Origin of the sequence: Ruminococcus sp. 5_1_39BFAA, assembly GCF_964240875.1 — a bacterium.
Classification (GTDB): domain Bacteria; phylum Bacillota; class Clostridia; order Lachnospirales; family Lachnospiraceae; genus Blautia_A.
The window spans coordinates 1-56,221 of sequence record NZ_CAXSVO010000012.1; the positions used below are offsets into that span (position 1 = coordinate 1).

A 56,221-nucleotide genomic window follows, 5' to 3' on the forward strand; every position below is an offset into this window, starting at 1 on the left:
GAGACATCATTATGGAACTGATATAATAATTCGCTGTTTTTGTGCAAGAGACAGGAACTTTATTTTGCGGGGCGACACATGGGTAGCCTGGGGCGCAGGGCGGGTACCTGTGGGTATCAATACCGCAGACGGGAATTTCAATACAGTGGAAAAGACCGGTGGTGCGGCAACGGTTACACTGACAACTGCACAGATGCCTGCACATACCCATACGTTTACCGGAAGTTCCGCTACTACAAGCAGCAAAGGGGCGCATACCCACAATGTCGGTCGTGACGGGGATGGTGCATCAGGCTCAAGCACGTATACTGTCCACAGCGCGGGAGTGTCCGGCGCAGGGGGAACATCCCCAACAAACAGCGCGGGCGCGCATACCCATACACTTACCGCGAAAGGCACGAATGCCAATACGGGAGGCGGTGGGGCGCATTCAAACCTTCAGCCGTATATCGTCTGCTATATGTGGAAACGGACGGCTTAATATAAAAAAATAAAACGAATGTGGAAAACAGGCAGTTCATCCTTCGGGACGGCTGCCTTTTTCAATACAAAAATCAAAGAAAGAGAGGAACGGAGCATGAAAAATTTTATTGAAGCGGCACAGTACGCATTCGCGGCACTTGGAGGGGCGGTGGGCGCTGTCATGGGAGGTTTTGACGGATTCCTGTACGCCCTGATTGTGTTCGTGGTGGTGGACTACCTGACGGGCGTCATGGCTGCGGTTCTGAATAAGAAGCTGTCCAGCGAGGTGGGTTTCCACGGGATTTTTAAGAAAGTGGTTATCTTCGCACTGGTGGCGGTGGGGCATATCGTGGATGCCTATGTCATTCAAAACGGGAGCGTCATCCGTACGGCGGTGATTTTCTTTTATTTATCCAATGAAGGGATCAGCATCCTGGAGAACGCATCGGTCCTTGGGCTACCCGTGCCGCAGAAGTTAAAGGATGTATTGGAACAGTTGAAAGATGGGAAAGAGGGAGAGTAAGCATCGGGTTTCCGGTGCTTTTTCCTTTGGAAAGAGAGGACAGGATTATGAAATTAGTACAGAGTATTTTGACTAAAAACCCCTGTTATACGGCAGGGAGAAAGATCACGGTCAAGGGGCTGATGCTCCATTCCGTAGGATGCCCGCAGCCCAAGGCATCGGTGTTTATCAATTCGTGGAACAGCCCGTCTTATAACAATGCCTGTGTGCATGGTTTTATTGACGGCAACGACGGCACGGTGTATCAGACGCTTCCATGGAATCATCGTGGCTGGCACTGTGGTTCCGGCAGTAAGGGAAGCGGAAACAATACCCATATCGGAGTGGAAATGTGCGAACCGGCGTGCATCAAGTACACATCGGGCAGTAACTTTACCTGCTCGGATAAAGCAACGGCAAAGGCTGTGGCAAAGAGAACGTATGAGGCGGCGGTGGAACTGTTTGCTATGCTTTGTAAGCAGTACAACTTAAACCCGACCGCTGATGGCGTCATCATCAGCCACAGGGAGGGGCACAGCCGGGGCATTGCTTCTAACCACGGAGACCCGGAGCATCTGTGGAATGGACTCGGCATGGGCTACACCATGGATGGATTCCGCAAAGCAGTAAAGGCGAAGATGAATGGCTCTGGCAGTTCTGGCAGCAGCACTGGAACTTCCGGCCTGCAGGCGTCTGCCCTTAAAAATCTCTCTGAGGCAGATGTGATCGCCAAGGTGGGGCCGCTGTTTACCGCAGACCAGAAGACAAGCGGTATTCTGGCATCGGTATCCCTGGCACAGTTTATTCTGGAGAGCGGATACGGGAAGAGTGAACTGGCACAGAACGCCAACAACTGCTTTGGCATGAAGAAGTCCCTGTCCGGGAATACCTGGAGTGGTTCCACCTGGGACGGCACTTCCATCTACACCAAGAAAACACAGGAATACGAGAATGGTGCATATATGACGGTAACGGCAGATTTCCGCAAATATCCGTCCGTGGAGAAATCCATTGCAGACCATTCCGCGTATCTTTTGGGAGCGAAGAATGGTGCGAAACTGCGTTATGATGGCTTGAAAGGCTGCACGGACTATAAGAAAGCGGTGCAGATCATCAAGGATGGCGGATATGCAACTTCCCCGACCTATGTGGAGAACCTCTGCTCCATCATTGAGAAGTGGAAGCTGACACAGTATGACGTGGCAAATGCCGGAACTGCGGAAGTCTGGTACCGTGTGCGTAAAACCTGGGCAGACGCAGCATCCCAGAAAGGCGCATTCCACAGCCTTGCCAATGCGAAGAAGTGTGCAGATGAGAATGCGGGGTATTCCGTGTTCGATGAATCCGGCAGGAATATCTATACCGGAAAACAGGCTGCCTTTCAGCCGTATCTGGTGAAGGTGTCAGCCTCTGACCTGCGTATTCGCAAAGGCCCCGGCATCGATAAGGCCAAGACCGGGAAGTACACGGGAAAGGGTATCTTTACGATTGTAGAGGAAGCGGACGGCCCCGGCGCATCCAAGTGGGGGCTTTTGAAAGCGTACCAGAAGAACCGTGATGGCTGGATTTCGCTGGACCATGCACAGAAGGTATAAGTAAAAAGTAATAAAAACGGTGCCCACTGAGGAAGATTTCCTTAGCGGGCATCATTTTTACATGGGCTTTTGTAGTGGAGGGGTATGATGAAGAACCAGGATATTATAAAACTGAATGATTTGAGACAGCAGGGCAAGGGCGCGGCGGAAATCGCGGAAACGCTAAACTTGCCATTGAACACAGTAAAATCTTATCTGCGCCGGCACCCGGAAGCAGACACCTCCCGTGTCTGCCCGCAGTGTGGGAAACCAGTGGTGCAGAAGGAAGGGCGGAAGGAGAAGAAGTTCTGTTCAGATAAATGCCGTAACCAATGGTGGAACAGCCACCAGTCGGAGATCAAAAAAGAGGCATATTACACGCTGGTGTGCCAGTTTTGCGGAAAGGAGTTTGAGAGCTATGGGAATCAGAGAAGGAAGTTCTGCAGCAGGAAATGTTACGGAAACCACAGAAAAAAACTCGCAGGAAAAGTATTCAGCGGATAACCTGATGGTCTACCGGGTGTCCCTTTCCCTGATTGACAGCCTGTATTCGGGCGGGCATCTTACGGCAGCAGACCGGAGGAAAGCATACACAATCATTGCCAGACGCCACGGCTTATCTTTGGATAGTATTTTCGCGGAAACCGCTTGATATATCTCCGCTTTAGAGTGATGAATATGGTACGCCAAAGATGGCGGAAATTGATACAAGGAGGGATAACATGGGCAGAAAAGTGACACGGGTGGCTTTTAACGTACCGGAGATTCCAAAAAAGAAAAACGTGGCGGCTTACTGCCGTGTGTCATCCGGAAAGGACGCCATGCTCCATTCGCTGGCGGCGCAGGTCAGTTATTACAGTGAGCTGATCCAGAGCCATGGGGAATGGGAATATGCCGGGGTCTATGCGGATGAGGCAAAAACCGGAACCAAGGACACCAGGGAAAATTTTGTGCGGCTGCTTTCCGACTGCCGTGCGGGGAAGATTGACTTGATACTGACCAAGTCGATTTCCCGGTTTGCCAGAAATACGGTAACGCTGCTGGAGACGGTGCGGGAGCTGAAGCTGATGGGCGTAGATGTTTACTTTGAAGAGCAGAACATCCATTCCATGAGCACAGACGGGGAGTTCATGCTGACCATCCTGGCATCCTATGCACAGGAGGAGAGCCGGTCGGCAAGCGAGAACCAGAAATGGCGCATCAAGAAGAATTTTGAGGAAGGGAAGCCATGGAGCAGTACGCTTCTTGGTTACCGCAACGTGAACGGGCGCTTTGAGATCGTGCCGGAAGAAGCACAAACCGTGCGGATGATTTTTGACTGGTATCTGGAGGGGCTTGGGGCAACCGCTATCCGGGACCGGCTGAATGCCATGGGAATCAAGACGAGGCTGGGGAATCAGTGGAACAGGAGCCCGATCTTAAAGCTGCTCCGTAATTACACCTATACCGGAAACCTTCTCCAGCAGAGGACCTACCGTGAGAACCACATCACGAAAAAGTGCATCATCAACCAGGGTGAAAAACCGATGTACCTTGCGGAAGGCACCCATGAGGCGATCATTGACATGGATACCTTCAACCAGGTGCAGGAAGAGATCAAACGCAGAGCGGAGAGATATAAAAGCCCGGAAGGAAAAAAGTGTGAGACATATCCCTTCACTGGCATGGTCCGGTGCGGCTGCTGCGGGAAAAATTATGTGAGGTCAGGTACACAAAGTTACCGGACATGGACCTGCAGGACCCGGAGAAAAGAGGGGCTGAAACATTGTGACGCAGAGATCATCCCGGAGGAAGAACTGATACGGCTTACCGCAGAGATACTCAGTGGGGAAGTTACTGAGGATGCCGTCAGGGATAAAATAACGGTTATCCGGGCAGAGAAAGACCGCACCCTGGTATTCTGTTTCAAGAATGGCAAGGAAACCGTTAAACAGTGGCGGGAGCATGAAACCGTGCATGTCTGCACAGAGGAGCAGAAGAGGCAGATCAGCCGGAAAAATTCTGGCAGGAAACGGACAGAGGAACAGCGCAGGCAGCAAAGTGAGCGGATGAAGGAATACTGGAAAGACCGCGAGTTCCCGGAGGAGCAGCGCAGACGGCAGAGTGAGCAGATGAAAGCATATTGGAATGACCGGGAAGCATCAGAGGGGCACAGGCAGACGGTGAGCCGCCTGATGAAAGAAATGCGGGCAAAGGAAACAGGAAAGGGGGCGCAGAACGATGGCTAATGTGACAGTGATCCCGGCAACCAGGAATTTCCACACCGGAATAAGGAAAGATGCCGTGGTCCAGAAAAAGACCGCCGGATATGCCCGTGTCAGCACGGACAGTGAGGAGCAGCAGACCAGCTACGAGGCGCAGGTGGATTATTACACTAACTACATTAAAAATAACCCGGAATGGGAGTTTGTCGGCGTGTATACCGATGAGGGTATCAGCGCAACCGGCACCAAGCACCGGGACGGCTTTAACCAGATGATACAGGATGCGCTGGACGGAAAGATCGATTTGATCGTCACCAAGTCGGTATCCCGGTTTGCAAGGAACACGGTGGACAGCCTTACCACGGTGCGGAAACTAAAGGAAAAGGGCGTGGAGGTGTACTTCCAGAAAGAAAACATTTACACTCTGGACTCCAAAGGGGAACTGCTGATCACCATCATGTCCTCCCTGGCGCAGGAAGAATCCCGGTCCATTTCAGAGAATGTGACCTGGGGCCAGAGAAAGCGGTTTGCAGACGGCAAAGTCAGCATCGCCTACAGCTCTTTCCTCGGCTACCAGAAAGGGGAGGACGGGCAGATGGAGATCGTGCCGGAGGAGGCAGAAATTGTAAGGCTTATTTACCGGATGTTCATGCAGGGAAAGACGCCTTACGCCATTGCAAAGTACCTGATGGAAAAGAAGGTCCCCACACCGACCGGGAAACAGCGGTGGCAGCACCGGACGATTGAGAACATACTGACCAATGAAAAGTACAAGGGCGATGCCAGGCTCCAGAAGTGCTATACGGTGGACTTCCTTTCCAAGAAGCGGAAAGTGAATGAGGGCGAGGTTCCGCAGTATTATGTGGAAGGCAGCCATGACGCCATCATCGCACCTGCAGAGTGGCAGATGGTACAGCTGGAGATGGAACGCAGGAGGAACATGGGGCGGAGCCATAACTGCTGCGGAACGTTTTCTGCAAAGCTGAAATGCGGAGACTGCGGGGAATTCTTCGGTTCCAAGGTCTGGCACTCTAACAGCAAGTATAAACGCACCATCTGGCAGTGCAACGCCAAGTTTAAGGGAGAGAGCAAGTGTACTACGCCGCATCTGTACGAACAGCGGATACAGGAGTTATTTCTGGAGGCGCTGGGGCGGCTACTGGAAAACCGGGAGACGGTCATGGATGACTGCCGTGCAGTGATGGATGTACTTGGGGATTGCAGCACCATTGAGAAGGAACTGGAATCCGTCAGTAGCGAGATGGAGGTAGTCACCGGGCTGATCCAGAAGCTGATTGTGGAAAACGCAACCCGGAAACTGGATCAGAACGATTACCGCAGGAAGTATGAGGGATATGTGAATAAGTACGCAGCTTTAGAGAGCCGGATGGACAGCCTGAAAAAAGACCGGGAGAGCCGGGAAATCAAGTTTGACATTTTCAGCGGGTTCCTGTTTGAACTGAGTGAACTGGAGGAACTGCCGCTGGAATTCGAAGTGAAGCTGTTCCACAGCCTGGTGGATTATGCAACAGTGTACCATGACGGGAGGGTGGTGTTTGCCTTTCGGAATGGCGCGGAGGTTGAGACAAGAATATAGGAAAAGAGGGATGCCCCGGAATTCAGTGTGGAGATGCTGGTTCCGGGGCTTATTTTTGTTAATGTATAGCACAGTTTATTCTGTTTTCAGTTCTGGATAACTTACCAAGCTAAGAATTTCTCCCTTTCCTACCCCATCTATTTCACGGAGTGAAACGGTCATCTGAAATTGCAAGCTGTCACGTTCATTATATACACAATAAGTAATGGTTGCTGTTTGATCTGAAACTGAAAACAAATCCTGCGGATCTAATATATTTCCTTCTGCATCGTAAATCCTCATATCCTTATTTTTCCAATAATCAGGAATCCAGTATATATAATCTTCGTCTGAAAAAATCTGTTCTAAGCCATCGTCTGAGTCATTACAGATGGTTTCACAATAATAACCGTCGTTTGCCGATATATAGAGAGAATATCCTTCACCTAAAGGCGTTTGTATTTTTTCAAGCGTAAATGTTTTATCCGGTATTAAGTCAATCTCGCTGGCTCCGGATAGATCCTGGGCATATACTTTAATCGGATACTCATCCATTATCCCGTAATGCCCATTCGCAAAAAATCCTGTTATTCCAATGATAAGCAATAAAAAAACAGCACTGCAATAACGCAATTTTAATGCCTTCTTCCTTTGCTTGGCAATTTGGTGTGCATTTTCAATAATCTGGACTTTTTTCTTTTCACTTAGCATGATTTCAGTTTTCAATTCATTCATTGTCATTCTCCTATTTTTAATTTTAATTGCTCACGAGCCCGCTGTAGCCGTTTTTTTACCGCAGCATCAGATATTTTTAATATGTTTGAAATTTCCTTTACCGAATAACCTTCTATGGAATGTAAAATGATAACGGATTTATATTTTGTGGGTAATAAGGAAATCTCCCTCAAAATTTCCTGTTCACCTAAAGTGGTTTCAGATATATCCGTTTCACTAATAGGGGAAGAAGGATGACGTTTCCAGTATCGGATTTGGTTTTTGCATATATTGATGCAGACGCGCATTAACCACGCTTTTGCATGCTCTTCATCTTTCAACTTTGGTTTTTTTAATAAATATCTCACATAGGTTTCCTGAACGGCATCTTCAGCGTCATGGGTATTTGATAGCATGAATAGCGCCATTCGATAAAGAAGATCCATATGCTCAGTAAATAATGTTTCTGCTCTCATCATCTTTACCTCTTTATATAGAACACACCATAGAGCTTAATGCGGTGACATTATTATTTTATAAAATTTCAAATAGCTGAACTATAAATTGAAATGCCGTCTTGTTTATTATTATCGATAAAGGAATATGTGTCCATATGAAAATGTGGAAAGGGGCTGGAGAAGGTGGCAGTTGATTAGCCAGATACTCAGAAAAATGGGAAATGAATAAATACAACATAAAGACCGTTGGTGGGTACGGATATAGTTTTGAAACGTGAAAAAACCGGCAGTTGCAACTATGAAGTAACTGCCAGTTTTTTTTCAATAAAAATAACCAGGTATATCAAACTGACCTGGTTATCTTAATTTTGTTATTGTATCTGGTCTGTCTTGATCTCCCCGCGTTCTTTTTCTATCTGCTCCAGATGCTGGATCAGTACATATTCAATGTAATTCGTCATAGAGCGGTGTTCATCTGTAGCAAGAATCCCGATTTTGTCAAACACTTCGTCCGACAGACGCAGAGTAAATACACGCTTGTTGGTTGCCATTTCCCTTGCCCTCCGTTCCGGGTATGAATTTATGGTATACCAATATGCGGTAAATTTATACGTTCACTAGACAGCTAAGTGATAGCACTTTACATCAAAAAGTGAAAAAGTAGACACAGATGGCAGTCTTTATTCTTCCATTTTAATTTCTCCATGCTCTTTTTCCACATCTTCTAAATGTTTGATCAGTATGTATTCAATATAGTTGGTTAAGGAGCGGTGTTCGCTGGTAGCCAGAATGCCGATTTTATCGAATACTTCATCTGACAAACGTAAAGTAAATACTCTTTTATTGGTTGCCATATTCCCTGTCCTCCAATTTTAGTATAGGTAAATGGTAATCGAAATTGGATGTGAAATATACAGTCACTTGACAGGTAAGTGATAGCACTTTATATTGTAAGAGTAGTGAAAACAAAAGAAAGAGTGATAAGAGTGAAGAAAGTGATAAGGTGTGGAGTATGAAAAGGTTGTGCCAATGGATAAAGGCAAAATGGAGGAAATTCTGGAGGGATGATGAGTATGATCCTTATGTGAAGCATTTGAGCCAGTCGGATAAAAGGGAACTGTGGTATGGAGCTTTTATGGTCTGCATGTCCGTGGTCGCCCTTTGCAGTTTTTCGATTGCGTTCAGTAACATCCGGGTGAGCCGCCAGAACAGCGAAGATATGGAAGAACTTATGGAAATGGTAGCCACATATATGGGTTCTGCCACGAAGGATGAATATGAGGAGATTGCAAAGACCATACGGCATGATCTGGTGTTTTCTGAATATGGGCAGGAAATAGAGAACTATATCCGTTATATTCCCAATACGGCAGACATCTGCCGGACATGCGGAGAAGGGTTCCCGTCACAGGTGTACCTTGTGTGTACCAATACGGGAGAACTGTATGACCTAGATTTATTTGAAAAAGGGGCGAATCCGGACGCTGGCGAATATGGTTACATGAGCATGAGCTTTGGATATGATGAGGTAAGCCAGACAAGTCTGCATATCACAAAAACTCCGGAGAATAAGGAAGGAACTGTGACAGTGCAGAGGGGACGAGGGATTGTCAGCGTCCAGAGAATGAAATCGTTATTTTGTGATGACTGTATCCGGGAGATGTTAGAAACAGTTGAAAACCAGCTGGTAGAAGAATTCGTGATCTTTGACGCAGAAGGACAGAAGTTTTACGCTGTGGATGACGGAAGTGTGCAGATCGGGGATTATGAACTGCAGGTGGAGTATGACGAGGGAGATTATGAAATAGAAGTGCGGTATGCGAAATAGGTGGGAAAAAGCATGGATATAAAAGCAGATAGTTTTTGGGTTAATTACATACGTGTGAATAACAGTTCACAGAAAATTCACAAAAATTATTAGCACTCACTCTTGACGAGCGCTAATAAAAGTGTTATAACACAGATAGAACAAAGGAGAAGGAAAGAAAGGAACCAGAAAAGGGTTCCGGTTTCTTCCCAATCATCCCCAGTTCCAATTAACAAGATGTTTTTAATTAGGAAAAGGAGCGATGACTTATGATGACACCTAGTATTTTTGGAGAGAACTTATTTGACGATTTCTTTGATGACTTTTTTGATTTCCCGTCCTTTGACGATAAGGCGATGCGTAAAGCGGAGCGGAAACTGTATGGACGCCATGCGGCGAATATGATGAAGACCGATGTGCAGGAACATGACGACCACTATGAGGTGGACATTGATCTGCCAGGCTTTAAGAAAGACGAACTTTCCCTGGAGCTGAAAGATGGCTATCTGGTAATCAGCGCGGCGAAGGGGCTTGACAAGGACGAGAAGGAAAAGAAAACAGGCAGATTTGTCCGCCGGGAGCGTTATGCAGGCAGCATGAGCCGGTCTTTCTATGTCGGGGAGGATGTAAAGCAGGAAGATATTCATGCGAAATATGAAAGCGGGGTATTGAAACTGAGCATTCCGAAGGCAGAAACAAGGAAGCCGGAGGTTGAAGAAAAGAAATATATTGCCATCGAGGGATAACGGCACCTCTTAATATAAATTAAAACCAGGCAGCCCGGAGTTCGGCGCGGTGTGTGTGAAACCGTCCGGCTCCGGGCTTTTTTTGTTTGTGGTAGGAAAAAAGCCTGACCTGTGGTAGAATAATGGCAAACAGAGGAGGCAACAGAGAATGGATAACAATTTAGAGCGATTTTTAATCGCACAGCAGACTTATTATCAAACTGCCTTGCAGGAGATAAAATCCGGGAAGAAGCGCAGCCATTGGATGTGGTTTATTTTTCCGCAGATAGCGGGGCTTGGCTACAGTGAGACTGCCCGGTATTATGCTATTAAGAATATGGAAGAAGCGAAAGCATATATGGAAGATTACACGCTTGGAACGAATCTGATTGAAATATCTCAGGCACTTCTGGAGATAAAATCCAATGATGCGGACGAAGTGATGGGCCGGCCGGATAACTTGAAACTGAAATCTTCCATGACCTTATTTGCTCTGGCAAAACCGGAATGTGAAGTATTCCAGAAGGTATTGGACAAGTTCTTCCATGGGGAACGGGATCAGAGAACTGTGGAGATTTTGAGAGGATAATTTTTGAAACTAATAAATGTGTATGGTTTCCAGATACAAATAGGGAGGAACTGAAATGAGATTTGGTTATGGCGGATTTGACATGGGTTTCGGTGCATTTGAAATCATGTTTACTATAGTATTTGTAATCGTCATTGGAACCTTTATTGTAACGGCTGTGAAAGGAATCAGTACGTGGAATAAAAATAATCAGTCTCCGCATTTGTCTGTATCGGCAGTGATTGTATCCAAACGAACAGAGGTTACGCACCACAGTCATGCAAATGCTGGTGATGCGACGGGAGTGCATGGATATAGTACATCTTCTTCTACGTGGTACTATGTGACATTTCAGGTTGAAAGTGGAGACCGGATGGAGTTTTCTGTTAACAGCTCAGAGTATGGTATGTTAGCGGAGGGAGATTGTGGAAAGCTGTCCTTGCAGGGGACAAGGTATTTATCTTTTGAACGTAATGAAGGATGTGATTTTAGCAAAATTCGATGAGGAAGATGTTATTTAGATCTTATTTGTGTCAAAGAAACATTCAATTTCTATAAAAAATGAGTATCTGCATATGGTAATACGTTGCCCCGACTATTGTGAAGTCTGGTGATATGGAAATCACTTTTTAGATTCACATTTGTGCATACTGAATTATAATTTCTACGAGAATATTCGTAAAGGCTGCTGCGTACCGCAGATGCGGCAAGGCCTTGACGAATATTCTCATAGAAACGAACACGTAATCAAGCACAAAAAGGCGATTTCCGAGTACTGGAACTCTGATTTCCAAATTTCCAGATTCGAGATTTCGAGCCGCAAGAATATTCATCTCGGTCGCATATTCAGGATATTCGGAAAAATACCAGTCTTCAACAGGATGTCCTTATCTTATTTATTGGTGTTCTTCCAGCCAGCGGACTGCACAGTGCGCCAAACAAGCGGAGCCGATTGGACAAACATCCTCATTGAACCGAACTTTCGGATTGTGTGCAGGAGCATCTCCCCGTTCATCCATATATCCTGCCGAAAGATACATGTATACGCTGGGGACTCTCTCTGCAATATTCGCAAAGTCCTCAGAAGCACTGGCTGATGTGTCAGGAACAGGAGTCAGACCAGGGATTGGCAGTTCTTTCATATAGTCCACTATTTCGTTCGTCATATCAGGATCACATACTAACGGCGGCACCTCAGAAATCATCTCAATCTCTGCCGATCCTCCAAATACCTCCGCAGTCTTGTGAACAACCTCCTTCAGCCGCCGAAGCAGTTTCTCGCGGCTGGCACTGTCATTGGTGCGCAAGGTTCCTTGGAGGACGGCAGTATCCGGGATGATGTTGGGTGCTGAACCTGCGGAAAAATTGCCGATGGTTAGCACACAGGATTTGCTGGGATCTGCTTCCCGCGCAATCAACGATTCAAAGGCAAGGTACATATGAACACCGATATTGATTGGATCGATGGAACTGTGCGGATATGCGCCGTGAGCACCCCGTCCATGGATTGTGATTCGGAAACCATCCACAGAGTACATCATGGTTCCGCCGCTGTTGTACATGAATAAGCCCACAGGCATCCTGCCAGAACCGACATGATAGGCTAGAGCTGCATCCACACCCTCCAGTATCCCATGCGCCAGCATATCTTTCGCACCCTCAAAGGTTTCTTCCGCAGGCTGGAACATAAACCGGACCCTGCCAGCCAGCATGGATTCATTTTCTTTCAGCATCTTTGCCGCTGTCAGCAGCATGGCTGCATGGAAATCATGGCCGCAGGTATGAGCCTCTGTGCCGGTTGGACAGGAAAAGGGTTCGCCGCTTTCCTCCGGCATAGGCAGTGCATCCATATCCGCTCGGAGCAGGATTGTTCTGCCCCCTTCCTTGCCCAACTCCGCAGTCACTCCATGCCCGCAGGGATGTGGAGCCAATCCATGTCCTCTCAACTGATCCATAATATAGGCTTGTCCTTTTGGCATATGAAGGCCCACTTCTGCGTTGCGGTGCAGCCAACGGCGGTGAGAGATAGTTTCTTCACGCAGTGCCAGCGCCCGTTTATAAAAATCCATAATCATACCTCCTTAATTTGCTGCGAAAAATTAATAAACATATATTGAGAAAATTATAGCAATCGGCGTTGATAACGTCAACAATGTTTATAGTTTGCCCACTATTTACAAAAAAGACGCATCTGGGCATCACAAAAGTTTTAGCAAGCCGCATGGGTAGACGTAACAAAAGCCGGTGTTACATGGAATGGGGATGCTTCAGAATGGTGTGTTGAGCCATATAACACAGTAGTATAGCATACAGACCTTGGGGAAAGTCTATAAACACTACTGTTTTATAATACGGGGGATGTTTTATTTCTGGCGGAGCGAAATTATGTTGCGTGTATGGGCTGTTCTACAAGAGATAAAGCCCGGGCAGAAGAGAGAGTTGCTATATGGGAAGTTTTTCCTGTGATAAGTATATTTTTTTTATGCTGGCTAATACTATATCACAAAAATGAATGATAAGGAAGGTCAGTATATGAGCAATAACATGGATTTAGGTTATGAGATGTTTTGTTATCAGTGTGAACAGACAGCGAATGGAAAGGGCTGTACAAAGTTAGGCGTTTGTGGAAAAACACCGGAAATTGCCAATCTGCAGGATTTATTGATTTTTCAGATCAAAGGGATCAGCTGTTTTGGAAAATCACTGGCGGCAGCTGGACAGGAGATTGAAAAAAGCGTGATAAGTTTTATTGAAAACATTCTTTTCACCACGCTTACAAATGTCAATTTTGATGCTAAGGAACATGTGAAATTGCTGAGAAAATCACAGGAAATCAAAGAAAATTTAAGGGAAAGGGCAGGGGAGATTAAAAATCATACTGCCCATGCTTCTTATGATCTTCCGGAAACAAAGACGGAGATGTTAAAGGATGCGCATCTGGCAGGAATTATGTATGATAAATCCTTAGATCCGGATATTCGTTCTTTGAGGCAAACGATTTTATACGGACTAAAAGGTATCAGCGCATACGGGCATCAGGCGAGAGAACTGGGCTATTACAGTGACCAGGTAGATGATTTTTATATTCAGGCATTGGAGGCTCTCACAGACGATAGCCTTACAGTAGAAGAACTGATCCGGATGACCATGCGTACCGGAGAAATGGCAATTGCGGTCATGAAAAAACTGGATGAAGCAAATACGGAGGTTTACGGAAATCCAGCTCCGCACAAGGTCAATATCCATATGAAGAAGGGGCCTTTTATTATTGTTTCAGGTCATGATCTCAAGGATCTGGAAATGCTGCTGGAACAGACAAAGGGGAAAGGAGTCAATATTTATACGCATGGAGAAATGCTGCCATGTCATGGGTATGAGGGATTAAAAAAATATCCTCATCTTGTGGGAAATTTCGGAGGGGCATGGCAGGATCAGCAAAAGCAGTTTGACAACCTTCCGGGATGTATTTTGATGACCACGAACTGCCTGATGCGGCCAAGGGAGAGTTATAAAGACCGGATCTACAGCACGAATGTGGTAGGATGGGAAGGAGTAAAGCACATCGGCAGAAAAGAAAACGGGGACAAGGATTTTAGTGAAATCATTCAACAGGCAATAGAACTGGGCGGTTATCCGGAAGATCAGGAGCCGCAGGAGATATTGGTTGGATTTGGGCATCATGCCGCATTAAGTTATGCTGAAAAAATCGTGGAGGCTGTAAAGGCGGGAAAAATCAGGCATTTCTTTCTGATTGGCGGTTGTGACGGAGCAAGACCCGGACGAAATTATTATACAGAGTTTGCAAAGCTGGTTCCGGAAGACTGCATGATTTTAACGCTGGCATGTGGAAAATACAGATTTAATAAACTGGAATTTGGAGAAGTAGCGGGCTTGCCCAGGCTTCTGGATGTCGGGCAGTGCAATGATGTATATTCTGCAATACAGATTGCGACAGCCCTGGCAGATGCTTTTGATACCGATGTAAATGGGCTGCCGCTGTCATTGATCTTATCCTGGTATGAGCAAAAGGCAGTTGCTGATTTGCTGGCGCTACTGAGTCTGGGAATAAAAGGTATTTATCTGGGTCCAACCCTGCCGGCATTTTTGAGTCCGAATGTGCTGCAGTATCTGGTGGACACTTTTGATTTGCGGCTGATCAGTAATGCGGAGGATGATATTAAGAACTGCCTGAAACAGAATATTTAAGGAATTTGCATCAGGGGGTGAGGGCTGCCTCTCCAGCCGTTTATGATGGTATAGGAGATAACGCTGTTTTCCTTCGATAAAGGAGAAGAAATTTCCACCCATGCATCCGGTGGGGATGCGATGGTAACTGTGCTGGAAGGCATAGGGAAATTCACCGTAGGGGGCAAAATATTTATTCTTAATGAGGGAGAAACGCTCATTATGCCTAAGGATGTTCCGCATGCAGTGTACGGAGAGGAACGGTTCAAAATGCAATTGACGGTTTCTTTTTGAATATCCTGTCAGGTTGATAATTTAACAATAGGGAAATTTTCAGGTAAAAGGCTCAAATTTAACGATAGCAGACATGAAAAGGCGCTATCGTTAAATTTTTATATAGGCAGTCGCAAAAAAGGAACAATATCTACTCAAAAAACGATAGGGTGCATTTTCAAACCCAAGGGTGCAAATTTAACGATTCCTACTCAGAAAACGATAGTATCGTTAAATTATACCCTCAAGGCTCACGAAAAAGATACAATCCCTACTCGAAAAACGATAACAGCACCTACGAGGGTGCATCCGACATTACAGAAAACGCCCTAACCATGGGCGTTTTCGTATACTCAAAAAACGATAGCTCCGATTTTGGAATTGTATCAATTTGCTTACGCAATATGGCTTGCGTACCATAAATTGATACAATGCACCCTTTGAGCGTTGAGGGTGCAAATTTAACGATTACCCCTACTCAAAAAACGATAGGGTGCATTTGGGTAGAAATGGCGGATTTTTCAGTCTCATGATGATTGAAGTGTTGTTTAGTATCAGGATGTAATAGCAGATAGAAAAGTTCATACTTGTATGTTATACTGGATAAAAGAGACAAACTGAGCCAAATCGCTACGCCACAGCCTTGGTAGGTCATCGCGCAGCGATTTGGTTCAATCGATGTGAGGAAAGTTGGAAATGGGAAAAGAACTATCGGAAATGTCTTTAGAAGAATTATGGGAACTGTTTCCTATATTCTTGGTTGAACATAATGATAAGTGGAATATATATTATGATGAAATTGAAAATTTTCTAAAAATCACATTGTCTAAGTACCCGATTGAGAGAATTAGTCATATTGGGAGTACTGCAATATCTGGGATATGGGCAAAAGATATTGTTGATGTACTGATTGAAGTATCAAAGGATTCCGATATTGAGAATACTGCAAAGGTAATTGAAAAGAACGGGTTTATTCGTATGTCAACAGAAGCGGATAGAATATCGTTTAATCGTGGATATATGAAAGACGGATTTGCTGATAAAGTTTTTCATGTACACCTCCGCTATGCTGGAGATAATGATGAATTGTATTTTAGAGATTATTTGAATGAACATACACAAATAGCCAAGGAATATGAAAGGATGAAATTGCAATTGTGGAAGTTGTTTGAACATAATCGGGATGCTTATACTGACGCAAAGACAGAGTTTGTTAAGAAGTGGACATCTGAAGCAAAAAATGTTTACACAGGAAGGTACTGACAAATCCAGTTTGCCGAGGAGAAGCAAACCCAGCCGATCTGGTCAACATTCTGGTTATTGTCTATTCCGATGCGAAAGAAGCCGACATTAATCGTTTCGATACACAACACATCCCGATGAGCCAGTTGGTTTCCTACGAAAACCTGTAAACAGTGGCGGTTGAAATGCTACATTGAAAATCGGTTCTCATGGTTTAGATAGCCCTCGATGTAGAAAAGCCAGAGGGTAGAGGCGTCTACCTACTGGCTTTTATTATGCAAGAAGAATTTTGATGAATAAAACTTTAATATAGACCATTGTTCCATATTTTTAAAACTTATGAATTTCTGCTTGATTTTTATCGAAGTAGAATGTATACTAGAGCCATGGAAAAAAATTTAGAGCAAAATCAATATGAAGTTTTAACCAAAATCTTTCGCGCATTATCTGATAAGACCAGGCTTGAGATTATAAAAATATTAAGAGATAAGGGAGGTGAAATGAATTGCGGGGAAATAGGGGAGCGTATTAACATTCCTAAATCAACAGCTTCTTATCACTTTAGAACGCTTAGGGAGGCCGGCCTGACCAGAACCCGTAAAGAATCTCTTAATATCTATGTATCACTGCGTGAAGAAACATTTGAGAAGTATCTGCCAAATTTTCTTGATACTTTATAGTCCAGCAAGGAGGTAAAGTATCAAGATTATTTTTGCTCTATTAGTTCCATAATTCTAAAACTACAATATTTTGGAGGCGACTTATGAAGAAAACTTTTATTCTTCTGTTCTTGATCATGTTTTTAATCGGGACAGACACCTTTTTGGTATCACCGCTTTTACCGACTTTATCTGAAACTTATCAGATTCCCACCAGTATCTCAGGATGGATGGTAAGTGCCTATGCACTAGGTTATGCCTTGTTTGCCCTTATTTCCGGTCCGATATCGGACAGACTTGACTGAAAAAGAGTTATGATCTACGGATTAATCGCATTTTCAGTGTCTACTTTTTTATGTGGCCTTGCACCAACATTTTCTGCTATGCTGCTCTGCCGCTTTCTGGCAGGCGTTAGTGCTTCTTTTGTTACACCTCAGGTATGGGCGTCCATTCCTGTCCTGGTTCCACCAAAAGATGTTGTCAAGGCAATGGGGTACGCAAGTGCGGGATTGTCAATTTCCCAATTAGTAGGTATTCCTATCGGAAGTTATCTGGCCACTCTAACCTGGCACACTCCATTTTTTGTAATAGCAATTTTTGCATTAGTACTATTATTATTGATAGCAGCTATGTTCCCAAGCATAAAAACAATGGAAGATAACACACATGGCCATATTTCATTAATAAAAACTTATTCTGGATTACTGAGGACGCCGGATATAATTAAATACTTATTTGCCTATTTTATTTTTCAAATCGGTACGTTTACATCTTTCACCTTTATTGGAACTTGGTTTACAAAAGATTTTGAATTGATGCTTAGTGGTGTTGGAACCGCTATGATAGCAATAGGGTTAGGGAATACTATTGGCTCCCTTTATGGAAATCGTATTGTCAAAATTTTGGGGGACTCCAAAACCTTGTTGATTTCTATTCCTTGCTTAGCAGCTTTATATATAGTTCTGCCATTTGCCCCAAACCTAATATTCGCAGAAATTATATTGTTTTTTATTTTTTTGATAAATGGATGTACTTTTCCTATTCTCATGGCATTACTACAAAACTTTACAACGACTGCCCGTGGAACCGCATCCTCTCTTTTTAATGCAGCCATGTATGCAGGGACTACGTTAGGAGGAATCATAGGTGGTGCTTTGTTTAGTAGTGCTGCTGGTTTCAAAGGAGTAGCGATCTTTACAGCATTCATTTATCTTATATCAATACTATTCTTTTCAATCAGTGGTATTTTTAAGCCGGTTATGACTAAAAAATAATGATTATTTATGCAAAGGAGATTAATGCTATGAACTTTAAAGAAATTAATGTGAAAGATTTGCAATTTAACCCTTTTAGCACAATTGGATCAGATTGGCTGCTCATTACGGCAGGCGATGAAAAGAAATTTAATACTATGACTGCCAGTTGGGGCGGAGTAGGTGTGTATTGGAACAAAAACACTGTGACTACCTACGTCCGACCTCAGCGTTATACAAGGGAATTTATTGACGCTAATGAGTTATTCACGCTTTCCTTTTTCAAACCTGAATATAAAAAAGCTCTTAACATATGTGGGACTCTTTCTGGACGGGATTGCGATAAAGTTTCAAAGGCTGGATTAACACCCTATTTTATTGATGGAACGACAGCATTCCAAGAGGCCAAAATGATTTTTGTTTGTAAAAAACTGTATCGAGACACGATGCCTCCTGTAAATTTTCTTGAAAAAGAAAATGATGCAAAATGGTATCCGGATAAGGACTACCATATAATGTACATTTCAGAAATTGTAAAAATACTTGTTAGTGAATAAGTTATTCGTATGAGTTTCAAAAATATTTTATACCATGAAGGTGCCCTAGAGCCACTTTTACAATAGGCACTCTGGGACATCCTCTAACACCATAAAGCAGAATCTAATTTGGCGAGGAGGATTTAAAAATGATTATTGATAGTCACGAACATGTTATGTTGCCAGTTGAGACGCAAATCGAAAAATTAAATCAAGCAGGAGTAGATAAAGCAATATTATTTCCGTCAGCACCGCATCCAGAGAGAACAATAGGTTTAGATGGATTGAAAGCAGAAATGGCAGCGTTATATAAAGTATTGGCAGGTGAAAATAGTAAAGAAGCAAACAAACAACGGTTAATCAATAATCTTATAGAACAAAAAGATCATATTAAAAAATATCCTGATCGGTTTTTAGGGTTTGGAGCTGTACCATTGGGCTTATCAAAGGAAGAAACAAAAGAGTGGATTTTTCAATATGTAATTCAAAGCGATTTTAAAGGGGTAGGAGAATTTACACCAGGATCAGATGAGCAAATCCGGCAACTTCAAGTCATTTTTGAAGCAGTCAGTGATTATGAAAATTTTCCGTTATGGATACATACGTTTAACCCTGTTACGATGTCCGGTATAAAACTTCTGATGGAACTATGTGAACAGTTTCCAAATGTTCCTGTTATTTTTGGTCATATCGGATGCACCTTATGGTGAACCATTCTTATATCGTCAATTAATTGAATTTGTGAGTCCGACCAGAGAAATTGCTAATATGGTGCTTGGCGATAATATAAGCAGACTTTTGAAGTTGTAACGTTTGTATTTTGTATGCTTACTAGGGTGAATGGAATATTGGTTGAAAATTTTTTATCGGGACGGTAGCTTGAATACGATGGCAGAGAGTGTTATTCTTTATTTCATTATCAACACCCTATGCATAAACCGCAGAGGCAGATATGCAAAGTGGATACCACGTGTAATATATTTTTTGCTAAGGTTCACTTATACTTATTCAGACGGCAGACAGAAGACTTTAATTATTGAATATTAAATGAGTCAGGTGGTGATATTGGTTGGAATGATAGAAATAGTAATGAGGAAGATTACACCCTCCGGGAGTGTTTCAGAAACTGTCCTGGTTTCACTGCCGGGTGCGGAATCCCAGGAAACTACCCATAGTTCCGACATCCTCACCTTCCCCAATCTGGAAATCCGCATCAACGAACAGACCGTCTACCACAATGGCATTCCCATTCCCCTAACGCACCATGAGTTCTTCACACTGCTCCATTTAGCACAGCACCCATCCTGGGTTCTCTCTCAATCTATGATCTACGAGGCGGTCTGGAAAGCTCCGTCAGAGCATTGCGGGGCGGCGGTGACGAATGTAATAAGCCAGATCAGGCGGAAGATTGGAGATGGGTATATAGAGACTGTAGTGGGGAGTGGGTATAGGTTTGTGGGATGAGAAAAAAGTATCCCGGTTGGGTGCTTTCTCCTGAACAGATTTATGATGCCGTTGGGAAGGAGAATGTGGCCGGATGTGAGCGTGTGGTCTATAACGTGATTTGCCAGCTTAGAAGGAAATTGAAGAACCCGGATATGATCCAGACGGTTATCAGGAGAGGATATAAATTTGTGGAATAACAGGTTAGACAATAAGAGTGGGAGTAAGTATCGGTTTGTGAAATAAAATGAAATGCGGAGGCGGTTGAACCACAAGGAATGACTGGCCTCCGTTTTTATACCTCGCAATAGGACTTGACAAAACAAAAATGACACGGTATAATTGAACACAAGTTCAAAATTGGAGAGAAAAATGGCACAGGTATTGAAGGAAGAAATAAGGGAAAAGATTTTAAAGGCTGCTTTAGAAGAGTTTTATGATAAGGGTTATAAATCGGCTGCTATGCGAAATATTGCGGAGAAAGCGAAGATTCCTACTGGTCTTATTTATTCGTATTACAAGAATAAGGAAACTCTTTTTGATGCTGTTCTTCGTCCGGTTTTGTATGATTGGGAGAGGGTATTGACCGCTGGTGGAGAAAATAAGAGCAAGCATATGGATACGGAAATCTACGGATTGAGCAAAGCGGAGATTGAGTGCTTGCTGAATCTTTTTGATCATCGACAGGAATTTATTATCCTGATTGACAAAAGCAATGGTACAGTGTATGAGAATGAAAAGGAGCGCTTTGTTCAAGATATAGAAGATCATTTAGTAAAACATCGAAATGATAAAACTGCGGACACAGTTTTTATCCATATTATTGCAAATAATTTTGTAGATGGTCTGATGCAGATTATGTATCATTACCAGGGAAAGGAATGGGCAGTTATGATATTACAAAAGTTGTCAAAAATGTATTTGTCGGGAATCGGTCTTTAGACCGGTTCCCATTTTTTATTGAACAAAATTGAACTTTTGTTCAAAATTAAAGGAGGAAAGACGAATGATGTCACTATTTATACGAATATTTATCAAGAATAAGGATGATGTTTCAAATCCAAGTGTAAAGAAAGCCTATGCCACTTTATCAAGCGTTGTCGGCATCCTGTTAAATCTATTTTTATGTACAGCGAAAATTACGATTGGTCTTTTAAGCCATTCAGTTGCTATTTCAGCAGATGGATTTAATAACCTGTCAGACGCAGGTACCAATCTGGTGTCACTTCTTGGTTTTAAGATTGCAAGATACGGCGGGGGAAGTACACATCCTTTCGGGCATGGACGTGCTGCCGCAGTGATTGTGCTGGTACTGTCTATTCTGGTTAAGGTTTACATGTACTACTACAATAAGCAGTTTGGAAAGATTACCGACTCAGAAACTTTGAAAGCAACTGCCGCGGATTGTATCAGCGACTCGATTGCTACTACTGCAGTTTTGGTTTCTACTATTGTTTCTCATTTCACTCATTTTGAGATTGATGGTTATTGTGGTGTATTGGTGTCTGTATTCATTACTTTTGCAGGTGTGAAAAGTTTGTGGGGAGTATTAGGGCGCATCATGGGAAAAGCTGCAGATGCGGATATAAAGGATGACATTTTGCAGATGGTTAAATTACATCCAGAAATCGTTGCCGTTCATAATCTGATGCTGCACGATTATGGATTTGGATACTTTGTGGTTTCTATGCGTGTTGCGGGATGCAAAAAAGACAGCGAACAGCTTTACATCTCAGTAAATCAGATCGCTTATGAACTATATCAAAAATTTCATTGTGATTGTTTCATACAGATTGATTATCTTCTGGAGGACGAAGCATTAACGAATGATCTTACAGAACAAATATATTCTGTGATGAAAAAGTATAGTGAAGAAATTAAAATTGATAATTTTCGACTAATTGAAACTGGCCCTTTTATCAATGTGGTTTTCGATATGGTTTATCCTGCCGAACTGCAAAAAAGAGAGGAAGAAATCTGCAAAGACATTGTGGATAGGCTTGAGGCTGAAAGTCCAAGATTCCATACCATAATCAAAGGTATTATACGGCGTGAGCCTTTCAGCCTGCACCGATAATAAAGCATATTCGCAGAGCGGATATGCGCTGCTTCTTGATTTGTAAAAACAAATCAAGAAGATACACATTATTTTAACTTTAAGGAGGACATTCAAATGGCAGAAAAGTCAAATCGTATCTATTTATTGGAAGAAGCAGGAGTTACTTCCGCACTGCTTAAATTAGGGATACCGACGATGGTTGGTATGCTGATTTCTGCACTGTACAACGCTATTGATGCGTATTTCGTGGGTGGTCTGGGCATGAGCCAAATGGGAGCTGTATCTGTTGTGTTTCCAATCGTGCAAATCATCATAGGTCTGGGCATGATGTTTGGGGCAGGAGCTTCTTCATACATATCAAGACTGCTCGGAAAGGGCGATAACGAAGAGGCAAATAAAACAGCCTCTACATCACTTTTTTCGGGACTTCTTGTGGGTGCAATTATCATCATTGGCATTATGATTTTCCTTGATCCGGTACTTACGACATTAGGTTCAACCGAAACGATTTTGCCTTATGCAAGAGCCTATGCAAAAATCTATGTAACTGGTTCGATTATCAATGTTTTTACCGTTATGATGAATAACCTGCTTACTGCCCAGGGAGCTACAAAATTTACAATGATTGCTATGCTTACGGGAAGTATTGCGAATGTGATTTTAGATCCTATTATGATTTATGAAATGGATTTGGGCATTGAGGGAGCAGCTATCGCAACGGTTATCTCGTTGTGCATCAATATGGCACTTTATATCGGATACATCGTAAAGAAAAAAGGTGTTTTGAGATTCTCAGTTAAAAATATAGCACCTTCAAAGACCATCTATGCAGAAGTTTTGAAAATAGGCATTCCCGTACTTCTGTTCCAGCTTCTTGCAAGTGCATCTATGGGAAGTATCAATACCGCATCCAAACCGTATGGCGATTATGCAGTAGCAGCTATGGGAGCTGTTACCCGTATTATGACGGTTGTAACCTATGTTGTTTTTGGATTTCTGAAAGGATTCCAACCGTTTGCGGGATATAACTATGGTGCAAAGAAATTTGACAGATTGCAAAAGTCTATTAAGCTCTGTCTGGCCTGGTCAACGGTATTTGGAGTAATTGCAGCCATTATACTTGTTGTATTTGCAAACCCGATTGTTTCACTTTTTGGAACAGATGCAGAAATGATTGATCTAGCAGGAAAGGCACTCAGGCTAAATGCAATATTGTTTATTACTTTTGGCTTTCAAATGGTGTATGCGACACTGTATCTTGCTATTGGTAAAAGTTTAGTGGGAAGTGTACTCAGCTTGAGCAGACAGGGTATCTTCTTTTTCCCTCTGGTTTTTATATTGCCCCGCCTGTTTGGCTTAACCGGTGTGATATGGGTACAGCCTATGGCAGACTTTTTCACAACAATCATCACAGCGATTTTTGCAATAAAGATAAACCGTATTTTAGCAAATGGAATTTCTATATCCCAGCAGGAGGTGGTCTGAGCTGAAATTAGGAAAATCTTCAGAAGATTATCTGAAAGCTATTCTCATCATTCAAAAAGAGAAAGGTGAGGTACGATCTGTTGATCTTGCACGTTACATGGGATTCTCTAAGCCAAGCATCAGTCATGCTGTAAAAGTTTTGCGGGAAGGCGGTTTCCTTTCAATAGATGGGGATGGATTTCTCCATTTGACTGTTCAAGGAAAAGAGGTGGCAGAAAATATCTATGAGAAGCATCAGTTTTTTACAATGCATTTGATAGAGGTTGGGGTTAATCCGGTGCAGGCTGAAGCAGATGCTTGTATGATGGAACATTGCATCAGCGAGGAAAGTTTTCAGAAAATAAGAGAAGTGATAAATAAAGGCAGAACTGCAAAATGTGTTAAATTTCATGAGGATTGAAGCAATCACATCTATCCTCCAGGAAATAGAGGCTTTCCATGGAGGATAGATTACAGCACAAAATACATAATAGTCGCATTTTGTCGAAAAGTTTTTAAAATTATATACCATTCATAACTCATCCATAACTCGTTCATAACCCGGTGTTTTATAATGGCAGATAACGAGAAAAACCAGCAGCAACAAGGAATTCTTGTCCTACTGGTTTCACTCCTAATTTATGGTATTCAATACAAATTTTTAATTCAGTGGATTACACATTTGGAATTTTACGATGAGGTATTTTGAATACATTGGTAAAAGATAAAGCAGGGGCGTTTTGACTCCGCCAGGTTTTATGAAGCAGCAGGAAGGAAAAGCAAAAGTGGATGTACTATTTATTATGATGGAAAAAGTCCAGGAGGGCTTTTGTGATGAACTAATGAAACTGGCTGTTCAGTACGGTTATAGCATTAACAGGGCCACATATAGGACGAAAGATATGTCTTATGGTGAGTTAAGGATTATTCCGTCAAAGCGTCAGGTATTTTTGAATACGCAGGAGGTTTCCATGACAAGCAAGGAATTTGATATTCTGGAATTTCTTGCTAGAAATAAAGGACAGGTGTTTAGTAAAGAGCAGATTTATGATAGGATATGGGGAGAGTATTACGTGGCGGATGACCGGAATATTACTGCTTATATCAATAAAATCCGTAAAAAAATTGAAACAGATCAGTCAAACCCGATTTACATTCAAACGGTCTGGGGTGTAGGTTACAAATTTAATGAGAAGATAGGATGAGCAGGGATGTATGAAATATGCAGTCTCTGCTTATTTTATAAACAGAACTGCCATTTAGGACAAAGGAGGATTTTGAAATGGAAAACGAGGTTATGGAAAAACTGGTTCTTTTTCTGCAGAATTTGAGGTGTGAGGATGTAAACAGGGAAACTCTGGTACACCTTGCTGGCTGTAAACGGGAAAAAGAAGGATTGAGGAATCTTTGTACTGGGTACGAGGAGTTGAAAGAGCGGATGTCTGTCTCTGATAAGGATTTTCTGGAAAAGTACATGGAGCAGGCAGAAAGAGTAGCCTTTGAGGAACAGCAGGAAGCGTATCTGCAAGGAATGCTTGACGCTTTCCAGGTGCTGCAGGGCCTTGGGGTGATTCGGACAAGTGAAAAAATTGAAAATCTAATCCGGCATATAGAAAATGACTCATTCAATTCACAGAATGGGTCATTTCTTTTACCACATCTTATTGACGGTGTTCCTGGGAGAATGCCGCCAATTCTATATTATCCTACATTTTAATCACAAATCTTTTATATCCATTCGTTATCCTACTCTGTATTGTCGTTTCTTAAAAGAGCTTCGGCAGTAGCAAGCAATACCGATGACTGGTGCTTGTTACATTGGCTTAGCAGATGGATCAGAGACTGATAAACAGGAAGGCTGCGGTTTTTATTGGGGTATATGTAATCATCGGCGGAGATATTGAGTGCTCTCATAATACGACAGAACATCGGAACGCTTGGCATTCCACAGCCATTTTCCAGATTTTTGTAATACTGTGTATTACATCCGACCAGCTCTGCTGTCTGCTCCTGCGTCAGTTTTCATTCAATTCTGGTTTTTTTAATCAGTTCGCCAAGTTTTGGATCAACTTCACCCATACAGTTCACCTCCTATGCTTTCCTGTAAGTAGTGTAAAGGTTTAGAGATAAGCCACCCAGAAAATTCAAAGGGCATTATGCAATCAGTGTGAGTGATGTGCTGGTCTATAATAAGGAAGGAGTCATTACTTCCTATTATGTAGATAAAGACCGGCTCATTGTTCTTGCCGGCTTCATCCGTCTTAATTCTTCCAGTGCGCTGATTTCCATGGAGACAGATGATTTTAAAGTTGAGGGAACAAAGGGAAACTGGATTGCTGCGGATGAAATCATCGTTGACGGAAGGCAGTTTTTCCTTTTGCAGAATGATGTGTATAAGGATGATGTTCCCTATGTAGTTGTATCGGAGGACGGTAAGGTAGTTACGGATGAAAGCAAAGGGTTTGATGAAAACACCATCCAGAAGCTTAGGAATTTCCTGTATCCGCAGGAAAAGCCCCTGCCGGTGCCGGAGAAACCACAGATGGAGCAATGGCAGAAATATTATGAAAACGGGGAATATCTCCGGAGTGCGGAAATGACAGAAGAACAAAACTATAACATGATTGACGGCAGGATGAATAATATTTCCAGTGTAAAGCAATCAAAGCAGACAGGAAAGGGCAGGACTTCCGTTTTGGAGAAGCTGCACCGCAAACAGAAAGAGATTGCAATCCGAAGTGGGAAACGGCAGCCGGAGCAGGTTATGGGAGCAGATATAGAGCGGAACCGGAAATAGTATAGGAGAGATACCAGGCCAATGCCAGCATTGGTATCTTTCTTTTTGTGTATCTTTTCGAATCATTATGGCTTATAATAGCCGTATAAGAAATGGAGGATGAAAGAAGTGAAAGATGGGGAACTGATTGGGAAAGTACATAATTCTATCTACCAGCAGTGCCAGAAAAGAGGATATGCCGCGCCCGTGGATGTTTTGATGGATGTTGGAGTCCTGCAAAGACAGAAATATGAAGAGTGGAGATTTGGGAAAATTCCCTATCTGGAGGCTGTCTGTAACTGTAATCTTCGTCAGCTGTCTTTTCTTATAAAGCAGATACGCTCTTATGCTAGTAAAAACGGATTGAAGCCGTCATTCTGCTATTATAAGAGATGGGGTGTAAAAAAGAAAAACGGGCAGGGGCATAAGCCGGTCTATCCGCTGCGGTTTAGCAAAAGTGGAAAAGCAGATATTGAAAAAGCCTATGCTACACACTACATTGATTCTGTCCAGATAATAGCTTTAAAGGAAGGGCAGAAACAGGATTATAAACAAATAGAAGCTTTATGAAAAATTCACAATCAGAAAAATCGTGCTGATTGTAAAGCCACTTTTTCTGTGGTATGATAAGAATAACAGAAATGGTTTTTCTGTTATTCGGGTTTAGATAAGAGAAAGGCCGGTGAGGATATGGCTGAATTGGATTTTGAGAGAAAACATGCAGAGGATTTGCAGAGACTGCGGGGATTCCGGCTTCTGGATGATGATTTTATGAGCAAGGTCTTTGAGGATAAAGCATGTGCGCAGTTTTTACTGCAGATCATTTTGAACAGAAAAGATTTGAATGTCCAGAAGGTACACGCACAGCATGACGTAAAGAATCTGCAGGGACGTTCTATTCGGCTGGACATTATAGCGATTGATGGAAGCGGACGGGTGTATAATATTGAAATCCAAAGAAGTGATAAGGGAGCCAGCATTAAGCGGGCAAGATATAACAGCAGTCTGCTGGATGCAAATGTAACGGAGCCGGGGGATGATTATGAAAATCTCGCAGAGACGTATGTTATTTTTATTACAGAGAATGATGTACTGAAAGCGGGACTGCCTATTTATCACATAGACCGGACAATTAAAGAAACTGGTGTGGTATTTGGGGATGAAGCGCATATCGTATATGTAAATTCCCAAATAAAAGATGAAACGGAACTTGGTAAACTGATGCATGATTTTTCCTGCACGGATGCGAAAGATATGCATTATAAAATTTTAGCTGATCGAGTACGCTATTTTAAGGAAGATGCGAAAGGAGTGGAAGCTATGTGCAAGGCTATGGAAGATATGAGAAAAGAGGCCGCTGCTGAACAGCTGCTTAAAACACTTCGTAATCTAATGAAGAATTTAGGTTGGACGGCAGAGCAGGCAATGACAGCTATGGGGGTTTCTGAATCAGAAAAGGGTATTCTTATTAAAAGAATTTAACAAATCATCAACAAGCCGATCAAAGCTCAAAATTTGAGCGATGGTCGGCTTTTGAAATTAAGAAATGGTATGATCCTGGCTGCGGTAAGTTTCTGGAATGTGAGGCTGTCCGAGGATGCTGTCCACATTGGAGCAGACCGTCCGCAGCTCTTTCTGGTATTCCTTGAAATAATGATAGGTGTCATATTGAGCTGACCTCTGGATGGTTAGCTTTTCTTTTTTCTCTTTTAGCGACTTCATGGATGGAATTTTCCCATCAGCATTTTCCTCTTTTAAAAATTTAACTGCGGCTTCGTAAAGCTCGATTTCCGTTTGATGTTCCTGGCGGAATTTTTTCTTATTTCTGGATTTCAGCATTTGTGCAAAAACCGGTTTGTTGGTAAGATACTGCCCAGTATAATGAATCTGTTGATTGAGGTTTTTTAAACATGTTTCGGTAGCCTTGACTGCTTTCCTGGCTTCTTTGCACTTTTCAGAAATATCATTAAAAGTCATTTGTAAATTTTCACTAGTGTCATAGTGGTGCTCCTGCACATAGGCAATGGTTTTCGCCATTTGCTGTAAGTTAGAGATTTTTACTTTCTGTGCATAGGCATGACTTTGCTGCGCCTTCACATTGTTCTGGAGGTCAACAACCAGCCGTAAATCGGACTTAATAAATAGGATAGCAACCGGATCGGTAGAATAATCATAATCAGGATTGTATTCAAAAAAGCTGTGTTTCTTTTCTTGCGGATTGGCAGGAGGTCCCGGCAAATGTTCTGTTTCTGAAATGTCCGGTGTCTCCTCAAAACGATTCTGGTTTTGTTCAAACAATTCCATGAGGTAATCTTTGTAGTAATGTGTCCCCAGTGCCCGGTCAGTGATATTCCGGTCACGATCAGGGTGGAGATAACTGAAACGTCCCCTGCGGTCTGTAAGCGTGATATGATATTTTTCCCTCAGCCCGTTTTTGAAATCTTCCAGATTTTTTGATTGGGAAGCGATGTCTTTTATGGCATCCCGTAAAAATTGTTTCTGCGTCTGAAAGGTTGTCCGGCGTGGCTTCATGCCATCGGCTATAATCTGTTCGTTGCGCTTATCCAAATTTTCCTGCCCTCTGCGGGCTGCCCAGTATTCTTTTTGGGTGATTTTATTTTTTGATGGGGAGAGTAGATCAACCTGATAAAGATTTTCCCTGTGGCACATATCCATGACCGATTGCTGCAGGTGTTTCAGATAATCATTCGTTAAATGGTGCTTGTAACCGGCACGGCTGTCACAGGGACGCTCCATGAATGGTTGTTGTTCAACATCCAGTTTGCGGAGAGAGTTAATAATAATATGGACGTGGATATTTCCGCTTCCATTGTGACCGTCCATATGCGTACAGACGAGAGCCTGATGACCAGGAAAATTCTTTTTTGCATATTCTATTCCCAGGGCTTGTGCCTGTTCTCCGGTCAGGCCATGATCGTCTTTATCCTTCGGGTCAAAGCTTAAAATATAATGATGGGATTTGATGTCAGCATAGTGCTGGTTTTTGTGATACTGGGCATTTAGCTTTTCGCACTCTTTGTCAAAGAGCATAGGCTCACAGCTAATGCCGTCTATGTAATATTCTTCCCTTAATATCATGCGCCCGTTTTCGTCCAGGATGGGCTTCATGGTAAATTCATCATGCTGGAACAGCATATAGTCAATGATCTGACTGTAATCAGCGTTTTTGCTTGCGATATGTTTCAACACTGCCATGATAATCACCTGCCATTTCTGCAATCTCTTTTCTCATATCAAAAATCTGAGAGATACATTCATGTATTTCATCCTGCATTGCCTTTGAGCGAATGCCGCCCATGTGGAAATACCGTGCAATCTGATTTAGGTTACTTCCGATCTTTCCAAACTCTGCGGTCAGCTTTTGTAGTTCCGGTACATCGGCAACAACTTCATACGTAATATTCACATTTCCCTCAAGCAATAGTTTCCGGATATAAGCGGATGCACTTAGACCGGCTTCCTGCGCCATCTTCGTTACAAGGTCATACTCTACATCTGTGAGACGGAAAGCAATCAGATGGGAACGGGCCAGTTCTTTTTCTTTCTTTGGTCTTGCCATAAATTCTCCTTTTTTCTATGCGCCAGCATATCCGGCATACGCTGTATGACGCTGCGACCACAACTTTTTGTGGAAGCCAAACATCACAATTTTCATTATGCGTCCACCGAGGGAATGGGGAGCCGGAATCCCCATCAAGATATGCCAGGTATGCGAAAATCCATGAAATGGGTTTTTGTATAACATAGGCGAATCTTGCCCTAGAAAAGAATTTCCCTCTCATATATCCCTATCGGGAAAAAAGCAAAAACAAGCCGCACACAAAACTTAATATGACAGCTTGATTTTCAGCCGCCGGCAGAAGGGATAAGTGAATGAAATATGTTTGTGAAGCAGAAAAGCAGATTGGAGGAGAATGATAATGCGGGCAGATTATCCATTGAATTTATTGAGAGATATTCCGGTGGGACAGATTTTATCAGACGATCAAATGAAAGGACTGGAATATACTCTGGAACAGCTGACGGAACGGGAGCAGGTTGTTCTGGAATGCCGCTATGTAAAAGGAATGAGTTATTCCCAAATCGGTATGGGATTTGCATTGACCGGAAGCCGGATACAGCAGATCGTGAGATGGGCGTTACGGAAACTTAGCCGTCCGGCGATAGCGGCTTATATCACGGAAGGGTTTGCGGCGCATGAGGCATCTATTTTAGAGAATGTCCGTATGGCGATGGAAAAGAAAAGGAGCAGGCTGCTTGCAGTGGAAGATAAGATTTTAGAACAGGATATAGAGATTTTGCAGTTACCCATAAGACCATACAACTGTTTAAAGCGGCATGGTATTGATACGGTTCAAGAGCTGCTTCGTCTGATGTTAAGAGAGGATTGGAATATCCAGTGCAGGAACCTTGGAAGAAAAGGAGCGAAGGAGGTGGTGGAAAGTTTATTAAAACTGGGGATCGTAGATGCAGAGTATCCAGGCTGTCGGCGCTTTATAACAGATAAGTGCGAATCGGAAAAACTTTGTTTGACAGAACAGGAATGGGAACGTGTGCTCGACTATTTCAGTTGAAAATTCCCCAATACAAAATTCTGTGACAGCTTGTTTTCCGGCTTCTGGGGGAAGGGGTTAGTGAAAGGAATGTTTTCTTCCTTTCAAATTAAGGGAAGGAAGATTGAAGGATGCCAAAAGAAAATAGGAACGTCCAGCTGGAAAGGATAAGCAGGCAGAACAAGGAGAAGTGTGCAGCATTTATTGTAAAGATGATAGAGAAATACGGAAAAGAAGTCCTGGAAGAAATACAGAAAGAAGAAAAAGAACATGAAACAAACAGCGAAACGCCGACCACAATATAAGTGAGTCGGCTATTTTTTTGTTGAAAGATAGGTAAAAGAGTAATACAATATGAAAAACAGATATACAGTAATGAGATGAGCAACCATTTTATGACACAGCAGGATAAAAAGAAAAAATGTTATTTGTATACGAGAGTATCGACAGTGGCGCAGACAGATGGATTCAGCCTGGAGGCGCAGAGCAAGAGCCTATATGAATATGCAAAATACAGGGAGTTGGAAATTGCTGACGAATATTGTGACGCTGGAAAATCTGGAAAAGATATAAAAGGACGTCCGGCATTTCAGCAGATGATGGAGGACATCATTTGCCAGAAAGACAGCATTTCCTATGTTCTTGTTTTTAAATTATCCAGATTCGGAAGAAATGCCGCAGATATCTTGAAATCGTTGCAGCTGCTTATGGATTACGGTATTGATCTGATAAGTGTTAATGATGCGATTGATAGTTCGACACAAGGAGGCAGGCTTACCCTTGCAATTCTTTCTGCTGTGGCAGAGATAGAACGGGAAAATATTGTAGTCCAGTTTATGGCAGGAAAGATGCAGAAAGTCATGGATGGGAAATGGGCAGGAGGAGCAATACCATATGGCTATCGTAATCAGAATAAAGAGCTTGTGCTGGCAGATGATGAAACAAAAATTGTCCGTCTGATTTATGACTTGTATTTGAAAGAGAATATGTCTGCTACTTCTGTTGTATCCTATCTTAACGATAATGGTTATGTGAGAGGAAGGAATGATTCTGATAAGGACAGGCCATTCACATTTGATTTTGTGACATGTGTGCTTGATAATCCCTTCTATTGTGGCAAACTCCTATATAATCGAAGGACAAATAAAAAGGGGCGGGATGGCAAACTGATTAAAAAGGATTTGGACAAGGTTATCACTGTTCAAGGAGTCCATGAACCAATCGTTACGGAGGATGAATGGAGAGAGGTTCAAAAGAAGCGGGAAAGCCTATCGAAAGTAAATGAAAAGGTTGATGAGCCAGAACGTATCAGTTTACTATCCGGACTTGTAAAGTGTCCGGTGTGTGGAGCCGGGATGATAGCGACAAAGAATAAGCGTGTCAATAAGAACAAAGGGGGCTATTATAAAACAATCCATTATTATGCCTGCAAAATTCCCGGAAAGCAAATGGGCGGACGTGTCCATTCCGTCATACCTATAACCAGGAGAAACTGGATGGCGCAGTGTTTGAGATAATACGGAAGTTGAGCGGGATGCCGGAATTTAAAAGAGCGGTTATTGCTTCAAGCAGTGAAAAGTCAGATGTCGAAAAATTGGAAAGGAATTTAAAACAGCTTCGGAAAAAACTGCGTGGATTAGAAATGCAGAAAAGGAAGTTGGGAACGGAACTGGACAATTTAGATGTGTTTGACGAAGATTATGATAAAAGATACGAAAAAATCCAATCCGCCCTTGATGACAGCTATGATAAAGTAGATGAGGTTGAAAAAAAGATTTCGATAGTCGTTGGGAAAATTGAAGCGGTAAACAGAGGTGTCAGGGCAGCTGATAATATCGAAGCTATGCTTGACAATTTTGAAAAACTATATGAGAAGATGTCATGCGAAGAACGGAGGCAGATGTACCGGCTGTTTATTGAAAGGATAGAGGTATTTCCAGAAGAAAAAACAGATGGCAGAATACTGAAAAGCATTTCGTTTCGTTTTTCAATCTCATATGGGGAAGATGGTCTGATACCGGAAGGCAATACGGAAAGCGATATTCGTTTCACGTTGGATTGTACTAAAACCGAGCTGACTGCAGCGGAAGCGAAAGCAACCTATGCGGAGATCAAGAAATACATCAAAGACACTTATGGAGCGAACATACATACCCTTTATATTGCTCAAATAAAACGGAAATATGGTTTGGATATGGGGAAGAATTACAACCTGGCGGCAGATCCAAAGAAAAGAGTTCCCCAGTGTCCGAAGAATAAAGAAAAAATGCTGCTGGAAGCATTGAAGCATTTTAAAATGATAGATACCTCTGTGGAAATAATGGAAAGTGAGAATGTGAACGATGAAGGATAAGAAGAAAAAATGTTATTTATATATGCGGGTTTCTACCGCAATGCAGGTAGAGGGCTACAGCTTAGAGGCGCAAAAAGACCGTTTGACTAAGTATGCTGATTTTCAGCACATGGAGGTTGTCCGTGAATATTGCGATGCGGGAAAATCCGGTAAGAATATTACGGGGAGACCGGAATTTTCTCAAATGCTTCAGGATGTGGCGGATGATCGGGATGGGGTAGATTATATCCTTGTGTTTAAACTGTCAAGATTTGGCCGTAATGCAGCAGACGTTTTGAACTCATTACAATATATTCAGGATTTTGGTGTGAACCTGATCTGTGTTGAGGATGGAATTGATTCGTCTAAGGATTCGGAAAAGCTGACGATTACGGTACTCTCCGCTGTGGCTGAAATTGAAAGAGAAAATATTCTGGTTCAGACAATGGAGGGAAGAAAGCAAAAAGCCAGGGAAGGAAAATGGAATGGTGGTCTTGCACCATTTGGATATAGCATTGACAGCAAAGAGGATACTCTTGTTATTGAACCAGATGAGGCAGAGATCGTAAGAATCATATATGAAAAATATGTCAATGAAGATATGGGGATTGATACGATCTGCAATTATCTGAACCAGCACGGTTATGAAAAACGAAAGGGAAGGGATTTTGAGCTTAACTATTTTACCCGTGGACTTTTAGTGAATATTCTTGATAATCCCGTGTATACCGGAAAATAGCATATGGTAAAAGTAAAACACAAAAAGTGAAAGGGACCAGAGATCAGTATCATCGTGTCAAGGTGGACGGTTATCTTCTTGCAGACGGAAAACACGAGGCAATTATAAATGAGAACCTGTGGGAAGAAGCACAACAAAAGAGAAAAGAGAATGGTGTGAAATGGAATAAAACACATAGTCTGGAGCATGAGCATATTTTGTCTGGTATTATTAAGTGCCCACTTTGTGGCACGGGAATGGCGGGAACCGTCCGCCGCCGGAAAAACAAAAAGACCGGTGAATACAAAGATGATTTTTATTACAGATGTCTGCATCGGAAGAAAATGGATGAAGAACATTTTTGTAACTACAAATTTTCTTTGAACCAGAATGAGCTTAACCAGCAAGTAGAAGAAGTTATCCTCGATATGATAAATAATGAAAGTTTTGGAGAGTTTATTAAACATAGACTGGAACAGAAAATAGATGTCAGTGCTTTAGAGGAAGAAAGAGAACAGTTGAGGCAGCAGCTCCGTCAGCTGACAGGTGCGAAGAAGAAACTGATGGATATGCTTGACAAGCTGGATGTAAGTGATAAGCATTATGACCGGAAGTATCAGGATATGCAAGACCGTTTGGATACGCTTTATGATAAGATCAGTGATATAGAGGATATGATTACTGATATCAATGAAAAAATCCATAATGCGTATAGTGAGCATTTAACGGCAAAAGAAGTCTATAAAATCCTGGAACACTTTGATATAATATACTATAAAATGACAGACCTGGAGAAGAAGGAGTTTATCAAGGATTTTATTGAGAGCATAGAGTTATACCCGGATCGGAAAACGAACGAACGCATTATTCAGCAGATCAACTTCAAGTTTCCTGTTTATTATGATGGACAAGAGGGATATGAAATTCGGTTGCTCAACGAAAAGACAATCGAAACAATTTGTGAGCTTTCCCGTAAATAAGCGGGTTTTAAGGTATTAAGAAGACGAAAAATGTGGGCTTTGTCAACCGTTTGCCAACCTTATTTTAGGCTGGTTGACAAACCCGCTGCTTTTTCAAATATCTCAACACTTCTTTTCTTCATGGCGTCCGTATTATGAACGCAAGTATTCATTGTAATTCACAATTCGGCTGGCGTATCTATCCTGTCCCAGGTAAGACCAGTACATTCCGAAATACAGCGGTTGCTTTGGGATATCGTATGTATGCCAATATGCTGGAAAATGCGCTGGAGGTACAGGAGGCCGGGCTGGTCCTGGAACAGTCATTTGGTGAACATTTCCAGCCCTTAACCGGAGATAGTATGAGAATGATCCTGGTTGCCCGCAAGCCTCTTTGATCGAGAAAATACACCGGAGGATAGAATAACGGATAGATAAATCTTGAGGGCATTGATAAGAGAAAAAATTATGATTGAGACAAGATTATTACATTATTTTTTGACTGTTGCAAAGGAGCAGAACATTACAAATGCTGCGAAAATACTGCATATTACTCAGCCGACATTAAGCCGTCAGATGGCATTGTTGGAGGAGGAAATCGGCGTGAAACTGTTCCTTCGGGGCAGCAGGCCACTGACCCTGACAAATGAGGGGCTTCTGCTGCGGCGCAGAGCGGAGGAAATTCTTGAACTGGTAGAAAAGACGGAGGAGGAATTATCGGCGCAGGAGGAACAGATTGAAGGAACCATATCGATCGGATGCGGAGAGCTGGCGTCTGTAAAGCTTTTGACTGAGGCAATTGCTGATTTTCATGGAAAATATCCACGGGTTGTCTTTGATGTTTATACGGCCAATGCAGATCAGATCAAGAGCCGGATGGATGAGGGATTGACAGATATTGGACTTTTATTGGAGCCTGCGGAGACAGAGCGTTACGAATACATTCGTATGCCGATAAAGGAACGGTGGGCTGCGGTCATGCCGTCTGGTGTTCCTCTGGCAAAACGGGAGTATGTGACTGCTGAAGATTTAGCAGACATTCCGGTGATCATGCCAAGCAGACAAAAGGTACATAATGAGGTGGCAAACTGGTTTGGGAATTACTATGAGAAGCTGAAGATGACAGGAGTGAGTAATTTAAGCACAAATGCTGCCCTTCTGGTACGTGCCGGGGTTGGCTATGCCCTTATTGTTGAGGGGGCTCTGCCATTTCTGGAGTGTTCGGAAGTATGTATGTTGCCGCTGTATCCGGAATTAACTGCCACTTCTATTCTTGCATGGAAAAGGCAGCAGCCTTTTTCAGCGGCGACAGTGCGTTTTTTGGAGCACATGAAATGCTTTTTAGGCATGACAGAAGGATAGAAAACAGGTATTCGACATAATAAAAAATGAGTTATATAATGAGCATATCGGGAGGCTTCCGGTATGCTTTTTAAATGCAAGCATTGACGGGACTGATCTGGATAGGAATGAACCATAGCAATATGAGAAAAATAAACAGGAGGATTGAATATGAGCGAATTTAAAGATATTTTCCCGCGTGGAGGAGAGAATACAGCTTTTGCGAAATATTTTGTTGGACAGAGTTATCTGAATATGCTCTCTCTGGAGCAGGTAGTGATCGGCAATGTAACCTTTGAGCCGGGCTGCCGTAATAACTGGCACATTCATCATGCCAAAACCGGAGGAGGACAGATTCTTCTGGTTACCGCCGGACGCGGTTATTATCAGGAATGGGGAAAAGAGCCGCGCGAGCTGCATCCCGGTGATGTCGTGAATATACCTGCGGAGGTGAAGCATTGGCACGGAGCAGCGCCGGATAGCTGGTTTTCTCATCTTGCCATCGAGGTTCCGGGCGAGAAAACGGAAAATGAATGGTGTGAGCCTGTCTCGGATAGTGAATATGACAGACTGAAATAGGAATCTATGAGAAACATCAGATAAGAATAAAACGCAGGACAATGACAATAATATCCGTGATAAGTTTTTTTGAAAGGAAAAATAAACTCACGGAGGCAGTTATGGAAAAAGAGCACGATAAATTATGGACCTTGTTCAAATCCATGTTTGTATTAAGCGCCTGTACCTTTGGCGGAGGATTTGTGATCGTTTCCCTGATGAAAAAGAGGTATGTAGAAGAACTAAAGTGGCTTGAAGAAAATGAAATGCTTGATGTGACAGCCATTACACAGTCAGCTCCAGGGCCTCTCCCTGTAAATGCCTCTGTCATTATCGGCTATCGGATAGCCGGCGTTGTGGGCTCTCTGACCGCAATACTGGGAACCATACTTCCGCCGATGGTCATTATTTCCATTATTTCCCTGTTTTATGAACAGTTTCGCACCAATCCCTATATTGCCACGGCATTGCAGGTGATGCGGGCGGGGGTAGCTGCGGTTATCTTCGATGTGGTGATGAATCTGGCTGGAAATGTACTAAAAACAAAAAGACCTTTGTATATCGGGATGATGCTGGCAGCATTTATCGCAACGTATCTTTTGGATGTCAGTGCAATGCTTGTGATCCTGACATGTCTTGGAATCGGACTTGCAGACCTGGCGGTTACAATGAGAAAAAAGAAAGGTATGGCGGCGTAAATGTTATTATTGAAATTATTTTTTGCTTTTATTCAGGTTGGTTTATTTAGTGTAGGCGGGGGCTATGCAGCGATTCCACTGATCCAGGAGCAGATTGTAAACATTCATGGTCTGATGACTCTGGAGGAGTTTTCGGATCTGATCACAGTGGCAGAGATGACCCCAGGGCCGATTTCCATTAATTCGGCTACTTTCGTGGGAATGCGGATTGCGGGAATTCCCGGGGTATTGCTGTGCACGATCGGATGTATCATCCCGTCATTTTGTATATGTCTTACGCTTGCACATTTTTATTACAAATATCGTTCCGTTAGCGGCGTACAGGTAGTTCTTGGGGCTATGCGTCCTGCCGTTGTAGCGCTGATTGCTTCAGCAGGAGCATCCATTCTTATGCTGGGCTTGTTCCAGGCGGAAATATACGAAGCCTCTGTAGGCGATATACGGATCGTGGAATTGGGGATTTTTGCCGCAGCGCTGTTTTTGTTAAGAAGATTTAAGGCAAATGCCATAACCATCATCTTAGGCAGCGGGGTGGCAGGAACTATGATATATGGGTTGCTGGGAGCAATATAAAGAAAAAGCGCCCTTTCAGGTTTCAGAAGCATTTAGCGGTACAGCCGGCAGCCGGAATAGATACGTAAAATCGTATGGAGTTCCGATAGCTGCCGGCCCTTTTATGCTATAGAAAAGGAATGGTTTAATATAAATCCGTAAGGATTTCAACACATTTATCAATTCCAAGCGCTCCGCTGTTCAGACACAGATGGTAGTTTTGGGCGCGACCCCATTTCATATCCGTGTAGAAGCGGTGATAAGCAGCACGGCGTTTATCTTTTTCCTTCAGGCGGCGTTCAGGCGCTTCTTCTCTTTCGCCGTATTCCTTTACAATTCGATCTGCACGATACTCCATGCTGGCGTGAATAAATACGTTTAAGCAGTCTGCCTTGCCTTTTAAAATGAAGTCAGCGCATCTGCCTACGATGACACAGGAGCTTTTTTCCGCCAGTTCCAGGATGAGCTTTCGCTGGATCAGCCATAATTTATCCTGATTGGTGGGCCCCATAGCACGGTCGGACAGAATCGGAGAAAGCCATCCTCCGGCTGCCCCTTCCCCTTCTTCTTTGATATATTGTGCTGAAAATCCACTCTCTTTTGCGATTTTGTAGATCAGCTCGGCATCGTAGCAGGGAATCCCAAGCTTTTCTGCGGTTCTTCTGCCAATGGTGCGACCGCCGCTGCCGAATTCACGGCTGATGGTGATAATTCTGTTGCTCATTTCATATACCTCCTTTATCTTACAACACTGTGCTCAGTGCTGAGTTCTTTATAAGTTCTTTGGATAATAAAAGCTGCAAAAATAAATGTAAGGATATCGGCTGTTGGGAAAGAATACAGCAAACCATCCAATCCAAAGAAGATTGGAAGAATGATCGGAAGGAATACACCAAGGATAATTTCACGGGTAAGTGAGATCAGGGTGGATTCCACTGCCTTTCCCAAAGCCTGCAGGTAGATAAAGGTGCCCTTGTTTACGGTAGCAAGGATCATCATGCAAAGATAAATGCGGAAACTCTTGACTGCAAAATCCGTATAATATGCACTTTCGTTTGCTGCGCCAAAAATCCCGATCAACTGAGCAGGAAACAGCTCAACGATCAGAAGAGCAACCGCACCAACTGCCGCCTCCGCAGCAAGCAGATAAGTAAAAAGCGTCTTAGCCCTGTCTTTGCGTTTGGCACCAATGTTATAACCAACAACAGGGATACAGCCGGCTGCCAAACCGACGGAAATGGAAATGGCGATCTGGAAAAATTTCATAACAATGCCCAGGACTGCCAAAGGGATCTGGGCATATTCCGGCTGACCGAATACCGGATCCATAGCGCCGTATTTGGTACACATGTTTTGAACCGCTGCCATGGAGATGACAAGGGAGATCTGTGACAGGAAGCTGGTAATTCCAAGAACCAGAAAACTTTTCATCAGGTGCGGCCATAAGCCAAAGCTGCCTTTTTCCAGCTTAACAGCTTTCATATGGAACAAATACCAGACGGAGAGCGCAGCAGTAAGGATCTGGCCCATTACCGTTGCGATAGCAGCGCCCTTCATGCCCATTTTCATTGGAAAAATGAAAACAGGGTCAAGGATGATATTCGTGATGGCGCCTGCGACAGTTGCAAACATGGCAAATTTGGGACTGCCGTCAGAACGGATGATGGGATTCATTGCCTGACCGAACATATAGAACGGAATACCAAGGGAAATCCAGAAGAAGTATTCCTTTGCACAGGAATAAGTTTCCGGATTTACTTTTCCGCCAAAGAAGGTCAAAATCGTTTCCATAAATATCAGATAAATTGCAGTAAGTATGACACTGCTGATGATGCAGAGCAATATGGAATTTCCGATGCTCTTATGTGCATCCTCCTTTTTTCCTGCCCCAAGGCTGATGCTGACAAAAGCACAGCAGCCGTCACCGATCATTACGGCAATAGAGAGGGCGACAACGGTCAGGGGGAACACAACCGTGTTGGCAGCATTGCCGTAAGAGCCAAGATAATCCGCATTTGCGATGAAAATCTGATCTACAATGTTATACAATGCAGCGACCAGAAGAGAAATGATGCAGGGAATTGAGTATTTCCGCATCAATTTGCCTATTTTTTCTGTTTCCAGAAAAGAGTTGGATTTTGAATTCATTTTGTTTTACCTCCAATTGTTTTGTCTCCAATATTACAAAAAAAGTGTGCGGTCAGGATAGCTGGACTTATGCCTCCTGGCTGCACACTTCAAACTACAGATGTCTGCGTCTCCTCATCAGCGGCTTCAAAGGCTGACGCAGAACGTTTACAGTATTTCCACTCTTTTATAATATCACCTCCAACAAAAAATAAACGTGTAGCAAAGAACTGGGATTACGCAGTCACGCTACACGTTATATAAAAATGATACCCAAAATCATCAAAAATGTCAAGGCGCATTTTTTCACATTTTCCTATTGACTTCAAGTATACTTGTGTTATTTTGGTAAATAAAAAAGAAACTTTAAATAAAAAGCTTCGCGTAGCAGATCAGTTTCTATATGACCGCGATATAAACGAGGGTGATATGAGCCAAAAATGAGAGCGTCCGGCATCCTATATTGTTCGGTCATTTTTTAAAGAAGCAGCGTTTCTATGGAATGAAAATCACCTGTAACAAACCCGGCTTTGTCAAGCAGGATACATCTGTTATGCTGGCAGCTAAGGATATATAAATTTCTGGTCTGGTGGAAACCGATCACATCCTTATAGGAGATAACCGTTTCTTCACCTGTATTGGCAGCGACAGTCAGGTGGGTTTCATAAAATTTAATGGTTCTTTCCGGGACAGCACTTCCGACAGGCGTCATAGCCTTATATTTGCTGCGCATCCGGGTGCCGGGCAGCATAACAAACAGCCAGAAAAGCAGAGCTGCCAAAAATACAGACTCTCCCAGAAGAAAAAATACAGAGCCGCTCATATGAAACAGCCAGACGGCAGCAGCATAAAGTACAAGCAAAATCAATGCCAGCTTTTGAATTGTTTTTCTGTATGATTTACTTTCTGTAGTGTGCATGGCCTCCCGGAAAAGTGTACGGGTGATGCGGATATGGTTTTCGGCAATTGGAGTTGCAGGATACATGTCTTTTCCTTTCTGAAAAAAATTCCTTTGGTTAGTTTTATAGTCATTGCAATTAGCTGTCCATCATAAAGGTCTATAACAGTATCGTCATTGGTTTCATATGGGACAGAGCTGCCAATTCCCTTCTCATAACAGGGGACTCTTTCCTTCCTGAGATTCTTTTGTTGTGCCGCCATACGCATAGGAAACAGGCAGGCAGACCAGCGGAGGCTTGGTGCTCAAATTCTCCTGAAGCAGAAGTTCTACACACATTTCTGCAATCTCCTCTACAGGCTGTACAATGGTAGAACAGATATAATCGCCATCTCCGAAAGCCTGGAGACCGTCAAATCCAATTACCTGCACATCTTCAGGAACTCTCACATTCAGTTTTTTCAACATTTTTATTACGTCATAGGCCATACGGTCTGTAACGCAGAATAGACCGTCAAAATCAAGCTTTCCGTTGTGCATATGTTCTGTCAGATAAACTTCGAATTCATTGATAGAAGCGCCATCCTCCAGAATTTTTGAACTGTAATGCAGGTTTCTTGCCAGACAACCGTTTTCAAAGCCAGCCCGGCGTTTGTTGGGTTCGTTGGTGAGGGAAGAGCCTATTCGCAGAAACGCAACATTTTTACAACCCAGGTCTGCCAGCTTTTCCGCTGCAATCTGTCCGCCGGAAAAATTATCGGAGGCAACGCAGGGGATGTGAGCTCCCATGGAACGATCTATGGAAACAAAGGGAATGTTGTCTTCAATATGCAGATCAGGATTATAAGTCAGTCCGATGATTCCGTCTACTTTATTTTGCTGGACCATGGTAATGTACTCTTGCTCTGCACCATGGTCGTAATCGGTAGAGCAAAGCAGCATCCTGTATTTCCTCTTTAAAAGGGAATGGTTGATTTGGTATGCTAACTTGGCAAAATAGGGGTGAAATGTATTTGGTATGAGCAAAGCGACTGTGTAGGTTTTGCTCGCCTTCAGGCCCTGGGCATAGCTGTTGACATGATAATTCAGTTTCTTGATCGCCTCTTCCACGCGGATCCGATAGGACTCGCCTACGGGCTGACCGTTGATGACCTTAGATACGGTGCCCAGTGCGACACCAGCCTCAAAAGCAACGTCTTTCATTGTGGGAGCGGACTTTTTCTTTCTCATAATGAATACCTCTCTTTTATTTCATGAAAACTATTATAGTTCTTTTGAATGCGTTTGTAAAGTGATTTTTGATAAAATTTCATGAAACGTTACATGTAGATAAGATATACAAAAGTGCTATTTTTAAATTGTGAAAATCAAATAAAAATGTAATGATTTACAAAAAGTGAGCAAATAAATACTTGACGGGGAAATTAAAAGGTGCTATTTTTAGTGAAGCGATGAAATAACGTTTCATTGAAATCATGATGGAAAACGCTGGGGCAGGTGATCGTGGCCAGTCAACTGCTGAACCAAAACTGCCGGAGATATATCATTATTTTCGGCATGAAAAAGGAAGGAGAGATTACATGGGTAGGTTAAAAACAGCAGTCCAAAGAAAAAATACCGGAGAAAAGCCCGTATTAAAACGTATGCGGGCCTACTGGCAGTTGTATCTGATGCTTCTGATACCTGTTATACTGACGATTATCTACAAGTACATACCAATGTATGGTATTCAGATTGCATTCAGGGATTACAAATCTGTCCGCGGTATGTGGGAAAGCGAATGGGTAGGACTTAAATGGTTTATACGTTTCTTCAGCTCACCGAACTGTGTACGAATGATAAAAAATACAATATTGCTGAGCTTTTACAGCTTGCTTTGGAGCTTTCCAATCCCCATTATCCTGGCATTGCTGATAAATCAATTGAGGTTTAATAAGTTTAAAAGAACCATACAGACAGTTCTGTACGCGCCGCACTTTATTTCTGTTATGGTTGTATGCGGAATGCTTCGTATCTTTTTAAGCCCGTCAGGAGGTCTGATCAATCTGCTCGCAGGAACCAACATTGATTTTCTTTCGGAAGCTGCAGCTTTCAGAACCATTTATATCGCATCCGGTATCTGGCAGGATGCGGGCTGGGGGATCATCGTATATATGGCTACTCTGGCAAACATTGATACCTCTCATTATGAAGCAGCAAAAATAGATGGGGCATCCATGTTCCAGCGCATCCGGTTCATCGATTTGCCGGAGCTGGTACCGCAGATCGTGCTGATGCTGATTATGAGCGCAGGTAATCTTATGAATGTAGGTTTCGAAAAGGTATTCCTGATGCAGACGGACTTGAACAAGGCAACCAGTGATGTGATCGCGGTGTACGTTTACCAGCAGGGTATTGAACATGCAAAATACAGTTATTCAACGGCAGTCGGGCTGTTTAATACCGTAGTCAATGTTATCCTGCTGATCGTTGTGAACAAGATAACCAGTAAACTTTCTGAAGATGTAAGCTTTGTATAGGAGGTGCGGTATGGGAAAGAAAAAACAGGCAGGACAACTGCGGGGCTTATCAGATAAAGCCAGCGATATCGTTCTGGTAGCGATTTGCCTTATTGTTGCGCTTTTAGTAGCATATCCGCTTTATTATGTGCTGATTGCTTCCGTTTCCAATCCATATGATGTGTATGCGGGAAAGACATTTCTGTTACCGAGTGAATTCACTCTGGATGGCTATAAGGCGGTGTTTGCGGACAGCAGCATTATTACCGGTTATCTGAACAGCATAAAGTATACCGTAGTCGGAACTATTTTTTCGGTCGTGATGGTGTATTTGACCGCTTATCCGCTGAGTATTAAGGATTTGCCGGGAAGAAAATTCCTTAGTATTTTCTTCATTATTACCATGTATTTCGGCGGAGGGCTGATACCTACATATTTGATCGTCAGAGATACCGGTTTGATCGACAGCATGTGGGCGTTGGTCATTCCCGGAGGAGTTGCAGTGGGAAATATGATTATTGTACGTAATTTCTTTGAACACAGTATTCCGAAAGAAATGGTGGAAGCGGCTGAAATAGACGGAGCTTCCAAATGGACTACATTTATCAAAATCATTGTTCCTCTGAGTCGTTCTATTATGGCAGTTATGGTTGTATTCAGTATGGTTGCTTACTGGAACGACTGGTTTACCGCGTTGATCTATCTGCCGGGACAGGAAAATGCTCCGCTGCCGTTGGTACTTAGAAATATTCTGATCAAGAGTTCAGCAAGTGCAAGTCAGGCAAGTATGATTTCCGGAGGCTATGCCGAGCTGAATAAGCTGACAGAGATGATCAAGTTTTCATCTATTATCGTAGCGGCAGCACCGATGCTTGTGATTTATCCGTTTGTGCAGAAATATTTTGAAAAAGGCTTCATGGCAGGTGCGGTAAAAGGCTGATGAGATTCAGAGAGAAGGAGATGAGAAGAGTGAAGATGTGGAAAAGAGTAGTTTCATGTATATTAGCGGCCGGTCTTATGATTTCTGTAACTGCATGCGGTAAACAGGAGCAATATATTATGGAACCGGGTGTTGCAAATACAGATACATCTCAGACAGAATTTACAGTTATGGGCGCGATCAGTGCATTGAGTAAAGGCTATGACAATAACGAAGTTCTGAATCAGATGCAGGAAAAAGCCGGTATAAAAATTGACTGGAATGTTATGAGCGATTCCCTGAGTGAGCAGGTAAATATCCGTATCGCGGGAAGACAGCTTCCGGATGCTTTTCTTGCGGTGGGCTTTAGTAACTATGATATTACCACCTACGGAAGTGACGGTGCTTTTATTGATCTGACACCGTATCTGACGGAAGAGTATATGCCGAATCTGACAAAGATCCTGGAAGAAAATCCGGATATCAGAAGTGCTATTACCATGAGCGACGGATGTATTTACGGACTTCCGGCAGGAGAAAAAATGGGAACAGCAGGTATCGGGGCAGAAGAGGACTACAGTATTTATACGATTCCACAGTTCAGCATGATCAATAAGGCGTGGCTGGATGAACTGGGACTGGAAGTTCCGACGACTCTTGATGAACTGCACGAAGCTCTTGTGGCATTCCAGGAAAATGACATGAGCGCTGCCTATTATGGAAATGATAAGGGAAGTACAATTCCCATGAGCACAGGTTTTGATCAGTGGTGCTGGGGACAGAATATTTTTTATGCAGGCTTCGGATTTACCAACTGGCCCAATGATGTGATCAATGACCTGGTGCTGAATCCGGACGGAAAGGTTGAATTTATCTGTGCTTCTGATAAATACCGTGAAGCGCTGACTTATTTCCATGACTGGTATGAGGAAGGGCTGATGGATGTGGAAATGTTCAGTCAGAGTGATACCCAGTTGATTTCCAAGTGTTCTCAGGGATATGTAGGCGTATCGACATGGTGGTATATTGAGGAACTGATGGGAGAGTATGCAGACGATTATGTATTTCTTCCGATTTTGGATGGACCTGATGGAACACATAATGTAACAGTGCGTACCGGCGGTGCTACCAACAGCGGTAACTTAAGTATTACCAGTGCATGCAAAAGCCCGGCAAATCTGCTGAAATTCTTTGACCAGTGGTATGCGCCTGAAAATGTAATGCAGCTTCAGTACGGTCCGATTGGTACATATTTTGTGGACCAGGATGAAAATGGAGTATGGAACAGTATTTCCGATGATGAAGCAAAAGAAAAATTCGGGAAGACAGCCGGGGAATTAAAGGGTGAATATGAGGTATATGGTCCAAAGCTGATCCTCAGCGACTATTACAGCACCACATTTAAAATGGAAGACCGTGCGATTGAACGTCTGACAGATTTGAACGATTTCTGGATGCCATATGTGGACAGTATGGTTACGTATCCTGTGGATTGCGTATACACGGAGGACGAGCTGGATATCATTGACCGCTATAAAACAGATTTTGAAAATACCGTATCGGAACAGGAAGGACTTTGGCTGAAGGAAGGCGGCCCCACAGATGCCCAGTGGGAGAGCTATATTACAAAGCTGAAAGAAAAGTGCGGTATGGAAGAATTGCTGAATGTTTATCAAGGGGCGTATGACCGTTATATGGAGGCGAAAGCGTCCGAATAACCAGAGCTTTTTCAGGCACATCATCTGAAACGGTGTGCCTGAACCAAAATAATAAATTGTAGGAGATTTCTATATGACAAGTCAGACACTGCGCGAAGCACGAAAATATGAAGAGGCTTCTGAAAAATTGATTCAAGAAGAGGAACGGCCGAATTTTCATTTATCTGCACGGACAGGCTGGATGAATGATCCCAATGGTTTTTCATACTATAAAGGAAAATATCACATGTTTTACCAATATCATCCGTATGAGTCTAAATGGGGCCCCATGCACTGGGGTCATGCGGTGAGCGAGGACCTTTTATATTGGGAATATCTTCCGGCAGCACTGGCACCGGATGAGTTTTATGACAGAGATGGGTGCTTTTCTGGAAGTGCAATTACATTGCCGGATGGCAGACATCTTCTGATGTATACCGGAGTGGTGAAGGAGCATCAGGGGGACGATATGATTCGGGAAGTCCAGACACAATGCCTTGCTGTTGGAGATGGTGTGGATTATAAAAAGTATGAAAAAAATCCTGTGCTTGGTGTGAAAAATCTGCCGGAGGGATGCAGCAGGTTTGACTTTCGTGATCCAAAGATGTGGCAGAAGGAAGACGGAACCTATTGCTGTGTGGTAGGAAACCGTCCTGCAGACGGAAGCGGTCAGATTCTGCTCTTTAACAGCCCGGATGGATTTCAATGGAATTTCAGAAAAATATTAATCTCCAACAGAAACCGTTTTGGAAAGATGTGGGAATGCCCGGACTTCTTTCAACTGGATGGAAAATGGGTGCTCCTTACCAGCCCTCAGGATATGCTGCCCCAGGGCTTTGAGTATCATAATGGAAACGGAACGCTCTGCCTGATCGGAGCATTTGACGAGAAAACGGATACTTTTACAGAAGAGTATGATCAGTCTATTGACTATGGCATAGATTTTTATGCGCCTCAAACGGTACTTGCTCCGGATGGACGGAGAATCATGATTGGCTGGATGCAGAACTGGGATGCCTGCAACCTTCGGTCACCGGAAGAACCATGGTTTGGACAAATGAGTATTCCGCGGGAATTGTCCGTAAAAAACAACAGACTGTATCAGAGGCCAATCCGGGAGCTGGAAGAAATGCGATGCAAAAAAGTAGCCTTCCAGAATATTACATTTACCGGAACGATTAGCCTGGATGGCGTTAAGGGAAGAATGATTGACATGGAAATCAGGCTACATCCGGAAGAGGGACAGGAGCTTTACCAGAAGTTTGCAGTGCGCTTCGCACAGGATGAGCAGTATTATACAGCACTTAGCTTCCGCCCCAGGGAGTCTATCCTGAAAGTGGACAGAAAGTTTTCCGGATCAAGAAGAGCGATCATTCATCAGCGGCGCAGTCTTGTAAACAGCAGCAACGGAGAACTGAAGCTGAGGTTGATTCTGGACCGCTTCAGCGTGGAAGTATTTGTGAATGACGGAGAGCAGGTTATGAGCGCGACTATGTACACTCATCAGGAGGCGGATGAAATTTCGTTCTTTGTAGACGGAAGTGTCTGTATGGATGTAATAAAATACGATCTGATGCAGTAGGTTTTTAAGTCGGATGGCTTGTCAAAATAGAAAATTGCATATTTCAGTTTTTAGTGACCGGGCAGTAGTGAAAGCATATTGCCCGGCATTTTTTATTTCAAAGGAAAGTACTCCACTTTGTTTTAAACGGAAGCTTGGAAAATTTTGCAAATATGACATACAGTTGTCCTGTTTATGGTGTTATACTGTTTCCAAAGGAGGGCATATGAAGATCGATCGACTGATAGGGATTTTATCCATTTTGCTGCAGAAGGACATGGTAACAGCATCCTTCCTGGCAGAGAAGTTTGAGGTTTCCAGAAGGACCATTAACCGGGACATTGAGGATCTGTGCAAAGCCGGGATTCCGGTGGTGACCAGGCAGGGGACACACGGCGGGATTTCCATTATGGAAAATTATAAGGTGGACAGGACTGTTTTTACAACGTCAGAGATGCAGGATATTCTGGCTGGGCTCAGAAGCCTGGACAGTGTGAACGGGACAAACCGTTACGGACAGCTTATGGAGAAGCTGTCAGCAGGCTCCTCTGATTTTATGGCAGGTGACCAGAGCATACTGATCAATCTGTCTTCCTGGTATAAGGCTTCCCTTGCACCGAAAATCCAGATCATACGGGATGCCATTGAGAACAGGAGAATGCTGGGATTTTTTTATTTTTCTCCAAAAGGGGAATCAAGAAGGGCAATCGAGCCGTATTATCTGATCTTTCAATGGTCGAACTGGTATGTATGGGGATGGTGTGACAGGCGGAAGGATTTCCGGCTGTTTAAGCTGAACCGGATGGAGGAGCTGCAGCTTCATGAGAAGTGTTTCGAAAAGCGCCAGGTGCCTATGCCGGATCTGAGCAATGAAAAGATTTTTCCCGGCGGCATTCAGGTGAAGGCGGTCTTTGAGGCGGAATGCAAATGGAGGCTGGTGGAGGAATTCGGAAGGAACTGCTTTGAGGAGCTGGAGGATGGAAGGCTTCTGTTCCATGCAGATTATACGGATAAAGAAAACCTGCTCACCTGGCTTTTGACCTTTGGGGAGCGCGCGCGTTTGCTGGAACCGGAGGAACTGAGAGCAGAAATAAAAGAAATCATCGAAAAGATGGGGAAAAACTATAGCTGAAAAAAGAAAGGGAGGTGCTGTGCGATGGCAAGCAGACCGGAATTTGTACAATACATTGCTGACCAGCTTTCTGGGGCTGGAAACATTACTTACCGGAAGATGTTTGGGGAGTATGGAATGTACTGTGACGGAAAAATATTTGCGCTGATCTGTGATGACCAGTTTTTCGTGAAAATTACAGAAGCAGGGAAAGAACTGGCACCAGATTTAAAACTGGTTACGCCTTACGAAGGGGCGAAGCCGTATTTTTTGATAGAAGATGTTGACAACAGGGAGTTTCTTACAGAATTTGTTGCAGCAACCTGCAAAGAGCTGCCCATGCCAAAGCCTAAGAAGCCAAAGAAGGGGCTGAAGACAAAAAAGTAAAAATATGGAAGGAGCGTTTGTTTCAATGGCATTTGATTATAAGAAGGAATATAAGGAATTTTATCTGCCGCCAAAACAGCCGGGAATCATTGAGATTCCGGAAATGAATTACGTAGCTGTCCGGGGAAAGGGCGATCCAAATGAGCCTGAGGGTGAGTACAAAAAGGCAATGAATTTACTTTACGGCATTGCATTTACCATTAAAATGAGCTATAAAGGGTCACACAAAATTGACGGATATTTCTCCTATGTAGTACCGCCGTTGGAAGGACTCTGGTGGCAGGAGGGTGTGGAAGGAGTGGATTACTCCCACAAAGAAAATTTCCAGTGGATTTCGATGATCCGTCTGCCGGATTTCGTGAAAAAGGAGGACTTTGACTGGGCGGTAAGGGAAGCTTCCGAGAAAAAGAAAACCGATTTTTCCAAAGCAGAATTTTTCACCTACCAGGATGGAAAATGTGTTCAGTGTATGCACATAGGAAGCTATGACCAGGAACCGGAAACGATCCGGCGGATGAATGAATTTGCCGCAAAAGAAGGGTATGCTGTGGATTTTTCGGAGACAAGATTGCACCATGAGATCTACCTCAGTGATCCAAGACGGACAAAAGAAGAAAAACTGCGGACTGTGATCCGGCATCCGTTAAAGCTCTTATAATACGAAATATACAAAATAATGCGGATATTTTTGTAAGTAGTTACGCGTTTAACCTTTGAAAAAGCTGCTGTCTTTTATTATACTTCTGTTATACGGGATAAAGGAGACAAGAGCTGTGAAAAACGAGAGGATCCGAATCGCAGATATTGCAGAAGAATTAGGCTTAAGCACCGCAACGGTGTCCAATGTGATCCATGGAAAGACAAACAAGGTGTCAGAGGAGACCGTGCGCCGTGTGCAGGAACTGCTGGAAAAACGAGCGTACATTCCCAGCATGGCAGGTATCCTGCTGGCTCAGAATAATTCCCGGATCATTGGCATTGTGGTGAATGATCATGAGAAATACGAAGGGCGCGTTTTGGAGGATGGATTCATTTCAGCAGCCATCAATGCCCTGTCCAGGGAAATCGACCGGGCAGGGTATTTTATGATGGTTAAGACAACGGCAGAATGGAATGAGATCGTCCGCTTTGCCTCCATGTGGAATATGGAGGGGCTGGTCATTATGGGCTTTTGCGAACAGGATTACAAAAAGCTGCGGGAATCCATGCACATCCCGTTTGTGGTGTATGACGGATATTTTCAGGAAACCCACGGAATCTGTAATCTGATTCTGGATAACTATGACGGCGGATACCAGGTGGGAAAGTATCTGAGGGATATGGGGCATGACAGGGTTCTGTGTATTTCCGATAATTTTATCTGCGTGGATTCTGAACGAATGGATGGATGTGCCGATGGAATGGGGACGGGCACTGTCAGCTTTATGGAAATTCCTTTTAAAAAAGAAGAGCGGATGGGCTTCTATCGGGAAAAGGTAACAGAAATCCTGGAGTATACCGCAGTATTTGCAGTATCTGATTTTTATGCGATTGAGCTCATCAATTTTTTGCAGGAGCAGGGCGTCAGGATTCCGGAGGATATTTCGGTAGTAGGTTTTGATGACAGTCCTCTGTGCCATTACTGCAATCCTGCGCTTACCACTGTGAAGCAGGATGTGGTATTGCGGGCAGAGAATGCCGTCGCCATGCTTCTGAAGCTGAAAACAGGACAGCAGGAGAGCGGAACGATAAAACTGCCGGTCACGCTAGTGAAAAGAAAAAGTGTCTGCCGGAATTGTCAGCAGCCTAGTTCTGCCGCCGGATCTGCTCGTCCTGAATAAGCGGGTACCGTATGAGACCGGCAGACTCCAGATTTTCCCTGTGCATATCCACGGCAGTGATCTGGTGATTGCCGTAGGTCGTGTAGTAATAAATTCCTTTGTCCGTGTTGCAGCAGGAAGTGTAGAGCGTGGTTTCAAACCTTCCGTCACCAGCCTCACAGCACCCTCTTGTCTGGTCTACAGAGCCAAGAATGTGGAAAAACTGGCTGACGCTTTCCACTTCGGAATCGCCGGAAACCGAGTTCATTTTCGTAAAGGCAGCCCTCACAAAACGGGACTGGGAGGACAAGTCACCCGGAAGACCTAATGCGCCCATGCCAAGGCAGTATGTGTGCAAGGGAAGAGCGGTGGAAAACTGATTTTGGGGAGTCTTGGGAGACAGGTTCATATAATTATTCAGATGAAACATCTGCTGCTCAAAAGGCGGATTGTTTGTCAGAACACCTACCGGGTTATCATATACCTTAAGACCCTCCCGGACTGCCTCCACTGTGATTGCTTCCTCCCGGTCCGCGATGATCCAGTGGAGCTGGGCCAGGGGCATTTCTTTGCTGAAGGGAGTGTTGATCAGGTTTAGATTTTTTAGAAGAACTTTCGCCTCTTTTACCGATTCGCACTGTGAGAGAATCCAGGGAATAAATTCAAATTGTGGGATATTGTCCTTATTGTGCGTTTTTTCATTGTAACAGGCATTTCCAGGGAAATTCAGTCCCGCCATTCCAAGACCTTTTTCATTCACTGCATCATAATAAAGCGGATAATCCGCTGCAATATATGCCATACCTATGATGGCGTAGTGTTTGTCTATTGTTTCCCTATGGCGAAAGGAAAGAGGATAATTACGGGGAGTTACCGTAACCTCTTCCCCATAAGAAAAATCATAATCCAGCGTTCTGCCGAAATAAAAGTCCTTTGTTTTGTAAGTGGCTGCTGTACACATAATGATCCCTCCGTAAAAATTGGATTTGTATAGCTCATTATACTCTATGCCGGCGGGCTTGGAAAGGCCCTGTAAAAATATGACGGAGATATACACAGCCGGAAAGAATGGGAAGTTTAAAATACAAGCTGTACAAGGAGCATGTAGAAAACAGTCCCTCCAGCAATGGACAAAAGCATTTGCCGTTTCCATAGATGGAAAAGGATCACAACTGCAATGGCGGCAAGCTCTGGGATTGCATGGCTTCCGGTAAAAATGCTTACATTTTTCAGACAGTAGATGACCAGAAGGCCAAATACAGCCGGAGGCAGCGCCTTACCCAGGTATTGTATGTATTTTGGGGTGGGCTTTCCAGCAGGAAAAAGCAAAAAGGGCAGAAAGCGGGTCAGCATGGTTCCCAGCACTACCATACTGATGGTGATCAGTTGTTGGGTCAGTGTCACGGCGTTTCACCTCCTTTTTCCAGCGGTGCCCGAAGCAGGGTGAGCACTGCGAGGATGGCGAGCATGGAGGGGATGAGAAAGTTATCCGCGCCAAAAGCGATCAGGCAGAGCAGGGAAATCCCAAGCCCGGCGAGAGAGCTGGTGTGCCGTTCTTCTTTTAACCATTGCTCCATGAAAATTACCACAAACATGGCGGTCATGACGAAATCCAGCCCCTCTGTATTAAAATGGATGAGGGAGCCGAAAATGCCGCCCAGGGTTGCACCGAAGAACCAGTAAAAATGGTTCAGAAGGGTAACAAAGGTCATAAACCAGCCTTTGTCCACATCATCCGGGATCAGTGCGGTATAATTGATGGAAAAGCTTTCGTCGCACATACCGAAGATCAGATATATTTTTTTCAATCCCAGACCACGGAATTTGTCCAGCATGGATATGCCGTAAAATAAATGTCTGGCATTGATCATCAGTGTCATGGCAAGGGCCTGGATGGGATTAAAGGCTCCCAGCAGCAGGTTTACGGCTATGAATTCCGCAGAACCGGCAAAAATGGTCAGGCTCATCAGCATGGGATACCAGAAGGAGAAGCCGGACACATTCATGTAAATGCCGTAGGTCATTCCTAAAAACCAGAACCCGGCAAAAATAGGAATGGTATAGGGGAAAGCACAGCGGAAGGCTTTGATCAGTGTTTGTTTTTGGTTCATTTCTTTTTTCCTCTCAAAAGTGTTACGCGTCAAGTTTAGCATTGTATTCCCGCATTTTCAAGAGCAAAAGGGCTAGACTAAAATTTTTCATTATGGTATGCTTGATAGAACGGGGCTGATTCCAGGAGGCGTCAAAACCGCAGATTTACATGAGAGAGAGGGAAGAACGAATGCTGACACATATAGAGCAGACCCTGGAGTTTATACTGGAAAATATTGCAAGCATTGCCATTATTTTGTTTGAGTTTATCGGTGTTTGTATTATTATCTGGAGCGGTATCACCGGATTTTTGAAATGGCTGAGGCATGCCGGGGACACAGGCGTATATCTGGCAAGGGGACTTGCTATGGGACTGGAGTTTAAAATGGGAAGCGAGATCCTTCGAACGGTAATCGTCCGGGAGTGGCAGGAAATCGGAATTGTAGCCGGTATCATTGCGCTCCGTGCTGCATTGACGTTCCTGCTCCACTGGGAGATCAAAGAAGAAGAACGAACTGAGAAAAAGGAGTGAGGAAATGCAGAAGATTGTACCATGGAAGCACAAGGTGCAGTATTACGAAACGGACCAGATGAAGATCGTCCATCATTCCAACTATATCCGCTGGTTTGAGGAGGCAAGGGTGAGTATGCTGGAGCAGATCGGCGCAGGCTACGATACCTTTGAAAAAGAAGGGATCATCAGTCCGGTACTGACTGTGGAAAGCGAGTACAGGCAGATGGTACGCTTTGGGGAAACGGTGGAAATCCGGGTGAAGGTAGAAGCCTTTAATGGTGTCCGGCTGATCCTTGCATACGAGGTAGTACGGGAGTCCGATGGTATTTTGTGCTGCACAGGGCGCACCAGCCATTGCTTCTTAGACAGCCAGGGCAAGCCGCTGTCCTTGAAGCGCAGTAAACCGGAGTTTTATCTGGCCATCAGCAGCCTGCCTGTAGAAGAATAGCGGGCATCAGAGCAATGAGATATTATGGAGGGACGGCTGCAGCCGTTCCTCTTTTCAGAAAACTTAATGGGATATGCAAAAGAAGAGAGGGATTATCATGCCAACAGGAATTATTATGAATGCACTGGCGATTGTGATCGGAGGCGTTGCGGGTGCGTTTGCAGGAGACAGATTAAGTAAGGAATTTAAGGAAAATATTGAGATGATTTTCGGGCTGTGCTCCATGGCAATGGGAATCAGTTCCATTGTCCTTATGGAAAACATGCCGGCGGTTATCTTTGCAGTTATTATCGGGACAGGCATAGGTCTGATGATGCACCTGGGAGAGTGGATCAATAAGGGCGGCATCGGGATGCAGCGTATGATCTCCAAGGTGGTAAAAAACAAAAATACATCCATGTCTGAGGAAGAATTTACAAGCACGCTGGTGACCATCATCGTAGTCTTTTGCGCCAGCGGGACAGGAATTTACGGCTCTATTGTATCCGGCATGAGCGGGGACCATACGATCATGATCACCAAATCCATCCTGGATCTTTTTACCGCGCTGATCTTTGCCTGCAGTCTGGGCCTTGTGGTGTCCGTGATCGCCATTCCCCAGTTTATTTTGTTTTTCATACTTTTCCTGGCAGCAGGGCTGATCTTTCCGCTGACTACACCTGCCATGATCAATGATTTCAAAGCCTGCGGGGGATTTTTAATGATAGGCGCGGGCTTCCGTATGATAAAAGTAAAAATGTTTCCCACTGCGGATATGATACCGTCCATGATACTGGTAATGCCAATTTCCTATTTGTGGACCGCTTGTATTGTGCCGCTTGTAAGCTGATGGAGAGCGAAAAATGACGAGAATTTTGATCGCAGAAGATGACACGACGATTAACGGACTGATAAAGGAATACCTGACAGGAAGAGAGTGCCTGTGTACCCAGGCATTTTCCGGGACAGAGGCAAAGCTTTTGTTTGAAATGGAGAGTACAAAAAAGGGCTTTGACCTTGTGCTGCTGGATCTGATGCTTCCCGGAATGACCGGGGAGGAGCTGGCGGTATGGATACGGGAAAAATCTCAGGTGCCCATCATTATTCTGTCTGCAAAAACGGCTCTTTCGGATAAGGTGGAGCTTTTGGGAAGCGGTGCTGACGATTATCTGACAAAGCCCTTTGAGCTGGAGGAGCTGTGGGCGCGAATCCAGGTGCAGTTAAGGCATAGCCACCGGGAGGTAAAGGAAACACTTTCTTACAGAGATTGGATCCTTGATCCCGAGGGCAGAACCTTTACGGCGAAGGGATGTGCGGTGGAGCTTACCCTCCACGAATTCGGCATTGTGGAGCTTCTTGTGCGCCACCCTAAAAAGGTGTATACAAAGCAGGAGATTTTCGAGGCTGTGTGGCAGCAGGATTATTTTGTGGAGGATAAAACCATCAATGTCCATATCAGCAACATCCGGGCAAAATTAAAAAAGACAGGTACGGACGATTATATCCGCACTGTGTGGGGGATGGGTTTTAAGCTGGCAGAATGAGAAAGCTTTAACCTTTCTTTAACTTTTCTTTGCGATTTTTGAACCTCTATGCCTCATACTGATGATCAGAAAGGACAAAGAAAGTCTTTTCAGACAGAAATGGGCAAAAAGGAGGATATTATGGATAACGTAATCGTGACACGTAATCTGTGCAAAACCTACGGCAAAAAAGAAGCCGTATCCGGGATAAATATGCACATCAGAAAGGGAGAGATTTACGGCTTTATCGGCAGGAATGGTTCCGGAAAATCCACCACGCTGAAGCTGCTTTCCGGTCTTGCAAACCCTACCGGGGGAGAAATTTCAGTCTTCGGAGGAACTTTAAATGACGAGACCGTAAGACGGAGAATGGGCGTTCTGATTGAGACAGCAGGGATTGATCCGGACAAATCTGCATATGAAAATATGCTGCTGAAAGCCATGATGATGGGGATCA

Annotated in this window: 65 protein-coding genes and 3 pseudogenes (1 of these 68 cut by a window edge); 53 read left to right on the forward strand and 15 right to left on the reverse strand. The window is 43.6% G+C overall.

The features are described from left to right. The 7 genes and pseudogenes from ACESZH_RS13280 to ACESZH_RS13310 all read left to right on the forward strand — a co-directional run. A pseudogene (locus ACESZH_RS13280) lies at positions 1-481 on the forward strand (hypothetical protein); the annotation flags it as partial. 96 nt (positions 482-577) lie between these two features. Next, a complete protein-coding gene (locus tag ACESZH_RS13285) occupies positions 578-985 on the forward strand; it encodes a holin family protein (protein ID WP_158369683.1) in 408 nt (135 codons plus the stop codon). Between the two features lie 47 nt (positions 986-1,032). Continuing rightward, the gene (locus ACESZH_RS13290) at positions 1,033-2,559 is read left to right on the forward strand and encodes a glucosaminidase domain-containing protein (protein ID WP_158369685.1); all 1,527 of its coding nucleotides are present in this window, start codon (positions 1,033-1,035) and stop codon (positions 2,557-2,559) included. Between the two features lie 84 nt (positions 2,560-2,643). After that, complete coding sequence (locus tag ACESZH_RS13295; RefSeq protein WP_373216963.1) at positions 2,644-3,042, forward strand: RNA polymerase subunit sigma-70; 399 nt, start codon at positions 2,644-2,646, stop codon at positions 3,040-3,042. Positions 3,043-3,046: 4 nt separating this feature from the next. Continuing rightward, positions 3,047-3,190 (forward strand): hypothetical protein, encoded by a 144-nt coding sequence (locus tag ACESZH_RS13300; protein WP_373216964.1) that lies wholly within the window; start codon positions 3,047-3,049, stop codon positions 3,188-3,190. Positions 3,191-3,260: 70 nt separating this feature from the next. Then, complete coding sequence (locus tag ACESZH_RS13305; protein ID WP_178670008.1) at positions 3,261-4,766, forward strand: recombinase family protein; 1,506 nt, start codon at positions 3,261-3,263, stop codon at positions 4,764-4,766. Continuing rightward, positions 4,759-6,339, forward strand: coding sequence for a recombinase family protein (locus ACESZH_RS13310; protein ID WP_373216966.1), 1,581 nt, complete (start codon positions 4,759-4,761; stop codon positions 6,337-6,339). Before ACESZH_RS13305 ends, ACESZH_RS13310 begins: the two co-directional genes overlap by 8 nt. Positions 6,340-6,414: 75 nt before the next feature. On the opposite strand, the gene ACESZH_RS13315 is transcribed toward ACESZH_RS13310, so the two are convergent. The 4 genes from ACESZH_RS13315 to ACESZH_RS13330 all read right to left on the reverse strand — a co-directional run bounded on the left by ACESZH_RS13315 (position 6,415) and on the right by ACESZH_RS13330 (position 8,344). Beyond that, positions 6,415-7,053 (reverse strand): hypothetical protein, encoded by a 639-nt coding sequence (locus tag ACESZH_RS13315; protein ID WP_158369692.1) that lies wholly within the window; start codon positions 7,051-7,053, stop codon positions 6,415-6,417. A 2-nt stretch (positions 7,054-7,055) separates the two neighbouring features. Next, the gene (locus ACESZH_RS13320; protein ID WP_262575231.1) at positions 7,056-7,511 is read right to left on the reverse strand and encodes an RNA polymerase sigma factor; all 456 of its coding nucleotides are present in this window, start codon (positions 7,509-7,511) and stop codon (positions 7,056-7,058) included. A gap of 350 nt (positions 7,512-7,861) precedes the next feature. Further along, positions 7,862-8,041: a hypothetical protein gene (locus tag ACESZH_RS13325; RefSeq protein ID WP_158369694.1), complete on the reverse strand. Its 180-nt coding sequence runs from the start codon at positions 8,039-8,041 to the stop codon at positions 7,862-7,864. A gap of 129 nt (positions 8,042-8,170) precedes the next feature. Continuing rightward, entirely contained in the window at positions 8,171-8,344 is a 174-nt protein-coding gene (locus tag ACESZH_RS13330; protein WP_178670005.1) for a hypothetical protein, read from the reverse strand. 158 nt (positions 8,345-8,502) lie between these two features. Here ACESZH_RS13330 and ACESZH_RS13335 point away from each other — a divergent pair, with 158 nt between their 5' ends. From ACESZH_RS13335 to ACESZH_RS13350, 4 genes are all read left to right on the forward strand, one after another. Beyond that, positions 8,503-9,318 (forward strand): hypothetical protein, encoded by an 816-nt coding sequence (locus ACESZH_RS13335; protein WP_158369867.1) that lies wholly within the window; start codon positions 8,503-8,505, stop codon positions 9,316-9,318. A 248-nt stretch (positions 9,319-9,566) separates the two neighbouring features. After that, positions 9,567-10,043: an Hsp20/alpha crystallin family protein gene (locus ACESZH_RS13340; RefSeq protein WP_158369696.1), complete on the forward strand. Its 477-nt coding sequence runs from the start codon at positions 9,567-9,569 to the stop codon at positions 10,041-10,043. 148 nt (positions 10,044-10,191) lie between these two features. Further along, positions 10,192-10,611: a DUF1810 domain-containing protein gene (locus ACESZH_RS13345; protein ID WP_373216969.1), complete on the forward strand. Its 420-nt coding sequence runs from the start codon at positions 10,192-10,194 to the stop codon at positions 10,609-10,611. Between the two features lie 55 nt (positions 10,612-10,666). Continuing rightward, positions 10,667-11,095: a DUF2500 domain-containing protein gene (locus tag ACESZH_RS13350; protein WP_373216970.1), complete on the forward strand. Its 429-nt coding sequence runs from the start codon at positions 10,667-10,669 to the stop codon at positions 11,093-11,095. A 391-nt stretch (positions 11,096-11,486) separates the two neighbouring features. On the opposite strand, the gene ACESZH_RS13355 is transcribed toward ACESZH_RS13350, so the two are convergent. Then, positions 11,487-12,659 carry a M20 family metallopeptidase gene (locus ACESZH_RS13355; RefSeq protein ID WP_343839908.1) on the reverse strand — a complete coding sequence of 391 codons (1,173 nt, stop codon included), beginning with the start codon at positions 12,657-12,659 and terminating at the stop codon, positions 11,487-11,489. A 463-nt stretch (positions 12,660-13,122) separates the two neighbouring features. Between ACESZH_RS13355 and hcp the strand changes: the two genes are divergently transcribed. The 15 genes and pseudogenes from hcp (at position 13,123) to ACESZH_RS13430 (ending at position 25,421) form a co-directional block, all read left to right on the forward strand. Next, positions 13,123-14,796 (forward strand): hydroxylamine reductase, encoded by a 1,674-nt coding sequence (hcp, locus tag ACESZH_RS13360; RefSeq protein WP_373216971.1) that lies wholly within the window; start codon positions 13,123-13,125, stop codon positions 14,794-14,796. 57 nt (positions 14,797-14,853) lie between these two features. Next, a pseudogene (locus ACESZH_RS13365) lies at positions 14,854-15,069 on the forward strand (cupin domain-containing protein); the annotation flags it as partial. A 675-nt stretch (positions 15,070-15,744) separates the two neighbouring features. Continuing rightward, the gene (locus ACESZH_RS13370) at positions 15,745-16,311 is read left to right on the forward strand and encodes a GrpB family protein (protein ID WP_373216972.1); all 567 of its coding nucleotides are present in this window, start codon (positions 15,745-15,747) and stop codon (positions 16,309-16,311) included. A 365-nt stretch (positions 16,312-16,676) separates the two neighbouring features. Further along, positions 16,677-16,970, forward strand: a complete 294-nt coding sequence (locus ACESZH_RS13375; RefSeq protein WP_373216974.1) for an ArsR/SmtB family transcription factor — start codon at positions 16,677-16,679, stop codon at positions 16,968-16,970. Between the two features lie 116 nt (positions 16,971-17,086). Further along, positions 17,087-18,223, forward strand: a pseudogene (locus tag ACESZH_RS13380) (MFS transporter). A 29-nt stretch (positions 18,224-18,252) separates the two neighbouring features. Beyond that, complete coding sequence (locus ACESZH_RS13385) at positions 18,253-18,759, forward strand: flavin reductase (RefSeq protein WP_373216976.1); 507 nt, start codon at positions 18,253-18,255, stop codon at positions 18,757-18,759. 128 nt (positions 18,760-18,887) lie between these two features. Beyond that, positions 18,888-19,448 carry an amidohydrolase family protein gene (locus tag ACESZH_RS13390; RefSeq protein WP_373216977.1) on the forward strand — a complete coding sequence of 187 codons (561 nt, stop codon included), beginning with the start codon at positions 18,888-18,890 and terminating at the stop codon, positions 19,446-19,448. Between the two features lie 364 nt (positions 19,449-19,812). Beyond that, positions 19,813-20,202 (forward strand): winged helix-turn-helix domain-containing protein, encoded by a 390-nt coding sequence (locus tag ACESZH_RS13395; RefSeq protein ID WP_373216978.1) that lies wholly within the window; start codon positions 19,813-19,815, stop codon positions 20,200-20,202. After that, positions 20,199-20,381: a helix-turn-helix domain-containing protein gene (locus ACESZH_RS13400; RefSeq protein WP_373216981.1), complete on the forward strand. Its 183-nt coding sequence runs from the start codon at positions 20,199-20,201 to the stop codon at positions 20,379-20,381. Before ACESZH_RS13395 ends, ACESZH_RS13400 begins: the two co-directional genes overlap by 4 nt. A gap of 172 nt (positions 20,382-20,553) precedes the next feature. Further along, positions 20,554-21,123 (forward strand): TetR/AcrR family transcriptional regulator, encoded by a 570-nt coding sequence (locus ACESZH_RS13405; RefSeq protein WP_373216982.1) that lies wholly within the window; start codon positions 20,554-20,556, stop codon positions 21,121-21,123. A 64-nt stretch (positions 21,124-21,187) separates the two neighbouring features. After that, positions 21,188-22,258 (forward strand): cation diffusion facilitator family transporter, encoded by a 1,071-nt coding sequence (locus ACESZH_RS13410; RefSeq protein ID WP_373216983.1) that lies wholly within the window; start codon positions 21,188-21,190, stop codon positions 22,256-22,258. Between the two features lie 96 nt (positions 22,259-22,354). Next, complete coding sequence (locus ACESZH_RS13415) at positions 22,355-23,725, forward strand: MATE family efflux transporter (RefSeq protein WP_373216985.1); 1,371 nt, start codon at positions 22,355-22,357, stop codon at positions 23,723-23,725. Position 23,726: 1 nt separating this feature from the next. After that, positions 23,727-24,125 (forward strand): metal-dependent transcriptional regulator, encoded by a 399-nt coding sequence (locus ACESZH_RS13420; protein WP_373217168.1) that lies wholly within the window; start codon positions 23,727-23,729, stop codon positions 24,123-24,125. Positions 24,126-24,462: 337 nt separating this feature from the next. Further along, positions 24,463-24,909 carry a winged helix-turn-helix domain-containing protein gene (locus ACESZH_RS13425; protein WP_373219914.1) on the forward strand — a complete coding sequence of 149 codons (447 nt, stop codon included), beginning with the start codon at positions 24,463-24,465 and terminating at the stop codon, positions 24,907-24,909. Positions 24,910-24,986: 77 nt separating this feature from the next. Further along, positions 24,987-25,421, forward strand: a complete 435-nt coding sequence (locus ACESZH_RS13430; RefSeq protein WP_373216988.1) for a hypothetical protein — start codon at positions 24,987-24,989, stop codon at positions 25,419-25,421. Positions 25,422-25,450: 29 nt separating this feature from the next. On the opposite strand, the gene ACESZH_RS13435 is transcribed toward ACESZH_RS13430, so the two are convergent. Then, positions 25,451-25,723 carry a helix-turn-helix transcriptional regulator gene (locus ACESZH_RS13435; protein WP_373217169.1) on the reverse strand — a complete coding sequence of 91 codons (273 nt, stop codon included), beginning with the start codon at positions 25,721-25,723 and terminating at the stop codon, positions 25,451-25,453. Between the two features lie 148 nt (positions 25,724-25,871). Here ACESZH_RS13435 and ACESZH_RS13440 point away from each other — a divergent pair, with 148 nt between their 5' ends. From ACESZH_RS13440 to ACESZH_RS13450, 3 genes are all read left to right on the forward strand, one after another. Beyond that, positions 25,872-26,501, forward strand: coding sequence for a DUF4316 domain-containing protein (locus ACESZH_RS13440; protein ID WP_373216990.1), 630 nt, complete (start codon positions 25,872-25,874; stop codon positions 26,499-26,501). A gap of 108 nt (positions 26,502-26,609) precedes the next feature. Beyond that, entirely contained in the window at positions 26,610-27,050 is a 441-nt protein-coding gene (locus tag ACESZH_RS13445; RefSeq protein WP_373217170.1) for a hypothetical protein, read from the forward strand. Between the two features lie 120 nt (positions 27,051-27,170). After that, positions 27,171-27,962, forward strand: coding sequence for a PD-(D/E)XK nuclease family transposase (locus tag ACESZH_RS13450; protein WP_373216992.1), 792 nt, complete (start codon positions 27,171-27,173; stop codon positions 27,960-27,962). Positions 27,963-28,019: 57 nt separating this feature from the next. Here the strand turns inward: ACESZH_RS13450 and ACESZH_RS13455 are convergent, their stop codons facing one another. Both ACESZH_RS13455 and mobC read right to left on the reverse strand, forming a co-directional pair. Next, positions 28,020-29,696: a relaxase/mobilization nuclease domain-containing protein gene (locus tag ACESZH_RS13455; RefSeq protein ID WP_373216995.1), complete on the reverse strand. Its 1,677-nt coding sequence runs from the start codon at positions 29,694-29,696 to the stop codon at positions 28,020-28,022. After that, entirely contained in the window at positions 29,659-30,060 is a 402-nt protein-coding gene (mobC, locus tag ACESZH_RS13460; RefSeq protein WP_373216997.1) for a plasmid mobilization relaxosome protein MobC, read from the reverse strand. The genes ACESZH_RS13455 and mobC overlap by 38 nt, the downstream gene beginning before the upstream one ends. Before the next feature lie 361 nt (positions 30,061-30,421). Here mobC and ACESZH_RS13465 point away from each other — a divergent pair, with 361 nt between their 5' ends. From ACESZH_RS13465 to ACESZH_RS13515, 11 genes are all read left to right on the forward strand, one after another. Further along, a complete protein-coding gene (locus tag ACESZH_RS13465) occupies positions 30,422-31,075 on the forward strand; it encodes a DNA-directed RNA polymerase subunit alpha C-terminal domain-containing protein (protein WP_373219916.1) in 654 nt (217 codons plus the stop codon). 110 nt (positions 31,076-31,185) lie between these two features. Continuing rightward, a complete protein-coding gene (locus tag ACESZH_RS13470; RefSeq protein ID WP_373217001.1) occupies positions 31,186-31,359 on the forward strand; it encodes a hypothetical protein in 174 nt (57 codons plus the stop codon). 90 nt (positions 31,360-31,449) lie between these two features. Next, complete coding sequence (locus tag ACESZH_RS13475; protein WP_373217002.1) at positions 31,450-32,571, forward strand: recombinase family protein; 1,122 nt, start codon at positions 31,450-31,452, stop codon at positions 32,569-32,571. A 17-nt stretch (positions 32,572-32,588) separates the two neighbouring features. Beyond that, on the forward strand, positions 32,589-33,407 hold the full coding sequence (locus tag ACESZH_RS13480; protein ID WP_373217003.1) for a hypothetical protein: 819 nt from the start codon (positions 32,589-32,591) through the stop codon (positions 33,405-33,407). Then, positions 33,397-34,125 (forward strand): recombinase family protein, encoded by a 729-nt coding sequence (locus ACESZH_RS13485; RefSeq protein ID WP_373217005.1) that lies wholly within the window; start codon positions 33,397-33,399, stop codon positions 34,123-34,125. The genes ACESZH_RS13480 and ACESZH_RS13485 overlap by 11 nt, the downstream gene beginning before the upstream one ends. Positions 34,126-34,151: 26 nt before the next feature. After that, positions 34,152-35,084 (forward strand): recombinase zinc beta ribbon domain-containing protein, encoded by a 933-nt coding sequence (locus tag ACESZH_RS13490; RefSeq protein ID WP_373217007.1) that lies wholly within the window; start codon positions 34,152-34,154, stop codon positions 35,082-35,084. Positions 35,085-35,218: 134 nt separating this feature from the next. Then, on the forward strand, positions 35,219-35,461 hold the full coding sequence (locus ACESZH_RS13495; protein ID WP_373217009.1) for a hypothetical protein: 243 nt from the start codon (positions 35,219-35,221) through the stop codon (positions 35,459-35,461). 70 nt (positions 35,462-35,531) lie between these two features. Next, entirely contained in the window at positions 35,532-36,425 is an 894-nt protein-coding gene (locus ACESZH_RS13500) for a LysR family transcriptional regulator (RefSeq protein ID WP_373217011.1), read from the forward strand. Between the two features lie 150 nt (positions 36,426-36,575). Continuing rightward, entirely contained in the window at positions 36,576-36,983 is a 408-nt protein-coding gene (locus tag ACESZH_RS13505; protein WP_373217012.1) for a cupin domain-containing protein, read from the forward strand. Positions 36,984-37,084: 101 nt separating this feature from the next. Next, complete coding sequence (locus ACESZH_RS13510; RefSeq protein WP_373217013.1) at positions 37,085-37,660, forward strand: chromate transporter; 576 nt, start codon at positions 37,085-37,087, stop codon at positions 37,658-37,660. Next, positions 37,661-38,233, forward strand: a complete 573-nt coding sequence (locus tag ACESZH_RS13515) for a chromate transporter (RefSeq protein WP_373217014.1) — start codon at positions 37,661-37,663, stop codon at positions 38,231-38,233. Positions 38,234-38,357: 124 nt separating this feature from the next. On the opposite strand, the gene ACESZH_RS13520 is transcribed toward ACESZH_RS13515, so the two are convergent. The 4 genes from ACESZH_RS13520 to ACESZH_RS13535 all read right to left on the reverse strand — a co-directional run bounded on the left by ACESZH_RS13520 (position 38,358) and on the right by ACESZH_RS13535 (position 42,467). Next, positions 38,358-38,936, reverse strand: coding sequence for an AAA family ATPase (locus tag ACESZH_RS13520; RefSeq protein WP_373217015.1), 579 nt, complete (start codon positions 38,934-38,936; stop codon positions 38,358-38,360). A 14-nt stretch (positions 38,937-38,950) separates the two neighbouring features. Further along, on the reverse strand, positions 38,951-40,360 hold the full coding sequence (locus ACESZH_RS13525; protein ID WP_373217017.1) for an MATE family efflux transporter: 1,410 nt from the start codon (positions 40,358-40,360) through the stop codon (positions 38,951-38,953). Between the two features lie 457 nt (positions 40,361-40,817). Next, a complete protein-coding gene (locus ACESZH_RS13530) occupies positions 40,818-41,324 on the reverse strand; it encodes a YcxB family protein (RefSeq protein WP_373217019.1) in 507 nt (168 codons plus the stop codon). A gap of 126 nt (positions 41,325-41,450) precedes the next feature. Beyond that, positions 41,451-42,467, reverse strand: a complete 1,017-nt coding sequence (locus ACESZH_RS13535) for a LacI family DNA-binding transcriptional regulator (protein ID WP_373217020.1) — start codon at positions 42,465-42,467, stop codon at positions 41,451-41,453. Positions 42,468-42,817: 350 nt separating this feature from the next. Here ACESZH_RS13535 and ACESZH_RS13540 point away from each other — a divergent pair, with 350 nt between their 5' ends. From ACESZH_RS13540 to ACESZH_RS13575, 8 genes are all read left to right on the forward strand, one after another. Continuing rightward, positions 42,818-43,756, forward strand: coding sequence for an ABC transporter permease (locus ACESZH_RS13540; protein ID WP_373217021.1), 939 nt, complete (start codon positions 42,818-42,820; stop codon positions 43,754-43,756). Positions 43,757-43,766: 10 nt separating this feature from the next. After that, the gene (locus ACESZH_RS13545; protein ID WP_373217023.1) at positions 43,767-44,675 is read left to right on the forward strand and encodes a carbohydrate ABC transporter permease; all 909 of its coding nucleotides are present in this window, start codon (positions 43,767-43,769) and stop codon (positions 44,673-44,675) included. Between the two features lie 35 nt (positions 44,676-44,710). Next, positions 44,711-46,372 carry a sugar ABC transporter substrate-binding protein gene (locus ACESZH_RS13550; RefSeq protein WP_373217172.1) on the forward strand — a complete coding sequence of 554 codons (1,662 nt, stop codon included), beginning with the start codon at positions 44,711-44,713 and terminating at the stop codon, positions 46,370-46,372. A 73-nt stretch (positions 46,373-46,445) separates the two neighbouring features. Then, a complete protein-coding gene (locus ACESZH_RS13555) occupies positions 46,446-47,933 on the forward strand; it encodes a glycoside hydrolase family 32 protein (protein ID WP_373217024.1) in 1,488 nt (495 codons plus the stop codon). Between the two features lie 205 nt (positions 47,934-48,138). After that, positions 48,139-49,044, forward strand: coding sequence for a helix-turn-helix transcriptional regulator (locus ACESZH_RS13560; protein WP_373217026.1), 906 nt, complete (start codon positions 48,139-48,141; stop codon positions 49,042-49,044). A 24-nt stretch (positions 49,045-49,068) separates the two neighbouring features. Further along, positions 49,069-49,410: a TfoX/Sxy family protein gene (locus tag ACESZH_RS13565; RefSeq protein WP_373217027.1), complete on the forward strand. Its 342-nt coding sequence runs from the start codon at positions 49,069-49,071 to the stop codon at positions 49,408-49,410. A gap of 25 nt (positions 49,411-49,435) precedes the next feature. Then, on the forward strand, positions 49,436-50,068 hold the full coding sequence (locus ACESZH_RS13570) for a GyrI-like domain-containing protein (RefSeq protein WP_373217029.1): 633 nt from the start codon (positions 49,436-49,438) through the stop codon (positions 50,066-50,068). Positions 50,069-50,183: 115 nt separating this feature from the next. Next, on the forward strand, positions 50,184-51,230 hold the full coding sequence (locus ACESZH_RS13575; protein ID WP_373217031.1) for a LacI family DNA-binding transcriptional regulator: 1,047 nt from the start codon (positions 50,184-50,186) through the stop codon (positions 51,228-51,230). Here ACESZH_RS13575 and bsh read toward each other — a convergent pair. The 3 genes from bsh to azlC all read right to left on the reverse strand — a co-directional run bounded on the left by bsh (position 51,196) and on the right by azlC (position 53,320). After that, positions 51,196-52,170: a choloylglycine hydrolase gene (gene bsh / locus ACESZH_RS13580; protein ID WP_373217033.1), complete on the reverse strand. Its 975-nt coding sequence runs from the start codon at positions 52,168-52,170 to the stop codon at positions 51,196-51,198. The genes ACESZH_RS13575 and bsh overlap by 35 nt on opposite strands. A 116-nt stretch (positions 52,171-52,286) precedes the next feature. Beyond that, complete coding sequence (locus ACESZH_RS13585; protein ID WP_373217035.1) at positions 52,287-52,613, reverse strand: branched-chain amino acid transporter permease; 327 nt, start codon at positions 52,611-52,613, stop codon at positions 52,287-52,289. Continuing rightward, positions 52,610-53,320 (reverse strand): azaleucine resistance protein AzlC, encoded by a 711-nt coding sequence (gene azlC / locus ACESZH_RS13590; protein WP_373217037.1) that lies wholly within the window; start codon positions 53,318-53,320, stop codon positions 52,610-52,612. The genes ACESZH_RS13585 and azlC overlap by 4 nt, the downstream gene beginning before the upstream one ends. A 149-nt stretch (positions 53,321-53,469) precedes the next feature. Here azlC and ACESZH_RS13595 point away from each other — a divergent pair, with 149 nt between their 5' ends. From ACESZH_RS13595 to ACESZH_RS13615, 5 genes are all read left to right on the forward strand, one after another. Continuing rightward, positions 53,470-53,832, forward strand: coding sequence for a DUF1622 domain-containing protein (locus ACESZH_RS13595; RefSeq protein ID WP_373217039.1), 363 nt, complete (start codon positions 53,470-53,472; stop codon positions 53,830-53,832). A 4-nt stretch (positions 53,833-53,836) separates the two neighbouring features. Then, positions 53,837-54,262 carry an acyl-CoA thioesterase gene (locus ACESZH_RS13600; protein WP_373217041.1) on the forward strand — a complete coding sequence of 142 codons (426 nt, stop codon included), beginning with the start codon at positions 53,837-53,839 and terminating at the stop codon, positions 54,260-54,262. Between the two features lie 97 nt (positions 54,263-54,359). Beyond that, a complete protein-coding gene (locus ACESZH_RS13605; protein WP_373217043.1) occupies positions 54,360-55,091 on the forward strand; it encodes a DUF554 domain-containing protein in 732 nt (243 codons plus the stop codon). A 13-nt stretch (positions 55,092-55,104) separates the two neighbouring features. Beyond that, entirely contained in the window at positions 55,105-55,785 is a 681-nt protein-coding gene (locus tag ACESZH_RS13610) for a response regulator transcription factor (protein WP_373217045.1), read from the forward strand. Between the two features lie 120 nt (positions 55,786-55,905). Then, positions 55,906-56,221: the 5' end (the start) of an ATP-binding cassette domain-containing protein gene (locus ACESZH_RS13615; protein WP_373217046.1), read on the forward strand. Its footprint extends 638 nt past the window's final position; only the first 316 of its 954 coding nucleotides appear in the window; it begins with the start codon at positions 55,906-55,908; the stop codon falls past the right edge of the window.

Excerpts from the sequence above, each read along its gene's own strand:
- ACESZH_RS13285 (WP_158369683.1), top strand. The coding sequence starts at position 578 with ATGAAAAATTTTATTGAAGCGGCACAGTACGCATTCGCGGCACTTGGA.
- ACESZH_RS13290 (WP_158369685.1), top strand. The coding sequence starts at position 1,033 with ATGAAATTAGTACAGAGTATTTTGACTAAAAACCCCTGTTATACGGCA.
- ACESZH_RS13295 (WP_373216963.1), top strand. The coding sequence starts at position 2,644 with ATGATGAAGAACCAGGATATTATAAAACTGAATGATTTGAGACAGCAG.
- ACESZH_RS13300 (WP_373216964.1), top strand. The coding sequence starts at position 3,047 with ATGGTCTACCGGGTGTCCCTTTCCCTGATTGACAGCCTGTATTCGGGC.
- ACESZH_RS13305 (WP_178670008.1), top strand. The coding sequence starts at position 3,261 with ATGGGCAGAAAAGTGACACGGGTGGCTTTTAACGTACCGGAGATTCCA.
- ACESZH_RS13310 (WP_373216966.1), top strand. The coding sequence starts at position 4,759 with ATGGCTAATGTGACAGTGATCCCGGCAACCAGGAATTTCCACACCGGA.
- ACESZH_RS13315 (WP_158369692.1), bottom strand. The coding sequence starts at position 7,053 with ATGAATGAATTGAAAACTGAAATCATGCTAAGTGAAAAGAAAAAAGTC.
- ACESZH_RS13320 (WP_262575231.1), bottom strand. The coding sequence starts at position 7,511 with ATGATGAGAGCAGAAACATTATTTACTGAGCATATGGATCTTCTTTAT.
- ACESZH_RS13325 (WP_158369694.1), bottom strand. The coding sequence starts at position 8,041 with ATGGCAACCAACAAGCGTGTATTTACTCTGCGTCTGTCGGACGAAGTG.
- ACESZH_RS13330 (WP_178670005.1), bottom strand. The coding sequence starts at position 8,344 with ATGGCAACCAATAAAAGAGTATTTACTTTACGTTTGTCAGATGAAGTA.
- ACESZH_RS13335 (WP_158369867.1), top strand. The coding sequence starts at position 8,503 with ATGAAAAGGTTGTGCCAATGGATAAAGGCAAAATGGAGGAAATTCTGG.
- ACESZH_RS13340 (WP_158369696.1), top strand. The coding sequence starts at position 9,567 with ATGATGACACCTAGTATTTTTGGAGAGAACTTATTTGACGATTTCTTT.
- ACESZH_RS13345 (WP_373216969.1), top strand. The coding sequence starts at position 10,192 with ATGGATAACAATTTAGAGCGATTTTTAATCGCACAGCAGACTTATTAT.
- ACESZH_RS13350 (WP_373216970.1), top strand. The coding sequence starts at position 10,667 with ATGAGATTTGGTTATGGCGGATTTGACATGGGTTTCGGTGCATTTGAA.
- ACESZH_RS13355 (WP_343839908.1), bottom strand. The coding sequence starts at position 12,659 with ATGGATTTTTATAAACGGGCGCTGGCACTGCGTGAAGAAACTATCTCT.
- hcp (WP_373216971.1), top strand. The coding sequence starts at position 13,123 with ATGAGCAATAACATGGATTTAGGTTATGAGATGTTTTGTTATCAGTGT.
- ACESZH_RS13370 (WP_373216972.1), top strand. The coding sequence starts at position 15,745 with ATGGGAAAAGAACTATCGGAAATGTCTTTAGAAGAATTATGGGAACTG.
- ACESZH_RS13375 (WP_373216974.1), top strand. The coding sequence starts at position 16,677 with ATGGAAAAAAATTTAGAGCAAAATCAATATGAAGTTTTAACCAAAATC.
- ACESZH_RS13385 (WP_373216976.1), top strand. The coding sequence starts at position 18,253 with ATGAACTTTAAAGAAATTAATGTGAAAGATTTGCAATTTAACCCTTTT.
- ACESZH_RS13390 (WP_373216977.1), top strand. The coding sequence starts at position 18,888 with ATGATTATTGATAGTCACGAACATGTTATGTTGCCAGTTGAGACGCAA.
- ACESZH_RS13395 (WP_373216978.1), top strand. The coding sequence starts at position 19,813 with ATGATAGAAATAGTAATGAGGAAGATTACACCCTCCGGGAGTGTTTCA.
- ACESZH_RS13400 (WP_373216981.1), top strand. The coding sequence starts at position 20,199 with ATGAGAAAAAAGTATCCCGGTTGGGTGCTTTCTCCTGAACAGATTTAT.
- ACESZH_RS13405 (WP_373216982.1), top strand. The coding sequence starts at position 20,554 with ATGGCACAGGTATTGAAGGAAGAAATAAGGGAAAAGATTTTAAAGGCT.
- ACESZH_RS13410 (WP_373216983.1), top strand. The coding sequence starts at position 21,188 with ATGATGTCACTATTTATACGAATATTTATCAAGAATAAGGATGATGTT.
- ACESZH_RS13415 (WP_373216985.1), top strand. The coding sequence starts at position 22,355 with ATGGCAGAAAAGTCAAATCGTATCTATTTATTGGAAGAAGCAGGAGTT.
- ACESZH_RS13425 (WP_373219914.1), top strand. The coding sequence starts at position 24,463 with ATGAAGCAGCAGGAAGGAAAAGCAAAAGTGGATGTACTATTTATTATG.
- ACESZH_RS13430 (WP_373216988.1), top strand. The coding sequence starts at position 24,987 with ATGGAAAACGAGGTTATGGAAAAACTGGTTCTTTTTCTGCAGAATTTG.
- ACESZH_RS13450 (WP_373216992.1), top strand. The coding sequence starts at position 27,171 with ATGGCTGAATTGGATTTTGAGAGAAAACATGCAGAGGATTTGCAGAGA.
- ACESZH_RS13455 (WP_373216995.1), bottom strand. The coding sequence starts at position 29,696 with ATGGCAGTGTTGAAACATATCGCAAGCAAAAACGCTGATTACAGTCAG.
- mobC (WP_373216997.1), bottom strand. The coding sequence starts at position 30,060 with ATGGCAAGACCAAAGAAAGAAAAAGAACTGGCCCGTTCCCATCTGATT.
- ACESZH_RS13465 (WP_373219916.1), top strand. The coding sequence starts at position 30,422 with ATGCGGGCAGATTATCCATTGAATTTATTGAGAGATATTCCGGTGGGA.
- ACESZH_RS13470 (WP_373217001.1), top strand. The coding sequence starts at position 31,186 with ATGCCAAAAGAAAATAGGAACGTCCAGCTGGAAAGGATAAGCAGGCAG.
- ACESZH_RS13475 (WP_373217002.1), top strand. The coding sequence starts at position 31,450 with ATGACACAGCAGGATAAAAAGAAAAAATGTTATTTGTATACGAGAGTA.
- ACESZH_RS13480 (WP_373217003.1), top strand. The coding sequence starts at position 32,589 with ATGCCGGAATTTAAAAGAGCGGTTATTGCTTCAAGCAGTGAAAAGTCA.
- ACESZH_RS13485 (WP_373217005.1), top strand. The coding sequence starts at position 33,397 with ATGAAGGATAAGAAGAAAAAATGTTATTTATATATGCGGGTTTCTACC.
- ACESZH_RS13495 (WP_373217009.1), top strand. The coding sequence starts at position 35,219 with ATGAACGCAAGTATTCATTGTAATTCACAATTCGGCTGGCGTATCTAT.
- ACESZH_RS13500 (WP_373217011.1), top strand. The coding sequence starts at position 35,532 with ATGATTGAGACAAGATTATTACATTATTTTTTGACTGTTGCAAAGGAG.
- ACESZH_RS13505 (WP_373217012.1), top strand. The coding sequence starts at position 36,576 with ATGAGCGAATTTAAAGATATTTTCCCGCGTGGAGGAGAGAATACAGCT.
- ACESZH_RS13510 (WP_373217013.1), top strand. The coding sequence starts at position 37,085 with ATGGAAAAAGAGCACGATAAATTATGGACCTTGTTCAAATCCATGTTT.
- ACESZH_RS13515 (WP_373217014.1), top strand. The coding sequence starts at position 37,661 with ATGTTATTATTGAAATTATTTTTTGCTTTTATTCAGGTTGGTTTATTT.
- ACESZH_RS13520 (WP_373217015.1), bottom strand. The coding sequence starts at position 38,936 with ATGAGCAACAGAATTATCACCATCAGCCGTGAATTCGGCAGCGGCGGT.
- ACESZH_RS13525 (WP_373217017.1), bottom strand. The coding sequence starts at position 40,360 with ATGAATTCAAAATCCAACTCTTTTCTGGAAACAGAAAAAATAGGCAAA.
- ACESZH_RS13530 (WP_373217019.1), bottom strand. The coding sequence starts at position 41,324 with ATGTATCCTGCAACTCCAATTGCCGAAAACCATATCCGCATCACCCGT.
- ACESZH_RS13535 (WP_373217020.1), bottom strand. The coding sequence starts at position 42,467 with ATGAGAAAGAAAAAGTCCGCTCCCACAATGAAAGACGTTGCTTTTGAG.
- ACESZH_RS13540 (WP_373217021.1), top strand. The coding sequence starts at position 42,818 with ATGGGTAGGTTAAAAACAGCAGTCCAAAGAAAAAATACCGGAGAAAAG.
- ACESZH_RS13545 (WP_373217023.1), top strand. The coding sequence starts at position 43,767 with ATGGGAAAGAAAAAACAGGCAGGACAACTGCGGGGCTTATCAGATAAA.
- ACESZH_RS13550 (WP_373217172.1), top strand. The coding sequence starts at position 44,711 with ATGTGGAAAAGAGTAGTTTCATGTATATTAGCGGCCGGTCTTATGATT.
- ACESZH_RS13555 (WP_373217024.1), top strand. The coding sequence starts at position 46,446 with ATGACAAGTCAGACACTGCGCGAAGCACGAAAATATGAAGAGGCTTCT.
- ACESZH_RS13560 (WP_373217026.1), top strand. The coding sequence starts at position 48,139 with ATGAAGATCGATCGACTGATAGGGATTTTATCCATTTTGCTGCAGAAG.
- ACESZH_RS13565 (WP_373217027.1), top strand. The coding sequence starts at position 49,069 with ATGGCAAGCAGACCGGAATTTGTACAATACATTGCTGACCAGCTTTCT.
- ACESZH_RS13570 (WP_373217029.1), top strand. The coding sequence starts at position 49,436 with ATGGCATTTGATTATAAGAAGGAATATAAGGAATTTTATCTGCCGCCA.
- bsh (WP_373217033.1), bottom strand. The coding sequence starts at position 52,170 with ATGTGTACAGCAGCCACTTACAAAACAAAGGACTTTTATTTCGGCAGA.
- azlC (WP_373217037.1), bottom strand. The coding sequence starts at position 53,320 with ATGAACCAAAAACAAACACTGATCAAAGCCTTCCGCTGTGCTTTCCCC.
- ACESZH_RS13595 (WP_373217039.1), top strand. The coding sequence starts at position 53,470 with ATGAGAGAGAGGGAAGAACGAATGCTGACACATATAGAGCAGACCCTG.
- ACESZH_RS13600 (WP_373217041.1), top strand. The coding sequence starts at position 53,837 with ATGCAGAAGATTGTACCATGGAAGCACAAGGTGCAGTATTACGAAACG.
- ACESZH_RS13605 (WP_373217043.1), top strand. The coding sequence starts at position 54,360 with ATGCCAACAGGAATTATTATGAATGCACTGGCGATTGTGATCGGAGGC.
- ACESZH_RS13610 (WP_373217045.1), top strand. The coding sequence starts at position 55,105 with ATGACGAGAATTTTGATCGCAGAAGATGACACGACGATTAACGGACTG.